The following is a 57,460-nucleotide window of genomic DNA, read 5'->3' as shown; positions in this document are numbered from 1 at the left end:
ACTTGGCATCAGCGGGTGTTGGTAAATTGGTTGTGGTCGATGACGATGAAGTTGATAGCAGTAACCTACAGCGTCAGATCATTTATCGTGAACAAGACCTCCAAGTTGCGAAAACAAAAGCGACTGTAAAGCAACTTACTGACCTTAATTCTATGGTTCAAATTCGTGCCCTCAATAAGCGATTAGACAAAGCAAAACTGCAGCTTGAGGTGATGCTAGCGGATGTGGTGCTCGACTGCACCGATAACATGCCAACGCGCCAGCTAATTAACCAAGCTTGTTTCGAGCAAAATACGCCGCTCATCTCAGCGGCGGCAATTGGTTGGCAAGGGCAATTCGCTGTCTTTGATTACCAAACACCAAGTGAACAAGAAGCGCAGAGTAAAGCCTGTTACCGCTGTTTGTATCCGTTTGACGAATTACCGCAAACGCAAAAGTGCAGTGAGAGCGGTGTCGTCGGTCCGGTGGTGGGCACACTTGGCAACTACCAAGCGATAGCGGCAATTCAAAAACTGGCGACGGGAAAGTTTCATGTTGAGACTGCCAAGTTGCACCTATTTGATGGATTGAAACTGCAATGGCAAACCATGGCGATAAGCAAAGACAAACAGTGCCAAGTGTGTGCTCAGGTTTAGCTTACGAGTAATGGGCAGAATTGAGAGAGTTGGAAGCAATGACGTTATCAGAACAACAAACAACACAAATGACCGCTGCTGACTTAGATGTGATCACTATTGTCATCAATGACCAGTCACATCAAGTCGCCAGTAAGTCGAATCTACAGCAAATCATTAGTCAATTTGCGCTGCCTGAAATGGGCTGTGTTTTTGCAATTAATAACAATGTTGTGCCGCGCAGTGAGTGGGCTAGCACAGTTCTTTCACAGGGAGATAGCATCTCTTTGTTTCAAGCGATCGCAGGGGGTTAAAGTCGATGCTTAAAATTGGTGATAAACAATTCGAATCAAGGCTGTTCACGGGAACAGGGAAGTTTGCCAACAGCCGATTAATGGCAGAAGCGATTCAAGTGTCGGGATCTCAACTTGCAACCATGGCGTTGAAGCGTGTGGATGTGAACGACCAACAAGACGATATTTTGCTGCCGTTAGTACAAGCGGGTGTGAACTTATTGCCGAACACCTCGGGTGCAAAGAATGCTAAAGATGCTGTGTTTGCCGCACAACTGGCGCGAGAAGCGTTGGGTACTAACTGGTTAAAACTGGAAATTCATCCCGACCCGAAGTACTTGATGCCAGATCCAATTGAGACACTTGCAGCCGCTGAGCAACTGGTTCGTGAAGGCTTCATTGTGCTTCCTTATTGTCATGCTGACCCGGTTCTGTGTAAACGATTGGAAGAAGTAGGCTGTGCTGCTGTCATGCCATTAGGTGCGCCGATCGGTTCTAACAAAGGGATAGTTTCTCACGATTTCCTAGAGATCATTATCGACCAAGCTAATGTTCCAGTGGTTGTCGATGCGGGTATTGGTGCTCCTTCACATGCCGCGCGTGCGATGGAAATGGGCGCGGATGCCGTGCTCGTCAATACTGCGATTGCAGCTTCGAGCGATCCCGTTGCGATGGCGAAGGCATTTAAGTTGGCGGTAGAGTCGGGGCGTATGGCTTATGAAGCCGGACTTGCTGGTAAGGTTTCTCATGCGGTTGCGTCGAGTCCACTGACGTCATTCCTAGATGAGCTTTAGTCCTAGATTGGTTTAGCTAATAAGCGAGGAAAACATGAGCTTCGTTGAACAATTTAAGCAGCTTAATTGGGATGACATCTCGATGTCGATCTACGCGAAAACGGCACAAGATGTCGAGCGAGCATTGAATAAACCCAAGCGTGATTTGGAAGACTTTAAAGCGCTAATTTCACCTGCGGCTGAAGCATACTTGGAACAAATGGCGCAGTTGTCATACTCGGCAACTCGCAAACGTTTTGGCAATACCATGTCGCTTTATATTCCATTGTACCTTTCTAACTTGTGCGCCAATGCTTGTACTTATTGTGGCTTCTCGATGGAGAACAGAATTAAGCGTCGTACCTTGAATAGGGATGAAGTGGTTGCAGAAGTTGAAGCAATCAAACGCATGAAGTTCGATAGCGTATTGCTGGTGACTGGCGAACACGAGACCAAAGTGGGCATGAAATACTTTCGCGAAATGGTGCCGATGATTAAGCAACGCTTTAACTATTTAGCGATGGAAGTACAGCCGCTAGATCAAGACGAATACGCTGAGCTCAAGACATTGGGTTTGGATGCGGTTATGGTCTATCAAGAAACGTATCATCCTTTGACTTATGCAGAGCACCATTTGCGTGGCAATAAGATGGATTTCGGACACCGATTGGATACACCCGATCGTCTTGCAAAAGCGGGCATTGATAAGATCGGTATTGGCGCTTTGATAGGATTGGAAGAGTGGCGTACCGACTGCTTTTATGTGGCAGCACACTTGGACTATCTTGAACGTACGTATTGGCAGACTCGTTATTCGATTTCTTTCCCGCGTTTACGTCCTTGTGAGGGAGCCAGTTCTTTAAACGGAAAGCAACCCAAATCGGTAATGACGGATAAGCAGCTTGTTCAGTTGATTTGCGCTTATCGTTTGTTGAATCCAGAGGTGGAGTTGTCATTATCGACTCGTGAGTCACCGAAGTTCAGAGACAATGTATTACCGTTAGGTATCACCAGTATGTCTGCTGCATCGAAAACTCAGCCGGGCGGTTATGCGATGGATGATGTTGAACTCGAGCAGTTTGAGATCAGTGATGAGCGAAGTGCTGGTTCTGTGGAAGATATGATTCGAGCCAAAGGCTTTGACCCGGTATGGAGAGATTGGCACTCAGCATATTCTGGTTAAGTAACAAATAATGCCACTGGTAATCGGCATGTTTCACGTGAAACATAGGCAAAGAAAAGAGGGTTGATGAAAAACATCAACCCTCTACTTTTTCTAGCTCCTAGCTCCTAGCTCCTAGCTCCTAGCTCCTAGCTGTGTGCTACAGGTAGCGTTGCTTGACGAAGCCATTCTTTCACATCACCTTCAACAAGTGGGCTGATCTCATCCCATACTTTCTGATGGTAATCATTCAGCCAAGCAAGTTCTGGACGAGTTAGCATATCAACGTTGATGTTGCGCTTGTCGATTGGGCAGCGTGTTAGCGACTCAAATGACAGAACAGGGAAGTCACCGTTAGTTGGTGTTTCAACAACAAGCTCTAGGTTTTCAATACGGATACCAAACGCATCTGCACGGTAGTAACCTGGCTCGTTGGACAGCACCATACCTTCTGTTAAAGGTACGTCGATTTGTTTCTTCGAAATGCTCGCCGGACCTTCATGAACACTTAAGAAGTGACCAACGCCGTGACCAGTACCGTGATCGTAATCGTAGCCTTCCGCCCACAGGTGCTGACGAGCTAGCGTATCGATTTGGTAACCACGTGTGCCTTTCGGGAAACGTGCACGAGCAACACCGATGTGACCTTTTAGTGCAAGAGTGAATTGTTTAATCATCTCTGGTGAAGGCTGACCGATCGCAATAGTACGCGTGATGTCTGTCGTGCCATCTAGGTACTGACCGCCTGAATCCACTAGGTAAAGTGTGTTCAGCTCTAGCTTGCCAGGTTCAGGTTGGTTCTCGTGGTTGTAGTGACACATCGCTGCATTGCCACCTGCTGCCGAAATAGTATCGAAGCTAAGATCCATAAGTGTTGGGTCTTCGCTACGGAACGCTTCCAGTTTGTCTGCCAGCGTCGCTTCATCATGCAGGTTACCCGCAACGACTTCTGCATCTAACCAAGATAGGAACTTACTCATCGCCACGCCATCACGGATATGACACGCTTTCATGCCTGCGATTTCAACCGCGTTCTTCGCCGCTTTTGGCATTAGGCATGGATCTGCTTTACTCACCACAGATGCGCCAGCATTTTGTAGAACCAACTTAAACCATGCGTTACTTGTCGCAGGGTCAACCAGTACACTCTTGCCAGTTAAATTTTCTAGTCGTGCTTGTAATGCTTCTGGGTGATGAACTGTTACGCCAGAACCAACGTGAGCGTCAAACTCAGCAGGTAGGCGAGTTGGATCTAGGAAGTATTCCACGCTTGAATCTGAGTGCAGAATCGCGTGAGAAAGCAGAACTGGTAGACGTGATACATCAAGACCACGAACGTTGAGCAGCCAGCAGATAGAATCAAGTGCTGTGATCACTGCGCTGTCTGCGCCGGCTTTTTTCACTAGCTCTGCGATTTCTTGGCGTTTGCTTTCACTTGATTGACCTGCAGCCTCCGTTTGCATTAGGAAAACATCAGAAACGATAGGTGCTGGGCGGTCGTGCCAAAGCTCATCAATTGGATTGCTGTTGAGAATCTTAAGTTCAAGTGCGCCAGCAAGTTTTGCTTGTGCCATGTCTAGCCAAGCAGAGTTGTGCATGCGAGGGTCGATTGCTACAGACGCACCATTCGCAAGATGATCTTTAATCCAATCCAGCGTAGGCTCTTCAATCAGATGGCGGTATTCGAATAGATCAGCAGGAACCTGCTTCGTCACCTGTACCGTGTAGCGCCCATCAACAAAGATAGCGGCTTTGTCTTTGGTGATCACCGCAGCACCAGCAGAACCGGTAAAACCAGTTAGCCAATGAAGGCGTTCGTTATGCGCAGGTACATATTCACCCAAATATTCGTCTTCATGAGGGACAAGCAGGGCATCGATATTATGCTGTGCAAGCCATTGGCGAATATCTAACAATCGTTGTTCTGTTACGGTTGGCATCTGTTCATCCTTCAATGTTATCAAGTGTCCGTTCATTTGGTGGACAATGGCAATAAGCTACTCTTTTTGTTTTGTGGCTGCAAACGATCTCACGTAGGTTTGATTTTATGATTGATGTAATCGTGAATGATCTGGCGAATCCAAACCAGAGCTGGGTCATTTTCACGTTCTTGATGCCAAAATAGGGTGTAGGCCATTGGTGGAAACTCTAGTGGCAATGGCAATACTGCCAGATTGAGCTGTTTCGATGTGAGGTTAACGAAATGGCTTGGGGCTGTAAAAATAAAATCGGTGTAGGAGCACAAACTCGCAGCGCTGTTAAAGTCAGGAACCGTAATTGCGATATCACGTTCTTTGCCAATATCAGCGAGGCGATAATCCAATAGCCAACGGTCATTTCCATCGCAACGCACCTGAACATGCCTTTGCTCAAGGTATTTATCTAGGTCCCATGGTTCAGAAAGTGCAGGGTGGTCTTTGCGTAGTAAACACATCTGAGTGTCACGGTAGATTTCCTGCTCACAGACATTATTTGGTGGCAACATGGTTAGTTTGGCGTCATTGATATCGATATCCTTCCCGGTAATACCAAAATCAATTTCACCACGTTGAATCTGCTTAAATGTTTGATCAGACCAAGCGTGAGTACTGATGGTGACACCAGGTGCTTGTTTAAATACCTCAGGTAAAAAATACGGCAAGATCAAAGGGTAAACACTTTCAACCGCTGCTATTTGAAATCGATAGTCGCTCGTTGCTGGTGAAAACTGTTCAGGGTGCGTTAATAGTTCTAGCTGCTTTATTAGTGCATCAAGTTTGGGTTTAAGAAACAAAGCTTTTGGCGTCGGCGTAATGCCATGAGCGTTGCGAATAAAAAGAGGGTCATCAAACTGAATACGAAGCTTTGAGAGTGCTTTACTGACTGCTGATTGGCTTAAGCATAGTTTCGATGCTGTTTTCGTAACACTTTTCTCTTCAATAAGCACCTTAAGGCAGACCATTAGGTTCAAATCCATTCTTGCTAGCTTTTCTATGCTCATACGAATTTCCAAAATCGAATATCAAAAATGACTATACGTCATTAGTAATTTTATAAATATCCTGCAAGGTTTAGATGTGATGACTATGAAGACGACTTACCACGGTCATTAAAGGTGAAGGTGGTAATTATTGAACCAACACATTGACTAGATTAAAAGGACTTAATGTGAGAGACAATATTGAAGTTGTGAAAGATGCAATTGAGTTAGTTAAACCATCAATAGATAGGCTTTTTCGAAGAACATTTCAACCTCAGTTGCATATTGTGGTAATGGATCCAAGAGTCAAGCCTTGGGAGGCTGATTTTGAAGATGCAATACTGTATCAGGAGTCTATAGGTACTCCTTCTGAATGGAAGGCGCCTTTTGACCAATTTGCGCGAAAGAAGGCCAAATTAGCTTGGCGTAATTCGGTATCTGATATCTCTTTTCAGCAAATGCATCCGTCGGCGTTAGATGACAGTGATATGTTGTTTTATGGCTCGTTTGTACATGGGAATACTGTTGTCGCGGCAAGTGGTGTTGAACCATGGTACGACATGCTGGTCAGTGGTTGGGTTGCTCTTGCATTTGAGCAGCTATGTATCAATGACTATCAACGATTAAAATCTCAATCACCTCTGCAAGATCTAAGAAAGCCGTAAAGCGGCCTCACGGCAGTTAAGAATAAATACATAGTCGCAGTAGATTTCACTATTTGAGGAACAGCAATGGAAAACTTTGATTTCTATAACCCAACACGGATTATATTTGGAGAGGGTCGATTAGACGAACTCAATACGTTAGTACCGCAAGATGCAAAGGTAATGATCACCTATGGTGGTCAAAGTGCCGTTAAATTTGGAACCATCGACAAAGTAAAAGCGGCCCTTGGAAAAAGAAGCATCATTGAGTTTGGTGGTATCGGTGCAAATCCGGCGTATGAAACGCTAGAGCAGGGAGTGCAACTCGCTAAGCAAGAAAGTGTGGACTTTTTACTCGCTGTTGGCGGCGGCTCTGTTATGGACGGAACCAAGTTTATTGCGCTGGCTATGAACCATGAAGGCGATGACTATCAAGCGTTGTTGTTTAACGGGTTTACACCCGCTCCGGTCAAGCAAGCGACTAAGGTTGGCTGTGTCGTTACACTACCCGCGACAGGTTCAGAGGCTAATCCTGCTGGGGTTATAACCTACCAAGCGCAGAAATATGTCTTTATGTCACCACTGGTTTTTCCGGAATTTTCCTTTTTGGATCCCACATTGACGTTGACGCTAAGTACACAACAAGTGGCTGATGGTGTTGCTGATGCTTTCGTTCACGTGATAGAGCAATACCTGACGTATCCATGCGGTGCTGCCGTTCAGGACAGAATGGCGGAAGGATTACTACTCAACTTGATTGATATTGGTGCCATCACTGTCCACGATAACGCAAACATCGAAGCAAGAAAGAATTTCGTTTGGGCCGCAACCAATGCACTAAATGGTCTAATCGGTGTTGGTGTGCCTCAAGACTGGTCGACACATATGATTGGCCATGAATTGACATGTTTACATGGCATCGCGCATGGTAGGACTTTGGCGATAGTACTTCCTCACTTACTTCGAGTGAGAAAGGAACACAAGCGTGAGAAACTCATTCAATATGCGGAACGCGTCTGGGGCTTATATGAAGGAAGCGGAGATGCGCGCATTGACTTGGCGATAGATAAGACCGAGGACTTTTTCAATTCGCTAGGGATACAAACTCAATTGTCTCATTACGACATTGATGCGAGTGTTATTGAAAAAGTCACCTCAAACCTTGAGAAAATCGGTGCGACACAACTGTCTGAAACTGGAACCTTAACGTTGGAAGACGTTAAAAAAATCTTAACCTCAGCACTCTAGCGTGATCGGCAATTAAGTTCTTTGCTATTTAAACCTTCAAACTATTCAAGAAGGTTTAAATAGCCCTCTATCCAAACCTACATTTATCATTTCTTAATTTGGAATATCATGAAATGAAATGATGTCATTAGGTATCATCCAACACTGACGTTAAGATAGCGGCAAGTTATGTAATTCGGTGTTGTTATGGAAGTTAAGTCTACCACTTCAGTCAGTTTTTTCTCTTTTTCTCTTATTACGATGTTGGTGTTATTCAGCCCGCTGGCGATCGATATTTATTTGCCTGCACTACCGCTGATCTCGGGAGAGTTTCACGTGGAACATGCACTTGCTCAGGACACCATCACATGGTTTTTATTTGCAATGGGTATCGGTCAGTTGTTTGCTGGTCCCCTTGCAGATAAATACGGACGTCGAACTGTTGCATTGACAGGTATTGGTATCTACGGTTTGAGTGCTTTATTGGCGTGGAGTGCTCAAAACATTGAGTGGATGTTAATGGCTCGCTTGCTACAAGGCTTAGGTGCATGCGCAACATCTGTAGCGGCCTTTGCAACAGTTCGCGATATTTACGGACCAGAAAAAAGCGGCAAAATGATCAGCTACCTAAATGGTGCCATTTGTTTTATTCCTGCGCTGGCTCCGATTTTAGGTAGTTGGTTAACTCAGCAATTTGGCTGGCGATCGAATTTCAGCTTTATGGCTGGGTTTGCCATTCTTGTTGGTACGTTGATGCTGATAGGGTTTAAAGATACCAATCCTGAAAAAGCAAAAACACCCGTATTTAAACTTGAGCGCTACCTTGATGTTCTGAAAACACCAACGTTTATCTTTCATGCCACGCTTTGTATGTTAGGCATGGCAGTTATATTGGCGTACGTTACGTCTGCCCCCGTTGTACTAATGGAAAATCTAGGCTTAACGATGAACCAATTTACGTTTTGGTTTGGTATTAATGCTGCGATAAATATTGTGGCATGCATGAGTGCACCAAAATTCATGGATCGCTTTGGTACTCATTTAACGTTGCGTGTTGGGCTTTGCATGTTGCTAATGGCGGGGACAACTATGCTCTCACTGGCACAGGTTCAAGCGGCTTGGGCGTTTATGGCACCGATCTTTATTTCTTCAATTGGTTTTGCTTGGATAATGGGAGCGGCAGCAGGGAAAGCATTAGCACCATTTGGTGACAAAGCAGGGACTGCAGCAGCTTTGTTGGGATTATTTCAAATGAGTGGTGCAGGCCTTGTTGTGGGGACAATGCAACGTTTTGGCCTTGAGCCTCAACTTATGATCTCATTACAGATGTTTATGGTTGCTCCCGGCTTGATAATTCTTGCCACAAAGGCAGGGCGAGCGTGGCATGAAGTGAAGATGTCTTACTGATTACGGTGTTTGCCAAATAGTAAAATCGGTGTATATTTGAGCCTTCTAAATGACTTCGTGGTGGAACAAAAAACAACAATGTCGATGACAACTTACGAAATGGCTCGCGTGTTGGAGCAACTTGAAGACTCTCCGGAAAAAATTATGTTCGGTAAGTTGCTTAACGAGCTAGGTAACCAAAGTGGTGAACGTATTCGTAGTGCAGCAAAACAGGTTCCGCTACCCATGTTGAGAGACATCGTTTATCAATTTCAGCAGGTCATTGAAGCACGTAAAGATGAACAAGTAGAAATCTTGGCAAAAGAGATTGCTGATCAGGGTATTTCAGTTGATGACTTGAAAGCTTACCTGCAATCACGTTAAGCGAAGATCCAAGAATTAAAAAACTCACCTTAAGGTGAGTTTTTTTATGGGTTCACATTGCGATTAATTGGGTTTTGTAAAGAGATCAACGTTTCGGTTGATTGCACTTCATCAATCGCCTGTAACTTATCGATCAATACGTACTGAAGCTCTTCTATCGACTTGCACATGAGTTTTACAAAAATATTGTAAGCGCCAGTAGTGTAGTAAGCTTCAACCACCTCTTCTAAGGCATTCAGCTTCTCAAGTGCTGAATGATAGTCACGTGCTGCATTCAAATTGATACCAATAAAGCAGCAAACGTCATACCCCAGTTTTTTTGTATCGACGATCACTTCAGTTCCTTGAATGATGTCGGCAGCTTTCATCTTTTCAATCCGAACGTGAATAGTCGCTGGGCTAACATCAAACATTTTCGCCATTTCCGCATAGGGTGTACGGGCATCTTCCATCAGCGTTTTTAGGATAGCACGGTCTAAATCGTCTAATTTTGCGCTGGTCGCTTGCATAAAATAATCACCCTAAGTGTGTAATGTTGGCGGACAAAGTATAATAAATCAGCACTAATGATAATATAAACGGATATATCACTTGAACCCGAGAGTTGTTTTGAAGCGTATTATTCTTTCTTTGCTTAGCTTGATATGGAGTTGCATCGCCTTTGCGCAAGATGACGATGTTCTTGTGGTTCACTCCTATCATCAAGGCTTTTATTGGACAGATTCGTTTCAAGCAGGCCTTGATTCGGTTCTTAGCAAAGAACAGGTTTCAACTCGGGTATTCTACCTCGATACTAAACGACTACAAACTGAGGAGTATTTTGATGATCTCTATCAGTTGTTTTATACCAAACTGCGTTCAGAAAAATTTAAAGCCATTGTCGTGAGTGACAACAATGCATTGGCATTGATGAAACGCTTAGCTCCCCAGTTAGGTGATATCCCGGTATTATTTGGTGGGATTAACAACTACAGTCCCGTTTTGCATCAAGGGCTTAATGCAACCGGTGTGATTGAAGATACCGATATACTCAGTACGCTCTCGTTAATCCAACGGGTACAGCCGCAACTCAAACGATTATGGATTGTTAGTGATTATTCCAAAACCGGAGAGGCCGTGCGTGAGCACGTGAGCCGTTTTATTAAACTCAATCCAAGTTATCGTAAACTGATTCACTTCTTAACCCCCAATAACCCCGAAGAACTTATAGCAAAGGTTTCAAGCATGGATAAGAACCAAGCTGTGCTTTACTGGGTCTATTTTCGTGACGATCAAGGTTCGTTAGTGTCTGATGATGACTGGCAAGCCATCAATCAGCAGTCTAAAGCCCCGATTTATTTAGTACATGACATCGGTATGGGAGCTGGTGCCGTTGGGGGCATGATGCAAAGTGGCCTTATGCAAGGGCAACAAGTGGCAAATAAGTTGATGGGCGTATTGGATCATCCTGAACAACCGATGCCGAAAGTGGAAGTGGGGATCCCTGAAATCAAATTTGACTATGCGGCAGTGCGTAAATGGAATTTAGGCATTGAAGGCGAAGCGGTGTCCAGTTTCCTGAACAAGCCATCGTCTTTTACTGCGAAATATCAGCAAGAATTACGAGTGGCTGGGGCGCTTGTATTACTAATGCTGATTGTCATCATGGCTTTGGTGTACTACCTGAGTCGCCTCAAGAAAAGTGAGTTAGTAGCTAAGCAGAGCCAGTTATTGCTTGAGATGGTGTTTGATCAAAGCTATCACTTTATCGGAATTTTGGATGCCCACGGTCGGGTGATTTCGAGTAACAGCAAACTACAGTGGTTGTTCTATCATCAAGATTTTCGACAAGATAAACCCATTTGGCAGCATCGCCACTGGGAAGAGAATGCGGCACAGGCCGTACAGCGTTTCTTTGATTCGCCTGAATGTACGCAAACGACGCAATTTGAGGCGGAGATCTGGCACGCTGATGAAGGGGCGATGGTACTGGAAGTCACACTTAAACTTTTGCCAGAGCTTGCCGACAATCAAGCGCAGTACCTATTTGAAGCCCGTGATATCACCAGCCGAAAAGTCACGGAAGAGAAGTTGTATCAACGTGAGGCGAACTTAAGCCATTACTATGATAAGCAACCAGTAATGATGGTGACGCTAGATGGACAAAACCGGATCCAGCAGGTGAACCATTTTGCTGAACAACTGCTTGGCTATGTTCCCAGTGACATTCTAGGGCACAAGTTAAATGAATTTTATGCCCATCAAGACACCTTATTACCTAGGCAGGTATTGCTACAGCCAAAGCAGGCACTGAAAGGGGTATGGCGTCGTGAAACTGAATATCAACATGCCAATGGGGAGACGTTATGGATACGGGAAAATATCCGACCGCTTGCCGAAACCGGCCATTTATTGATAGTTGGTGAAGACATCACTGAAATGAAGTTGCTTGCTCAGCAGCTTACTTATCAAGCAGGCCATGACTTATTGACGGATACTTATAACCGCAACTATTTCGAGATCGAGCTACATAAGGCACTGAAAGAGGTGGAAGGTTATACCCGTACACATGCCATGTTATTTCTCGATCTTGACCAACTGAAAGTCCTTAATGATACCGCAGGCCATGAAGCGGGAGATACCGCCATCCAATTTTGTGCCAGCATGCTGGAAGATGTATTGCCGTACAATGCGATATTGGCGCGCATGGGCGGTGATGAGTTTGCCATTTTATTGAGAGACTGCACCGAACGGGATGCAAAGGAAGTGGCGCGTATGATTATTACCACGCTGAGCGAACAGCCTTTTGTATGGGATGAAATCCGCCTCAACCTAACGTGTTCTATCGGTATTCGTTTGATTGACCATACTGCAATTTCACCCCAGATGGTGCATGCGCAAGCAGATACCGCCTGTCATGCAGCGAAGGAAGAAGGGCGCAACCGTTTTAATCTCTATTGCCAAGATGACGAAGACTTACGTCAGCGTCAGCTAGAGATGGAAAGTGTCAACTTAGTACACCACGCCTTGGCAAACGATCGCTTGGAGCTATTTGCTCAGCGCATCATCAACCTCAACCAAGATCGCTCTAAAAATCATTTTGAAATTTTGGTCAGGCTTAAAAAAGCCGATGGTGAATACATTTCTCCAGCGATCTTTATGCCAGCTTCTGAGCGCTACAACATTGCTCACCTTATCGATACACAAGTCGTGACTAAGACGTTGCAGTGGCTTGAATCCCACCCTCAGGCAGTTGAACAACTTGAAATGTGCTCAATTAACCTTTCAGGGCACTCAATGGGTAATCAGGAGTTTATTGCGTTTCTGCTAGAGACTCTCGATAGTAGTTCGGTACCGTGCCACAAGATTTGCCTAGAAATCACCGAGACAGCTGCGATGAGCAACATCAAGCAAGCCATCACACTGTTTAGCCAATTAAAAGCACTTGGGTGTGTGATCGCGTTGGATGATTTTGGCTCAGGCTTGTCGTCATTTGGTTACCTGAAACAACTTCCCGTGGATATCGTGAAAATCGATGGTTTGTTTGTGCGTGATATGGACGTGAACGAAATGGACCGTGTGATGGTGAGATCAATCAATGATTTGGCCAAACAGCTTGGCAAAAAAACGGTGGCGGAATTTGTCGAAAACACCAAAATCATTGATTTGCTACTTGAGCTTGGTGTGGATTATGCGCAGGGGTATATCATAGGTAAACCAAAGCCGTTGGGTGATCTGGTGCGAAACCTACATGAAGAGCAGAAGGTTTAGTCACAATCGGTAAATTCCGTTACACTCCTCGGCAGTCATCGTCCTGCATTTCTGGAGCTTTTTGTGCAGCTACAATTGATTTGTGAAGATCCACAACAGCAAACGCATCTGGATGCGTTATCTCAGCGTTGGAACCTAACCCACGATAGCAACAGCGTTTTTGCTTTGGTATTGACCACAGAGCGCCTTGAGCTGCGTAAACTTGATGAACCCAAGCTGGGGGCGATTTATGTCGATCTGGCTGGTGGTGCGGTTGCGCATCGACGTAAGTTTGGTGGGGGTAAGGGCCAAGCCATTGCTAAGGCGGCAGGAATGAATAAAGGCGCCACGCCAACCATCCTAGATGGTACCGCGGGGCTCGGTCGTGATGCTTTTGTATTGGCGTCTTTAGGCTGTAAGGTACAAATGGTTGAACGTCATCCCGTGGTCGCTGCGTTATTGGACGATGGTTTAACCCGAGCCAAGCAAGACAGTGAGATTGGTCAATGGGTTTCTGAACGCATGAGTTTGCTGCATGCTTCCAGTCATGATGCTCTGCACACCTTGGTTTCTGATCCTAACTTTATAAAGCCTGATGTGGTCTACCTTGATCCGATGTATCCGCATCCGGAAAACAAGAAAAAATCGGCGCTGGTCAAAAAAGAGATGCGTGTCTTTCAATCGTTAGTCGGTGCAGACACCGATGCGGATGCGCTGTTAGAACCCGCCTTAGCCCTTGCTGTTAAAAGGGTGGTGGTAAAAAGACCTGATTATGCTGACTGGCTCGCGCAACAAAAGCCCACCATGGCGATTGAAACGAAAAAGAACCGCTTTGATGTTTACGTCAATGCGGGCATGACATCGTGATCACAAAATTACATTCCTCCTAATTCTTGTCTGCTGACTTGAGCAGGCAAGAATTGTCATCGAATTCATTAACTTCAAATTGTTAGTGGTTTCGATTACCGAGCACTGACCGATATCAATGAGCTTTACCCAAAATTAGCGCTTGCTTATCTAGAATGATGAAGGTATATCTTACTAATAATTATTCGTATTCTTAGCTATTGGAGTGGTTGCATGGCGAGACGTTTGTGTAAGTTAGATCGGCGTGATATTGCAGCAAGCTTAGGTGACATCTACAGTCTAGTGACAGAGCCTAAATACCTGTGCCGCTCTTGTGCACGTTCTTCTGCTGATAAAGAGGCATTGTGTAAGCCAGCTGCGATCCCACCCAAAGAATGCCAAGCCAAGCCATTGGAAGAGCAACAATCATGTGGCTTACTCGCTGAAGCGCTGAGTAATACTACCCAAGTGATTGAGCCGTTGTCTGACAAAGCGGCAAAGAAAGCGTTTAAACAAGCGAAAAAACGGGCAAAGCAGCAGAATAAATATCACAAGAAACTGGAAAAGGTGTTGAAGAAGCAGCAAAAGTTGCTGAAAAAACATCAGAAGCTCGAAATGCAGTTTGGCAAGGTAAATGCCGAGTTGAGTCAGTATGATGAAGCCGCTGGAGCCAGTCAAAACCATATGCACTAAGATGAAAAAGCCCGCGGTGATGCGGGCTTTTTCATTCGTGAATTTAGCGGCTCTGCGCGTATTGTTGTTCAACCTTACGTTTCACCCAGGTTTCATTAATCCATAATGAAACCATGATAATGGTACCGCCAATCACCAAGCGGGTAAGGTCGACATCGCGATTCCAGATCAGGATGTTGACGATAAGCCCTGCAGGCACCAATGCGTTATTCATGACAGCAAGTGCACCTGCATTCACCAAGGTCGCCCCTTTGTTCCAAGCAAAATAACCCACACCAGAAGCAATGAAACCAAGGTAGATTAAAATCCACCATTGAGTTGAAGTTGTGGGTAGCTTCTCCATGTTCCCCATTAAAGCGAAAGCGACGGTCGCCACACACAATGCACCAAGGTAAAAGTAACCAAAAACCGTGTGTTGAGGCAGTTCAAGTTGCTCTTTTTCCATGATGTACTTGTAACCGACCTGACCGATAGCAAAGCATAAGTTTGCCCCTTGAACCACAAAGAAACCGAGGACAAAGTTTTCGTTAATTTGCGCAAACTTAATGAACCAAGCCCCTAAAACTGCGATGGCGGCAGTGAGGAGGTACCAGAGTGAAAAACGACCTTTCAATAAATCATAAATCAAAGTGACGTAAATAGGAGTAAACACGGTAAACAGCAAGACTTCGGGTACCGATAGCAATAAGAAAGACTGGTAGTAGAAGCAGTACATGAGCCCGAGTTGAAATCCACCGACCAACATCAGTTTGCCGATCAGCGCTTTGCGGATACCACGGAATTTTAAGAAAGGGAGGAACAATATGCTGGCGAGCGCCACACGCATAAATACCGAAAACCAAGAATCGACCTGACCAGCAAGGTAAACGCCGATCAGGCTAAATGAGAAAGCCCAAAGTAGGGTGACTGCAGATAGATAGCCCATAACTAATAGTCATTATCAATAAGAGACCTGCAGTCTAACGGCTTTTGTTCTTTTCGTCAGTCTTTGAGTGGTACAACCAACAAATCGACTGGAGAGCAATTGATCAATTGACGTGTGGACGAGAGTAACTTACTCCAGAAGTCTTGATGGTGGCCACAAACAACCAAATCAATATTGAATTCTTGGATGCTATCGCACAGCTCGTTGCCCAAATCGCCAGCACCAACCAAGGTATGTTTGATCGGGTAATTGGCGTGGTCTGCAAAGTTTTGCAATTGTTTTTGCGAGGCTTCAATAGCTTGATGTTGTGTCTCGGCCAAGTTGATATCAATCAACCCCGTATAGAGCTCTGCGTAGTTCACATCGATATGAATGAAGGAAACATCAGCGCTCACTGCTTTCGCCAACGTTACGGCTTTGTCGACGAGGTATTTACTGTCTTCAGAGAGGTCTACCGCGACCAAAATATGTTGATAACTCATTGTGCTATCTCCGTTTAACTTGCTTAGTTAAAGATTAGCACCAGCCTGAACAATTTTTTGTCGCAGCGATCTCATATCCACATTCAGAGCGCAAAGTGTTATGGTTGTCTTCGTGATATATTGAAAACAAATACATGGACTTATCAGGAGTGGTACATGCTGTCTCAAGCTATGGTTGAACAATTGAATGAGCAAATTAATCTCGAATTTTTCTCATCCAATCTATACTTACAAATGAGTGCTTGGTGTGAAGACAAAGGCTTTGAAGGAGCCGCACAGTTTTTACGTGCTCATGCAGTGGAAGAAATGGAACACATGCAGCGACTATTCACTTATGTCAGTGAAACCGGTGCAATGCCAATTCTGGGTGCAATTGATGCGCCGAAGCATGAATTCGAAAGTCTGGGCGAAGTTTTCAGAGAGACGTATGAACATGAGCAGATGATCACGGACAAGATCAACAAACTTGCTCACGTTGCATTCACATCTCAAGACTACTCAACGTTCAACTTCTTGCAGTGGTACGTTGCTGAGCAGCACGAAGAAGAGAAGTTGTTTAAAGGGATTTTAGACAAGCTAGACTTGGTTGGTGAAGATGGCAAAGCGCTATTCTTTATTGATAAAGACCTAGCTGCACTGGCAAAAGAAGGTTCATCTTCTATCATGGATGCCCCCGCTGAATAATCCATTCAGCGAAAGACATCTCTTATAGATCGTCTTTTTCTCTGGGCATTTGAGAAGATGTAGGGAGGAAAAGATGATCAATGCAGACATCATTCTATTTGCGCTAATGTTTGTGACGGCCGTTAACATGGCAAGGTATCTCACAGCACTTCGTTCTCTTATCTATATAATGCGTGAAGCACATCCTTTGCTTTATCAGCAAGTGGATGGACGCGGTTTCTTCACCACGCATGGTAACGTCACCAAACAAGTTCGGCTTTACCACTACCTAAAAAGCAAAGAATACCATCATCACCATGATCCGGTGTTTACTGGGAAGTGCGATAGGGTCCGTGAACTCTTTATTCTGAGTACGGCGTTGATTGCTGTCACGCTGTTTGCCGCCATTCTTCTCTAGCTGGTGAATTGGCAAGCAATAAAAAGATCGTTAAAATAGCGCCTCGTTTTGCAAGGATGTGCCATCGCACATCCTTTTTTATTGCCAGAGTAAAAAGTGAAAATCATGAGTGAGAAGTTTGATGTCATCATTATCGGTGCAGGTGCAGCAGGATTGATGTGTGCCGCTGAAGCTGGTAAGCGTGGTCGCCGTGTATTGGTGCTGGATCATGCCAAAAAGCCGGGGCGCAAAATTCTTATCTCAGGTGGCGGGCGATGTAACTTCACCAATTACGATGTCTCGGCCAACAATTATTTATGCCGTAACCCTCACTTTGTGAAATCCGCTTTGTCTCAGTACACCAACTGGGATTTTATCTCGATGGTAAGTAAGCACGGAATCGAGTTTGAAGAGCGCGATCATGGTCAGCTCTTTTGTGTCGCGGACCACACGGCGAAAGACATCGTTAAAATGCTACTGGCAGAGTGCGCGATGCCAAATGTGGCGCTGCGTTATCAGCAAGATGTAGAACAAATCAGCCAAACAGAAACCGGTTTTGTACTGCAGGTTAACGCGAAACAGATCTCTTGTGATGCTTTGGTTGTGGCGACGGGCGGTTTATCGATGCCTAAGCTAGGCGCTACACCATTTGGCTATAAAGTCGCTGAGCAGTTTGGTATTCCTGTGGTGCCAACGACGGCTGGATTGGTGCCTTTTACGCTGCATAAAGAAGATAAAGAAGCCTTTTCCGAGCTTTCTGGTATCGCGATTCCAGCCGAAATTACCGCGCAAGATGGCACGTTATTCAAAGAAGCGTTGCTGTTTACTCACCGAGGTTTATCCGGTCCTTCTGTTTTACAAATTTCTTCGTTCTGGAAAGCGGGTCAGAAGGTGACGATTAACTTGGTACCGAATGATGATATTGCCGAGCTATTAGAGCGTAACCGCGAAAAACATCCTAATCAGTCACTTAAAAACACCTTAGCTAAGGTGCTACCAAAGCGTTTGGTTGAAGTGCTGATTGAGCGTAAAGAGCTCGTCGATAAGCCATTAAAACAGTTCAATGCCAAAGAATTAGCCGCAATTGTTGAGCGACTAGAGCAGTGGGCCATTGCCCCAAATGGTACAGAAGGCTATCGCACCGCAGAAGTAACACTTGGTGGTGTGGATACCGATCACTTATCGTCCAAAACCATGGAATGCAAAAACATCAAAGGCTTGTACTTTATTGGTGAGGTGATGGATGTCACTGGCTGGCTTGGAGGATATAATTTCCAGTGGTGCTGGAGTTCGGGCTTTGTTGCCGGCCAGTGGGTTTAGGCAGTAAAAAGTCGCATCCCCTTAAGAAGGGAGAACAAGAGGATGCGAAACATCATTACAGTTTATCGGCTGCAACCGTCTTGATTTGTGGCCAATTACCGTCAGCATCTTGAATAAAGCCGTTGGTGTTTTCTAACCAGCGCTGCTGCACCGATTTATCCAAATTCAGATAGAGTTTACCGTCTTCAACCTTCCATGCTTCTGGATCGGTTGCAAACTTCTTACCCATGGCAACACCGAATGCACAGTAACCCCCGTATTGAGGCGCAAATGCTTCAGGATTAGCACGAAAATCATCACGGTTTTTGCTGCTGGTGAAGTGGTAGATGGCATTCTTATAGGTGGCCGAAAACTCAGGATTACCTTTGACGGCACCTTGCTCAGTGAAGTACGCCACTGGATCATAGCCTTTAATCGCTAAGTCATTTTGGTCAACACTCATATCAATATCGGCGGCCATTGCCGAAAACGAGGCACCCAATACAGCTGCCATCAGAGTGAGTTTTTTTGTTGTCGATTTTACGCTTGTCATGGGAACTCCTTGTTGGTGTTTATCGCGTTGTGTGAAGTACTTTAGGCCGTTGCTCCGGTCTGTAGAGAGACAAAAAAACACAAAACTGTGCTAATAGTACGAGGATCAAACATGGACTTGCTGTCACAACTGATTGAGCACTTCTCAATCCGGGCTGGTGTGTTTTACTCCGGTCACCTTTGTGGGGTGTCATCGATAAAGGAAGATAAGGCAACCAAAGGGCACCTTCATATTCTTAAGTCTGGCCAACTAACTTTGCGCGATGCTCACTCCAAACAGCTGACCATTGATCAGCCATGTGTGATCTACTTACCCAAAGCGAATCCACATGTGATTGAAGGGCTAGGTAAAGGAGCTGAGCTGGTGTGTGCTACGGTCGAATATCGTACCGGGCAAGTGAATCCATTGTTGTCAGCGTTGCCTTCTGTCATTGTGATCCCGTTAAGCGCCGCACCAAGCTTTTTGCCTGTGATAGATGTGCTGTTTTATGAGTCAGGTGAACAGGCGGCAGGAAGCCAATTTTTGATGGATAAGTTAAGTGATGCCATGATGGCGTTGATCTTCCGCCACCTGATCGAACAACAACAAATTTCAAATGGATTGTTTGCTGGGCTTGCGCATCCAAGGCTCGCGAACGTGATGGCCGCTATCCATCAGTTGCCTCCGCAAGCACATACGATTGAGGAGCTAGCCGAGATAGCATTGATGTCTCGTACCCATTTCATTGACAGCTTTAAACAGACGGTTGGAGAAACTCCCGGTGACTATAGCCAGAAATGGCGTATCACTGTTGCCCAATCTATGTTGATGCAGAAAAAACCATTAAATTGGGTTGCAGATGAAGTGGGATACGACAGCTATTCGGGTTTTTCTCGGGCATTTCGCAAGGTTACGGGGATCGCTCCGCGAAAATGGTTAAAGCAAAAGCGTCTCTCTTAGGGATAAAAATGGCGTCAGTTCAGTCGCTCTCTTAATGAATTTCTGTCCTATATTAAAGATGGACGGATTGAGTTTTAGGAGTGCTGTATGAGCTACGAAGTGCTGATTTCACGGATTAATGAGTTGCCAAGAATAGAAAGCGTATTACAAGAGCTGTTAGAAATGGTGAACCGAGAAACCATTGATTTCGGTGAGTTAGCACGCAAAATGTCGATGGATCAAGTGTTGTCAGCACGGGTGTTAAGGATGGCAAATTCCGCGCAATTCGGCGGGGTAAAAGGCGTATCCAACATCAATGATGCGATTGTTCGAGTGGGTGCGGGGGCGATCCGTACCTTGGTTTCCTCATCCATTTTAGCCACCACTTTTCCTAAGCTGGAAACCTTAAATGTAAAAGATTACTGGGCCAATACTTTCGAAATTGCCACCATTGCCAGTGTGATTGCCAAACACGTAAAACTTGATCCGAATGAAACCTTTACCACAGGGGTGCTGCACAACATTGGTGAGTTGATGATCCATTCTTTAGTGCCTGATAAAGCGCAGGAAATGACCGATCGGATTGAGGCAGGAGAAGATCCAACGAAAGTGCAGCGCGAATTACTGGCTACCGATGCGCAGCAACTCGGGGCGGTATTGGCTGAAACTTGGAAATTTCCGGCTGAAATGGTGGATGCGATTGCCAATATCAATCATCCGGGAAAGGCCGTGGACTCAAAACGGTTAGCTTGTGTGCTGTATTTAGCGCGAGATATCCATCGGCGCTGGGACTATATGTTAAGCAGTGAAGAAAAGCAGCGTTACCTCAAAGAACAGCCAGCAGCCAAAGCACTGCAACTCGCCCCTGAACTGGACAGCATCATTGATGAAGTTCGGGGACAAGGCAGTGAGCTGGCTTATCAATTGTTCTGAATATGTTAAACGCTTTGTTTGTTAAGATCTTTTTTGCCAAATTTGATCTGCTGGATCACAAGGCCTGCAATGATTAAAACTAGGCCAACTAAAGTTGTAGGGTGGATTTTCTCACCAATAATGGTGGCCAGCAAGATGAGTGAAATAAATGGCGAGGCGAAGATTAAGTTACTGATACGTGCCGTATTTTGAGTCGCTTTGAGTGCCGATAGCCACAATACAAAGGTTACGCCCATCTCAAATAAGCCAACATAAGTAACGGCTAGCCAGCCTTTGTTGGTGATCTGTTGCCAAGGCGCTCCCTCATACAGTGCGAGGCCAAATGCAAAAGGCAGCGCAACCAGAAAACCTAATAACACACCGACAATGGGATCGGCTTGGTTTTTGGTGTTAAGAATCCAATAGCCAGCCCAAAGCAGGGTAGACAAGAGAGCAAGAGCGACACCGGTTGGGCTATCAAATTGCAGGCCAAGAATGTCGCCTTTGGTCGCGATCACCACCACGCCAAAATAACTTAATGAGCAAGCCACCCAATCTTGTTTACGGATCTTTTGACCAAGAAATACAGCAGCCATCAGCGTCAGGGTAATTGCCCAACTGTAGTTAATCGCTTGTGCTTGGGAAGCTGGCAAGAGATCGTAGGCCTTAAACAAAATAAGGTAGTAAGCGAGCGGGTTGATTAAACCAAGTAATAGGTAATACCAAGGATTGGAAAGAAATGTGCTAGCAAGCTGCGACAGCTTACCTTGTACGCCACATATCAGGCTCAAAACCAGTGCAGAAACCAAACTGGCGACAGTGAGCATTTGAATTGGCGTGAATTCTGCCAATGTGAGTTTAAAAGCGGTCGCGACGGTTGACCAAAGCAGGACTGCGGCTAGGCCGAATCCTAAAGCACGGCGCTCATTCATGATATTTCCTTGTGACAGCACTGAGTTGCGCAGAATGGCTAAAGTGGCTGTATGTAATAACAAATAGGTGTGCAGCGCTTAGTCTATCTGTTGATCAAATGTGCGACAAACTGGACATTTATCCAGTATCGAAATACCATTAAATGTAAGTCTTAAAAACAGGTTAAACCGTTATCATGCAATGGATTATCGAGCATCAGGGCATCATTTTTTCTGCGTTAAGTGGGGCAATTGTGAGTGCCATCGGTGCAAGCTGGTGGATGAAGCAAAAAATGTTGCTACAAAGTCAGTTACTTGAGCAGCAAATACACGCTGAACAACAACTGCATCAAACACAGACCGATCAACTGCAACGTGAACTCAATGATGCGCAGCAGGAACTGGATGAGCTCGATAGCGAACGTGATAAAGCCGCCTATGAGCTTAAACAGTCGCACGGTAAGTTAATGGCTGTTATGGAAAAACTGCGTTATTTCGAAGCAGTGAAACAGGAGCGACAACAATACGCTCAAGACTTAGAGCGGGTGCGTGAGCAGAAATCTCAGTTAGAAGCACAGCTGCGCGAACAAGAAGCACGTCATGAGCAGCAGCTTCAATCGAGTGAAGAAAAGCTGCAATTGTTGGAACATGCAGAGGTGCGGCTCAAACAGCAATTTGAACATCTTGCTAACCAGTTATTTGAAACCAAAACCGCCAAAGTGGATCAACAAAACCGCCAAAGTTTAGAGGGGTTACTTGGGCCGCTAAAAATGCAGTTGGAAGGGTTTAAAAAACAAGTAAACGACAGCTTCAGTCAGGAAGCCAAAGAGCGCCACACCTTAGTTCATGAGCTGAAAAACCTGCAACGGCTGAATGAGCAGATGACACAAGAAGCGGTAAATCTGACTCTGGCGCTCAAAGGGGATAACAAACAGCAAGGCAACTGGGGCGAAGTGGTTCTGGCCCGTGTGCTTGCGGAATCAGGGTTGCGTGAAGGGCATGAATATCAAACCCAAGTGAGTTTGCAAAATGAAGCCGGTAAACGATATCAGCCAGATGTGATCGTACATCTACCGCAAAACAAACAGGTGGTGGTGGACTCAAAAATGGCGCTCGTTGCTTATGAGCGCTACTTTAATGCTGAAAATGACAGAGAACGAGAACAAGCATTAAGTGAGCACTTACTTGCGTTAAGGGCACATATTAAAGGATTAAGTCAAAAAGATTACCACCAACTTAAAGGCATTCAGAGTCTCGATTATGTCTTGATGTTTATTCCGGTAGAGCCTGCATTTCAAGTGGCGATTCAAGCAGATCCAAGCCTAGTGAAAGAGGCAATGGAGCAAAACATCATTTTAGTCAGCCCGACGACGTTACTGGTGGCGCTGCGTACCATCGACAATTTATGGCGCAATGAGCGACAAAACCAGAATGCGCAGATCATCGCTGAGCGTGCAAGTAAGCTGTATGACAAGTTACGTTTGTTTGTGGATGATATGGAAAGCTTGGGTGGAGCACTTGATCGTGCCAATCAAAACTATCAGGGTGCGATGAATAAACTGGCAACAGGCCGAGGCAATGTTATCCGCCAAGCGGAAAGTTTTAAGCAGCTTGGTGTAGAAGTGAAGCGCCCAATCTCGACCAATTTGGCTGAATTGGCGCAAAGTGGTGACGCTGAAGCAACGCAGACAATGTTAGAGTCAGACGTATAACATCGTTCTTTAATTGATGAATAAAAACGTTATCCAACTGTGTTTGGGTAACGTTTTTTTATCTGCACCATTTGGTTGCACAATCGTAACGAAGTTTGATGGATAATTAAGAGCTTGAGAAAGACATCGCTCTGCGGATAAAGTAAACTAATCGCCCGCAGTATCTGGGTCGTATCATTGTATATCGAATTTGGTGACCATACTGCTCGAAGAGGAATCAACATGACGGAAACAAGCGTGCAATCAATCAACGCAGCAGAGCATAACGAAACCACACATTTTGGTTTTACAACCGTAGCGAAAGACGAAAAAGTCGCAAAAGTTGCTGAGGTATTTCACTCAGTCGCTGCGAAATACGACATTATGAATGACCTAATGTCTGGCGGTATTCATCGACTTTGGAAGCGTTTTACCATTGATTGCAGTGGTGCACGTCCGGGACAGCGCATTTTAGACTTGGGTGGCGGTACTGGTGATTTGACAGCGAAGTTCTCTCGTATCGTCGGTGATAAAGGCCATGTCATTTTGGCTGACATCAATAACTCGATGCTAAACGTTGGTCGAGATAAGCTGCGTGATACGGGGATTGTCGGTAACGTCCATTATGTGCAGGCGAACGCTGAAGAGCTGCCTTTTCCAGATGATTACTTTGATGCGATTACCATCAGTTTTTGTCTTCGTAACGTGACCGACAAAGACAAAGCGCTGCGTTCGATGTATCGCGTACTCAAACCAGGCGGTCGCCTGTTGGTGCTTGAGTTCTCCAAGCCGATGCTAGAGCCATTGTCCAAAGTGTATGACGCGTACTCATTCCATCTACTGCCAAAAATGGGTGAGCTGGTGGCAAATGATGCGGAAAGTTACCGTTACCTTGCTGAGTCTATCCGTATGCACCCAGATCAAGAAACCTTAAAAGGGATGATGGATGAAGCCGGTTTTGAACAGACCAGCTACTACAATCTAACAGGTGGCATTGTTGCATTGCACCGTGGTTACAAATTCTAAGGAAACGTCATGCCTTTTGAACCTCTTGTCACCGCGGTTATTGAAACAACACTGAATACCTTGATCAAAGACGACCCTGAATTGGGTCGTCGTTTGTCTCGTCTAAAAGGTCAGGTGATCCAGATCCATCTCAAAGAAGTGGATAAAACTCTGACCTTTATCTTCAGTCAGCAAATTGATGTGTTGGCGAATTATGAAGGTGAGCCTGACTGCTATTTGTCACTGAACCTGTCTGTGTTGCCAGAGCTACGTGATCAATCCAACATCACCAAACTGATCAAACAAGACAAAGTGGTGCTGGAAGGCGATATTCAACTGGCGCAAAAATTCTCGCAACTCATGACCGATTGCAAGCCCGATATTGAAGAGTGGCTATCGCGTCTAACGGGTGATGTTGTCGCGCATACCTTGGTCCAAGGTGTTAACAATGTGGGGCAGTTCGCTAAATCACGTTTTACCAAACACCAGAACCACTTAGCACAAGTGATCACTGAAGAGTGGAAACTGGTACCAGCGCCACTTGAAGTCGCGTACTTCTGTGATCAAGTGGATGAAGTGAAAAGTCAGGCGGCACGCATTGAAGCGCAGTTGCAGCGCCTGCTGGAGAAAGCATGACCCCAACAGAGTTAAAGCGTCTCTATCACATTATCAAAGTTCAGCTTGAATATGGGCTGGATGAGTTGTTGCCGAGTGAGCATCAATTGACTAAAGCGCCATTGCTGGCTCGTAAGTCACTATTCTGGATTAAGAATAAGCATCCAGAGAAACCACTGGGTGAGCGTCTACGTCTGGCTTTACAAGAGTTAGGCCCGGTGTGGATTAAGTTTGGCCAGATGATGTCGACGCGCCGTGATTTATTTCCACCGCATATCGCTGACCCATTGGCAATGCTGCAAGATCAAGTCTCTTCTTTTGACGGTGAACTGGCTCGCGAGCAAATAGAAATCGCATTAGGTGGTAATTTAGGCCAATGGTTTGTGGATTTCGACAGTGTGCCACTCGCCTCGGCTTCCATTGCCCAGGTGCATACGGCAAGGCTGAAAGAGACTAACCAAGAAGTGGTATTAAAGGTCATTCGGCCAGATATTCGCCCGGTCATTGATGCAGATCTAAAACTGATGTATCGCATGGCGCGTATAGTCGCCAAAGCGTTGCCTGAAGCACGTCGTTTAAAACCTGTTGAAGTGGTGCGTGAATACGAAAAAACACTGCTAGATGAACTGGATTTACGTCGTGAGGCTGCCAATGCAATTCAGCTGCGCCGCAACTTTGAAGGCAGTGAAGAGCTGTATGTGCCAGAAGTCTATCCGGACTACAGTAATGAAACTGTCATGGTTTCTGAGCGAATATACGGTATTCAGGTCTCAGACATCGAAGGGCTGAAAGCCAACGGCACCAACATGAAGCTATTGGCTGAACGCGGTGTGAGTGTGTTCTTTACTCAGGTATTCCGTGACAGTTTTTTCCATGCGGACATGCATCCGGGGAATGTGTTTGTAAAGCCTGAGCATCCAGAGAACCCTCAGTGGATTGGTCTCGATTGTGGCATTGTTGGTACGTTGAACAACGAAGACAAGCGTTATTTAGCGGAAAACTTTCTTGCTTTTTTCAATCGTGATTATCGTCGTGTGGCAGAATTGCATGTTGAATCTGGTTGGGTTCCACGTGAAACCAATATTGATGAATTTGAATTCGCCATTCGCATTGTGTGTGAGCCAATATTCGCCAAACCACTGTGTGAAATTTCGTTTGGTCATGTATTGCTGAACTTGTTCAACACTGCAAGACGTTTCCATATGGAAGTGCAGCCTCAGCTGGTCTTGTTGCAAAAAACCTTGTTGTACGTGGAAGGTTTAGGGCGTCAGCTTTATCCACAATTGGATTTGTGGGCAACGGCGAAACCATTCCTAGAAACGTGGATGATGAATCAGGTCGGGCCGCAGGCGGTGATTAATGCGGTGAAAGACCGTGCGCCATTCTGGGCTGAAAAACTGCCAGAACTACCAGAGCTGCTTTATGACAGCTTAAGGCAGGGTAAAGCGATGAATCAACGTATTGATCAGCTTTATCATGGTTACCGTGCTAGCAAGCGTCAGCAGGCGACCGGAAGATTTTTATTTGGCGTTGGCGCCACATTGGTCGTATGCTCGGCCATACTGGTGAATAACGCTTATGAGCAGCTGTCATTGTTGAGTGCCGCAGGTGGTGTCACATTTTGGCTGTTTAGTTGGCGAGCTTATCGTCGTTAGACGTTAAACTCTTTAGATAATTTGTTTAATAAGACCCGAGGTAAAAAGAATGGGTGGTATTAGTATTTGGCAACTTTTGATTATTGCTGTCATTGTCGTTCTGCTGTTTGGTACAAAGAAACTTCGCAACATTGGTGGCGATCTAGGTAGTGCAGTCAAAGGCTTCAAGAAAGCGATGAACGATGAAGATGCGTCAAAGAAAGATGAAAAAGACGCAGATTTCGAACCAAAAAATCTAGAGCAGCAGAAAACAGAAGCGACTGCTGAAACTAAGAAAGACAAAGAGCAGGCGTAACACGTGTTTGATATCGGTTTTTGGGAACTGGTATTAATATCTGTCGTTGGGCTGGTGGTTCTTGGGCCGGAGCGTTTGCCACATGCAATTCGCAGCGTGTCTCGATTTGTCAGTGCAGCTAAAAGCATGGCAAATAATGTGAAAGATGAAATTTCACATGAGCTTAAGGTTCAGGAACTACAGGAAAATCTGCGCAAGGCGGAAAAAATGGGGATGGAAGATCTGTCTCCAGAGTTGAAGTCTTCCGTTGAACAGCTTAAGCAGGCAGCTCAGGATGTACAGCGTCCTTACGAAAGTAAGCCTGAAGAGACGCCTAAACCGGTTGAGCCAAAGCAAGATAACGTTGAGTCTATCTCGACAGCGCAACCTTCTGAGTCTGTGGCAGATAAGAAAGCCGAATAGTCTCTCCCTGTATAGGAGCTGCATTAACATGCGGCTCCTGTTGATCTATGCATTACGAGGTTTGATATGTCTTCTGTAGAGCAGACACAACCTTTAATCAGTCATTTATTAGAATTACGTAATCGACTGTTAAAAGCGCTACTAGCGGTGCTTGTGGTGTTTGTTGGTTTGATTTATTTCTCCAGCGACATCTATGAGTTTATCTCGAAGCCATTAGTAGAAAGGTTGCCAGAAGGGGCAACCATGATCGCGACGGATGTCGCATCGCCTTTCTTCACCCCGTTAAAATTGACTCTGATCGCGTCGGTGTTTGTCGCCGTTCCGATGATCCTATATCAGGTGTGGGCATTTGTGGCTCCGGGGCTGTATAAGCACGAGCGCAAGCTGATCATGCCATTGATGTTTTCCAGCTCGTTGCTGTTTTACTGTGGTGTCGCCTTTGCTTATTTCGTGGTGTTTCCGTTAGTGTTTGGCTTCTTTACCGCGATTTCACTAGGTGGTGTGGAATTCGCAACGGACATTTCGAGTTATCTCGATTTTGTGTTGGCTCTATTCCTTGCATTTGGTATCGCATTTGAAGTGCCGGTAGCGATCATTCTGTTGTGTTGGACTGGTGCAACAGATCCGCAAAGTCTGCGAGAAAAGCGCCCTTACATTGTGGTGATTGCGTTTATCGTCGGTATGTTACTCACGCCTCCGGATATGATTTCCCAAACCTTACTCGCCATACCAATGTGTTTGCTGTTTGAGGTTGGTTTGTTCTTTGCGCGTTTCTATGTTCGCAAAGAGGATGAAGAAACCGAAGCGGAAGAGTAATAAAAAATGGATTAAAAAAGGTTGGCCTGAGCCAACCTTTTTTGTGTCTGTTAGTTAGAGCTGGAATAAGCGTTTCGCGTTATTGGTCGTGAGGTTATCCACTTCTGACGTTGTGAGCTCACGCAATTCAGCAACGCGCTGTGCCACTAATTGGGTGTAAGCTGGCTCGTTGCGTTTGCCTCGATGGGGCACTGGCGCAAGATAAGGGCAATCCGTTTCTAAGATGACATAGTCCATATCCAGATGTGGGATCACTTTGTCCATACCGCCATTTTTAAAAGTGGATACTCCGCCAAGCCCTAAGTGAAAACCTAAGTCATTAATTGCTTTTGCTTCTTCAACGCTGCCGCCAAAGCAGTGAAAGACCCCAGCGAGTGAACCGTCCTGCTCTTGCTTGAGTAAAGCTAGGGTTTCTTCAATTGAATCCCGTGTGTGGATCACCACAGGGAGCTTCATTTCTTTTGCCCAATTGAGCTGAGTGACAAACGCCATCTCCTGTTCAGCGCGAAATGTCTTGTCCCAATACAAATCAATGCCAATTTCTCCGACTGCGATGAAATTGTGTTTCTCAAACCAGCTATGAATAGTCGCTAAGGTTTGTTTTACGTTGGCATCGACGTAGCAAGGGTGCAAGCCCATCATAGAGCGGCATATTGTTGGATAACGCGCCTCAGTTGCGAGCATAGGTTCAATGGAGTCCAGATCAATGTTTGGTAACAGAATGGTATCCACACCTTGTTCTAGCGCACGTTGCACGACGTCGTCGCGATCGTTATCAAACTCTGTGGCGTATATATGGGCGTGGGTATCGATCATGGTGGTTCCTTGCTAACGTGTGTTGGAACATGAGTATACGGCAGTGTGAGCATGAGGTCATTTTTTGGATTTTGTTCGATTGCCGCTAGCGTCTCGAAACGAGAGTGATATGATTTCGCCAGCACTTTCACCAGATGAAGGAGAATAGAGTGTCAGTTTCCATTCAAGGCCAATTCCCAGGTCGCCGTATGCGTCGTCTGCGCAAACATGATTTTAGTCGCCGTCTGATGGCAGAAAACCAGCTTTCAGTGAATGACTTGATTTACCCGATGTTTATTTTAATGGGTAAGGACCGTCGTGAGCAGGTGGAGTCAATGCCGGGTATTGAACGTCTGTCTATTGATCTGATGTTGGAAGAAGCGCAGTACCTAGCCAACTTAGGTGTGCCTGCGATTGCTCTGTTCCCTGTGGTGAACCAAGACGCAAAAAGCCTTTGCGCTGCAGAAGCGTATAACCCAGAAGGTTTGGTGCAACGTGCGGTTCGAGCATTGAAAGAGCATGTGCCACAAATGGGTGTGATCACCGATGTTGCCCTTGACCCGTTTACCACACATGGCCAAGACGGCATCATCGATGACGAAGGTTACGTATTGAATGATGAAACCACCGCAGTGTTGATCAAACAGGCGCTTTCTCATGCTGAAGCGGGCGCAGATGTGGTAGCACCATCCGACATGATGGATGGCCGAATTGGTGCCATTCGCCAAGCATTGGAAGAAGCAGGGCACATCAATACACAAATCATGGCGTATTCAGCCAAGTATGCTTCATGCTACTACGGCCCATTCCGTGATGCTGTCGGATCTGCTTCAAACCTAAAAGGCGGCAACAAAAAGAACTATCAGATGGATCCGGCCAATAGTGATGAAGCCATACATGAAGTGGCAATGGACGTGAATGAAGGTGCGGATATGGTGATGGTCAAGCCGGGCATGCCATACCTTGACGTCGTTCGCCGTGTAAAATCTGAACTTCAAGTACCAACTTTTGCTTATCAGGTGTCAGGTGAATATGCGATGCATAAGGCTGCCTTTGCGAATGGCTGGTTACAAGAGCGTGCAACGGTGTTGGAGTCCTTACTGTGTTTCAAACGCGCAGGGGCAGATGGCATTCTGACCTACTTTGCTAAAGATGTGGCTGAGTGGTTAGCAGAAGAAAATGCGCAAGCAGCTCAATTCTTAAATGATGATGCTTAAAGTGTAAAGACTACGTATAAAGGCTAGCATCGCGCTGGCCTTTTTTATTTGAGGTAGAGAGTGATGAGTATTACCTGTCGTATCGGTACGCTGGAAGAGTGTGTTGCTGTAGTTGAACAAGTGGATGAGTTTGTAAGGAAAGAAACCGTAGCAAGCTTGCAAGCGCGTCTTGATGGCAAGACACACCTTGTTTTGGTAGCAGAAGAGCAGGGGCAGCTACTGGGTTTTAAGATCGGCTACCAATTGGATGAAGAGACGTTCTACAGCTGGTTTGGTGGCGTTGCTCCGGCTGCAAGAAATAAAGGCATTGCGCAGTTGCTGCTGGATGAACAAGAAAGTAGCTTGCGTAAGCAAGGCTATCAAGCCGTAAAAGTGAAATCGCGCAATCAATTTCCAGCAATGCTTAGATTATTGTTGAGAAACTCTTATCTGATTGAAAAATTTGAAGAAAAGGAACCATTGCTAGAATCTCGCATTCATTTTGTGAAGCAACTTTAAGCTGATGAAAAAAATAAATGAGATTTTTTCTCATTTAGGTGTTGACGAGCTAAATGAGAATGATTACTATTAATCTCGTCTTAGGGAATGAGTAAAGTTCACAGGGACGTTGATTAACCGCTTAACTTCAGTGTTGAAAGGTCATGAAACATTACTCGAAGAACTTGCACGAATTCTTTTTGACACGACATTGCTCACATTGCTTCCAGTGTAATTTATAGCTTTATGGCAAAGCAGAATATTCACCAGAATTAGCTTTGACCCCTTTTTGCTAGGCGACATCATTCGATGTCGCTTTTTTTATGCCTGATCGTTTGCGCAAACACCCGGTTGCACAAAAGGACACCAATAGTCTTTTCCACAATAGAAGATCGTTAAAAGATCTCGCCATCAATGATCGATCTTTGTTTATCCTCTTTTTAATCAAGTGCTTATGTTCAATATTTAATGGTTTTCTACCTTTTGTATAACCAGTGGATAAAAACTATAAACAGAGTTATCCACAGACGACTAGGCGGCTGTGGAAGGCATATGAATCAGGAGGAATGAGTCAAAACTTAAATAGTATAGACACGATATCGCAACTGTGTGGGTGTATTCACGCATTAACATGGCATCACTTTGCTAGACGTGGCATGCTAAGCACCTATTTTTGCATTTGCTTTGGACAATGAAAGACTATGGCTCGCATTCCAGATAATCCTCTGATCCTGATTGATGGATCGTCTTACCTTTATCGTGCATTCCACGCTTACCCAGGCACCATGAGTAACGGCGACATTCCGACCAACGCTGTCTATGGTGTGGTAAACATGCTGCGTAGCATGATGCGTCAGTTTTCCTCTGACCGTATTGCTGTCGTGTTTGATGCCAAAGGAAAGACGTTCCGTGATGATATGTATCCGGAATACAAAGCCAATCGTCCACCGATGCCAGATGATCTGCGTTGCCAGATTGAACCACTACACAACGTTATCCGTGCAATGGGGCTACCTTTGATTTCCATTGCAGGCGTTGAAGCCGATGATGTGATCGGGACACTTGCACATCAAGCGTCACAAGCAGGCATACCTGTTCTTATCAGTACGGGTGATAAAGATATGGCTCAGCTGGTGGACGAAAATGTCACACTGATCAACACCATGACCAATGTGGTGTTGGATCGTGAAGGGGTGATTGAAAAGTTTGGTATCCCACCAGAACTGATCATCGATTACTTGGCGCTGATGGGCGATAAAGTGGATAACATCCCTGGTGTCCCTGGCGTTGGTGACAAGACCGCAACCGCTTTATTACAAGGGATTGGTGGTCTGGATAAGTTGTATGACAACCTTGATGATATTGCACCGCTTGGTTTCCGTGGTTCGAAAACCATGGCGAAGAAGCTGATCGAACATAAAGAAAATGCAGAGCTGTCCTATGAACTGGCGACCATTAAGCTTGATGTTGAACTCGAAGAAACACCAGAATCCCTTCTAAAAGCAGAACCAAACAAAGACGAACTGATTAAACTTTACGGTCAGTTAGTGTTCAAGTCATGGCTCAATGAGCTATTAGATGGCGGTAACGGCGTAGTAGAGGCGGATGAAAAATCGGGCGCTGCAACGGGTGCTGCGAAAGCATCAAGTGGCGCAGATATGGACATTTCAGCAGTGACTATCGATCGCAGTAAGTATGAAACTATTCTGGATGAAGCGAGCTTTACCGCGTGGCTAGAGAAGCTAAAAACCGCAGAAGTCTTCGCCTTTGATACAGAAACTGACAGCCTCGATTACATGGTTGCCAACTTAGTGGGCTTGTCATTTGCAACAGAAGAAGGCGTTGCAGCTTATGTACCAGTGGCGCACGACTACTTAGATGCTCCAGAACAACTTGACCGTGACTGGGTGCTTGAGCAACTCAAGCCGATTCTTGAAGATGATACTCAGGCGAAAGTCGGTCAAAACCTCAAATACGATGCCAGTGTGTTAGCTCGCTATGGGATCGATATGAAAGGCATTCAGCATGACACCATGTTGGCTTCTTACGTCTATAACAGCGTTGGTGGCAAGCACGATATGGATAGCTTGGCGCTGCGTTTCTTGCAACACAGCTGCATCTCTTTTGAGCAGATCGCCGGTAAGGGTAAGAACCAACTGACCTTTAACCAAATTGAGCTGGATGAAGCATCGCCATATGCGGCGGAAGATGCCGATGTGACATTGCGCCTGCATCACCGTTTATTTGCTAACTTAGAACAAGATGGAAAGCTTAAGGCGATTTACCAAGATATCGAAGTTCCATTAGTGCCAGTACTGTCGCGCATTGAGCGTACTGGGGTGTTGATTGATGACATGAAGCTGGCGGCGCAGTCGCAAGAGATCGCCCAACGACTCGATGAGCTCGAGAAAGAAGCGTTTGAGATCGCTGAGCAAGAGTTCAATATGAATTCACCAAAGCAGCTGCAAGCGATCCTATTTGAAAAAATGGGACTGCCAGTGATCAAGAAAACCCCTTCGGGTACCCCTTCGACCAATGAAGAAGTGCTGCAAGAGCTGGCGTTGGATTACCCGCTACCGAAACGCATTCTGGAATACCGTGGCTTGGCAAAGCTGAAATCAACCTATACCGATAAGCTGCCTAAAATGATCAACCCAGAAACGGGTCGAGTGCATACCTCTTACCACCAAGCGGTCACTGCAACAGGTCGTTTGTCTTCTACTGATCCAAACTTACAAAATATTCCAATTCGTAATGAAGAAGGCCGCCGTATTCGTCAGGCATTTATTGCTCCGCATGGCTATAAAATTATGGCTGTCGATTACTCTCAGATTGAACTGCGTATTATGGCGCACTTGTCTGGGGATAAAGCGCTATTAGAAGCTTTCCAACAAGGTAAAGATATCCATGCTGCAACAGCGGCTGAAATCATGGGTGTTAGCATCGAACAGGTGAGTGCTGAGCAGCGACGTCGTGCGAAAGCGGTGAACTTTGGTCTGATTTACGGCATGAGTGCGTTTGGCTTAGCCAAACAATTGGGCATTCCACGTGGTGAAGCACAAGACTACATGAACAAGTACTTTGAACGTTATCCTGGTGTCATGCAGTACATGGAAGACACCCGCAGTGCGGCAGCTGAGCAAGGGTACGTTGAAACGATTTTTGGTCGTCGTTTACACCTTCCTGAAATCAAATCACGTAATGGCATGCGTCGTAAAGCGGCAGAGCGTGCGGCTATCAACGCACCCATGCAGGGAACGGCGGCCGACATTATTAAGAAAGCGATGTTGCTTGTTGATGAATGGATTCAAAAAGAAGGCGACGGCCGCGTTAAATTACTGATGCAAGTACACGATGAACTGGTATTTGAAGTTCAAGAGTCAGCTTTAGCCGAAATTGAAACAAAAGTACAAGAATTGATGGAGTCTGCAGCGCAGTTAGATGTGCCTTTGATCGCTGAAGCAGGGCATGGAGAAAACTGGGATCAGGCTCATTAGACACTTTTTACTCAATAATGACTGATTTTCATGAGCCAGCGCACAAACGCTGGCTTTTTTTTGTTCTTAAAAAAGATAGCGAAAACAAATATTTTATGTAGCTTAATGAAACATACCTGAAAAAAAATTACAAAAATAGTTTCCATTTCTGACCAATTGTTGTACATTAATCGACGTAGGGTACAGAGGTAAGATGTTCTATCTTTCAGACCTTTTGTTTCACGTTATTGGATTAGGCTGATTCAGCCGCCCCAGTCAGTATTTGACTGGGGCGTTTTTTATTGGGCGAAAGAAAAGTTTAACTTTATGTATTGCCTAACTTTTTCACCGCTTCTTTTGTCTATCTGTTTTCACTATTTCTTCACGCTTATTCCATCACGGTGACCGCTTTTAGCTAGTGATATCTAATTGTAAGCAAAACCAATTTTGTAATTCTCTATCGTTCACACTTTTGTTATTTCAAGAAGTGAAGTAACGACGAATTTATCCATTGATGTAATTTAAGTTATTGAAGTAAAAGGTTATCTATGTCTGTTTGATAGGTTGTATTGTCGTGTGGCTCTGGTTGCAAACAAAAGCGCATTGGTGAATGCTTATCGACATAATAATAATTACCTCCTATTTCTCTCCCGTTTCCCCGCCTAGAAATTTTATATGTGAGAGACAAAAAAGCCCTGCACTGGGCAGGGCTGATGATTTATTACAGGATATTTACTCTTGTTCGTCGTCAGCTTGTTGCTCTTCAACGATTTCTTCCGTAAGCGTCATCGCAAGTGCTGGAGCGAACCATTCGTCGAGCTTATTGCGCAGTACATCAACACCAAGCCCTTTCAAAGACGAGAAAGCAGCAACATTAACATCGCCACCAAAAGCGAGTGCTGATTCACGAATTTTTAACACTTGAGCTTTGCGAGCGCCACTTTTTAGCTTATCCGCTTTGGTGAGCAAGACTTGAACGGGAATACCACTATCGACGGCCCAGTAAATCAGCTGCTGGTCGAGATCCTTCATTGGATGGCGAATATCCATTAGGACCACCAACCCCTTTAGGCATTGGCGCTTTTGCAGGTATTCACCGAGAGATTTTTGCCATTTTTTCTTCATTTCTAGTGGCACTTGTGCGAAGCCATATCCAGGAAGATCGACGATATGGCAGCCTTCTGTCACTTTAAACAGGTTAATAAGCTGAGTTCGGCCGGGTGTCTTGGATGTCTTTGCTAAGCTCTTTTGGTTCGTCAGTCGGTTAAGAGAGCTAGACTTACCCGCATTGGAGCGTCCCGCGAACGCAACTTCGATACCTTCATCCTCTGGCAAGTGACGAATATCAGGTGCACTAGTGATGAAATGAGTGTTTTGATAATGAATTTTTACGCTCACTGTTAACTCCATCTCGACTTTGTGTAGTCGATTGATTACTTTTTTGTGAAATTGTGTAAAATAACCGTGCTCGGCATAAGGTCGCCTATTGTACCATGAGTGGCAACGCAGAGTGGTACCGGAAGCTTGATAATTATAATGGAATGTCATGAAGAAATTAGCGCTAATCTTTACACTATTAGCCAGCTGCTCTGTATGGGCCCAAGGCAGTATTGAAGCTGGTAAAGCAAAATCCCAAACGTGTGTTGCCTGCCATGGTGCTGACGGCAACAGTCAACTCGCTATGTATCCTAGTTTAGCTGGTCAGCATGCTAAATATATTGAGAAGCAGCTGAAAGATCTGAAATTAGGGATGACCAGTGGCGGTAAACAAGGTCGTTATGATCCTGTGATGAGTGGTATGGCTATGCCACTGTCAGAAGAGGACATGGCGGATCTGGCAGCGTATTACGCATCTTTGCCTCTTGCGCATAACACCACACCTGAAAATGTGGTTGAACGAGGTAAAGTGCTGTACAGCGCTGGTGATATGGAACGTGGTCTGACAGCATGTATCGCGTGTCATGGCCCACGTGGTGATGGTACTGAGCTCTCAGGTTTCCCGAAAATTTCTGGTCAGCATGCTGACTACATCAAAGCTCAGCTACTCAAATTCCGTGATGGTTCTCGTAACAATGATATGAATGCAATGATGCGTGATATCGCGAAGAAACTGACCGACGACGATATTGAAACACTGTCGAAATACGTTGGTGGCCTGCACTAAGTTTTCTTATTCGTTCGAGCAATGTTGTATTGAAAAAGCCTCGGTATTTCACCGAGGCTTTTTCTTTTTAAGCAAAACCTAATGGTACTTTGCGGTCAAAGTCACACTTAAAAATTCATTGAATGGGTCTAACTGTCTATTCACTTTGTAAGAGATCGCCCATTCGTTCGCAATAAACTTTCCGTACAGAAAGAAGTAACTATTTGAAATGAATGGAAATGCGTTTGCTGTTGATAAAATAAACACAAATTATTTGCTCGATAGGTTGTTTGTCAGTGCTGAAGCGGTAAAGTGAACACATCGGCAAGGAGCTGAACAAGGAATAGCAGGCCAAGGTGGCTTCCAAGGATGCAAGCAAAGGATGCTTGAATGTGGAACGCATGGAGGTTTGGTTAGCAGGATGCGAACCCGATACGGATGGTCACATTGTCTGATGGTTTAGACAGCGTAATGGAGCAGGCTAAGGATTAGCCCAGTAAACAGGACGTCATTAGGAAAGCCAAAATTCATCAGGACGATGGAAAACGACACCTTTTTGGCAGGGAAAGCTTGAAAAACAAAAGGATTATTGGGGTACACATGTGTGTACAACACAGTTTCGCCTGATAAAGGCATTTAGAAAGCGATGGGGATTTCCCATCGCTTTTTTTATTGGTTCATCCCTCTAGAACCAGTGCTCTGCTGCCATCAATTACTGTCTCCTTGCTATCTTCTCCACGAAATTCCTTCCGGTTTACGAATTTTTTCATGAATCGATGATTAATTGCACAATAGTGCTCCACTCTAAGGTCAGTTTCTGGTATGTTTCGCATCCCTGTTTGAGGATGTCTGTATGCATACATGCCCTTTATGTCGAGCGCAGGAGTCGCAGTTCTATTTTGAAGATAAACATCGTGAGTATCTTCAGTGTCAGTGTTGTGAACTGGTGTTCGTCAATCCAAGTCAACGGTTAGATGCAAAGGCGGAAAAAGCGCACTATGATCTGCATGAAAATGATCCCAGTGACCTAGGCTATCGCCGTTTTCTGTCCCGGATTGCTGATCCGCTGATTCAGCGCATTGCAGCCAACTCTCATGGGTTAGATTTTGGTTGTGGTCCTGGGCCAACACTCTCTTTGATGTTGCAAGAGCAGGGACACAACGTCGCGTTGTACGATATTTACTACCACCCTGATACCAGTGTGTTAGAAACAACGTATGACTTTATGACTGCTACCGAGGTGATAGAACATCTCTATCAACCTGATATCGTGTGGCAGCAATGGTTAAATTTAGTTAAGCCAGGTGGCTGGATTGGTCTGATGACCAAAATGGTCATAGATGTAGAGGCATTTGCTCGTTGGCATTACAAAAATGACTTAACTCACGTGGTCTTTTTTAGCCGCGCTACATTTGAATATCTGGCAGAGCGGGATCAGCTCGAGCTTGAATTTATTGGTAAAGATGTAATTTTACTGAGGAAGGCCCAGTAATGAGTCGTTCAAAGAAAAACCGATCAGGTGGCAATGGTGACCTGATTGTTGTACGTAACCGCACCCAATCTGATGTGGAAGGTCGTTTACGGAAGAAAGATAAAAAGCGCAAAGGTTTGAAAACGGGTACCCGTAACTCGGAAGCTAAAGCGCAAAAAGAATTGCAAGCCAAGCAAAAGCGCGATCCGCGCTTGGGCAGCAAAAAGAAAATTCCACTGATCGTTGAGACAGTGAAAAAACCAAGCAAAGCTGAGCGCCGTGTATCGGCTGAGAAAGAGCTGGAAATGCTGGAAAATGACGCTCAGTTGAACGTGTTGCTTGATCGCTTAGATAACGGTGAAAGCTTAGGTTCTGGCTTACAAAAATACGTTGATGAGAAACTCAATCGCATTGAAGTGTTGATGAAACAGCTGGGTATCTATGAAGAGCCAGAAGAAGAGCTGGAAGAGGGTGACGTGGTTGAGGCGCCAAAAGCTAAGGCCAAAAAAATAGCCTCTGATGATGATCTTCTTTCCCAGTTTGAAGATCTCGATCTGAACGATTTTAAAGGGTAACGAGCCGCCATGAATGTAACCTTATTAGCCATTGCTGGTGGAGCCATCATTATTGGCTTGGCATCGTATGCAGGTTACCTTCTGCTCCAGCTTAAGAAGCAAAAGGAATTGCAGTTGCAGCACCAAAAGCTGGCAATCGACAAGCGCAATGCCAACATTTTTGAGAATGTTCAAGTGTTGTGTCTGGCCGGTATTCAAGGGCAATGTGACTTATCAGAAATCAGCATTCGTGTTTACTGCATCATGGATTATGTTCAAGGTGAAGAGCGCGTTGATTTTGATAAGCAATATCCGGCTATTTCTGAGCTGTACCATATCGTAAAAGATATGGAGCGAGGCGATGAGCGCCAAGCATTAGCCAAGAAAGAGCGCATGCAACAAAACTTAACTCGTCATAAAGCAGAGTCTCGTCTGCAAGAGGCCATCATTGAAGAACTTCAGCAATTAAAGCAGCAAGTTCAGCCTCTGAACAATCAGATCAACATCCAAATGCTTTAATTCAGCTTGATCACTGGTATTTGATGCCAGTGATCGAGTTATCAGTTCTGAACATTTATACTTAAAAAGCTTTTTCCATGCCGACGTGTACAGACACGGTGTGGCAAAATAGCCGTTCATAATTAGTATTGAACTTAATCAGTCGTAAACGGAAAAGTACCATGTCGCAGCAAGTCGTCGCTAGTCAGCAAATCGTATGGGATCAAGCCATGCTTGATAAGTACAACTACTCTGGTCCTCGCTACACCTCATACCCGACAGCGGTGGAGTTCCATGAAGCGTTCACGGTTGCCGATTACGATATGGCTTGCACGTCATATCCAGAGCGCCCACTGTCTCTTTATATTCATATCCCGTTCTGTCATAAGCTTTGTTACTACTGTGGTTGTAATAAAGTCATTACCCGTCATGCACATAAAGCAGACGAGTACCTTGATGTTTTAGAACAAGAAATCCGCACACGAGCCGCTTTGCTGCAAGGGCGTCGTGTGACCCAACTGCATTTTGGTGGTGGCACGCCTACCTTCTTATCTGAAGAGCAGATCAGCCGCATTATGGCGATACTGCGTGGCGAATTCTTTTTTGAAGAGACCGCTGAGATCAGCATTGAAGTGGACCCACGTGAAATCGAACTGGACATGCTGGATCACCTGCGTGGTGAGGGCTTTAACCGTCTGAGTATTGGTGTTCAGGACTTTAATAAAGAAGTGCAGCAGTTGGTTAACCGTGAGCAAGATGAAGATTTCATTATTGCGATGGTGGCTCGCGCTAAAGAGCTGGGGTTCCGCTCGACTAACCTTGATTTGATTTACGGCTTGCCAAAACAGACCAAAGCTTCATTTGCTGAAACCTTAGATCAGGTTTTGAAGATGCAACCGGGTCGCTTATCTGTCTTTAACTACGCGCATATGCCTCAGCTTTTTGCAGCGCAGCGTAAGATTAAAGACGAAGATTTGCCTATCGCTGAAGAGAAAATGGCGATCCTACAATACACCATTGCGACATTGACGGATGCGGGCTACCAGTTCATCGGTATGGACCATTTTGCTCAGCCAGATGATGAGCTTGCCATTGCTCAGCGCAGTGGCATTTTGCACCGAAATTTCCAAGGTTATACGACGCAAGGTGAATGTGACTTGGTTGGATTCGGTGTGTCGGCGATTTCGATGATTGGTGATGCTTATGCACAAAACCAAAAAGAGTTGAAAAAGTACTATGCTCAGGTGAATGAGCAACGTCACGCTTTATGGAAAGGGGTATCACTCGATAGTGATGACTTACTTCGACGTGAAGTGATCAAGCAGTTGATTTGTAATTTTAAACTGGATAAAACTCAGATTGAACGCGAATTTAAGGTCGAGTTTAACCACTACTTCAAGCAAGACTTGGAATTACTGCAAACTTTTATCAATGACCAACTGGTTGAAGTGGATGAGAGTGAAATTCGTGTCACTCTGCGCGGGCGCTTGCTGATCCGCAATATCTGTATGTGCTTTGATAAGTACCTGCGAGACAAAGCACGCCAGCAACAATTTTCTCGAGTGATTTAAGCCCAATTTTCCAACTTAAAAAAGCCACGCATCGCATGGCTTTTTTTATATTTTGGGTCACTTATGGCGCGATAAACTTACTTTGGGCAACTTGCCATAGCGCTCGAATGAGTGGGTTATCCAGTTGTGAGCGTTTGCAGCATACCCCCAGCTTAAATGGTTCAATGGAGGCAACTTTGAGTCGTTCAATTTTATCTCTGACTGGACTGTTATTGATCACCACATCTGGCGCAATACCGACTCCGCAGCCAAGAGCTACCATACTGACGATCGCCTCATGACCAGAGACTTGTGCGTATATATTGGGTTTGATTTTCATGGTTTTAAACCAGGTATTGGCGCGTTCTCTTGCCGTACCCGCTTCAGGGACGATAAAAGGAATGGTACTCCAGTTAGGTTGTTCTGCATGCAGTTGTTCGGCAAAGTTGCTGATACCACTGGGGGCGATGACCGAAAGTGGGATTTCACTGATGGTTTCAAATTCAATTCGAGCGGGCAGCTGATCGGGCAAGGCTGAGATAGCGATGTCTGCTTGGTCGGACAGCACTTTTTCTATGGCTTGTGCGGGGTCTCCCGTTGACAGCTTAAACTCAATATAAGGATGTTGAAGTCGAAATTCAGAGAGCAGCTCAGGCAGGTGGCTATAACTGGCCGTGACAGAGCAAAACAATCGGATCTCACCTTTTAATTCCTGCTCATGACCTTGAAGTAGCGCATTGTAGTTTTGCCATTCGCCAAGGATTTTCATCGCCACTGGCAGCAGTTTTTTGGCTGCAGGGGTTAGCTCTACGCTGCGGTTATCACGTAAAAACAAAACCTGATGGGTTTCAGCCTCCAGTTTTTGGATTTGACGGCTTAGCGCAGAAGGGCTGATGTGCATGGTTGATGCGGTGCGGGCAAAGCTTTTACTTTCACACAAATGAATGAATAACTGCAGGCTCTTAATGTTCATCAATAGGTCATATCCGTGTTGCAAAAATTGCAATAAGTAATTGTGAATATATCACTTTAAGCAACCGAATGTCTGTTTTAGTATCAAGTCATTCGATAGTGACATATCGACCTAACGGAAAAATTCTTAAAGGAGCGCCCCACAATGGCTAACTATTTCAATACATTAAACCTTCGTCAGCAACTAGACCAACTGGGTCGTTGTCGTTTTATGGACCGCAGTGAATTCGCAACAGAAGCGGATTACCTGAAAGGTAAGAAAGTGGTTATCGTGGGTTGTGGTGCTCAGGGCCTTAACCAAGGTCTGAACATGCGTGATTCAGGTTTGGATGTTGCGTATGCACTTCGTCAAGCAGCGATCGACGAGCAGCGTCAATCTTACAAAAACGCAAAAGAGAACGGTTTTGAAGTTGGCAGCTATGAAACGCTAATTCCTCAAGCTGACCTAGTTGTAAACCTTACGCCAGACAAACAACACACTAACGTGGTTGAAACCGTAATGCCGCTAATGAAAGAAGGTGCAGCACTGGGTTACTCGCACGGTTTTAACGTGGTTGAAGAAGGCATGCAAATCCGCAAAGACCTAACGGTTGTGATGGTTGCACCTAAGTGTCCGGGTACAGAAGTTCGTGAAGAATACAAACGTGGCTTTGGTGTTCCGACTCTGATTGCTGTTCACCCAGAAAACGATCCAAAAGGTGAAGGTTGGGATATCGCTAAAGCATGGGCGGCAGGTACAGGTGGTCACCGTGCTGGCTGTCTAGAGTCTTCTTTTGTTGCTGAGGTTAAGTCTGACCTTATGGGTGAGCAAACTATCCTTTGTGGCATGCTGCAAGCGGGTTCTATCGTATGTTACGAGAAGATGGTTGCAGACGGTATTGACCCAGGCTACGCAGGTAAACTGTTGCAATACGGTTGGGAAACCATCACTGAAGCACTGAAGTTTGGTGGCATCACTCATATGATGGATCGCCTATCTAACCCAGCAAAAATTAAAGCGTTTGAGCTTTCTGAAGAGCTAAAAGAGCTGATGCGTCCGCTTTACAACAAGCACATGGATGACATCATCACTGGCCACTTCTCTAGCACTATGATGGCTGACTGGGCGAACGATGACGCAAACCTACTTGGCTGGCGTGCAGAAACGGGTGAGACGGCATTTGAAAACTACCCAGAAACGAATGCAGAGATCACTGAGCAAGAGTACTTTGATAACGGTATCCTAATGGTTGCGATGGTTCGTGCTGGTGTTGAATTGGCATTTGAAGCGATGACAGCATCGGGCATCATTGATGAGTCGGCTTACTACGAGTCTCTACACGAGCTACCATTGATTGCAAACACCATTGCACGTAAGCGTCTATACGAGATGAACGTGGTGATCTCTGACACGGCCGAATACGGTAACTACCTATTTGCGAACGTTGCAACACCGCTACTGCGTGAGAAGTTCATGCCATCTGTTGCAACAGATGTGATTGGTAAAGGCTTAGGTGAGTCTTCTAACCAAGTGGACAACGCAACACTGATTGCTGTGAACGATACAATTCGTAACCACCCAGTTGAGTACATCGGCGAAGAGCTACGCTCATACATGAGCGACATGAAAAGAATTGCCGTTGGCGGTTAATTAAAGAACCTCAGACAGACTGGGGTCAATAAATACAAAAGAAAACACAACATCTAAATAAAAGGCTTACTCCAATGGGGTAAGCCTTTTTCTTTGGTATTAATTAAAGTCTCTGTTATTTGTCAGCCAGCTTGGTTTCCAGATCTGCCAGTTTAGCTTCCATTTCATTCAGCTTTTGGCGAGTGCGCAACAGGACTTGTGTTTGCACATCAAACTCTTCGCGGCTAACAACGTCTAATTTGTTTAATTGACCTTGAATTACCTGACGAACTTTTTGGTCTACATCAGCGCCAAGCTCTTTAACAGGGGCTGGCATTGAGTCATGAATTTGTTTAGCGATTTGCTCTAGTTTCTTTGGGTCAAACATGATGACTAAAACTCCTTTCGATTTGTCTACATTCTATGTAATTGATACGGGAAAGTCGCTACTTGAAGAGCAAAAAAGAGACGCATTGCCATCTTAACGGTATTAAAAAAGGCCACCGAAGTGGCCTTTTGTTCTATGGCTGTCCTAACGCATTATTGCTGTTCGGCAATTTGGCGCTGTGCCGCTTTTGCTTCATCAACACGTGCTAGCTTTTCCAGATCTTTGTCTTCAACAAAAACAGGTAGTGGCTTGTGTTTCTCAGCAAGGTAGCTGTAGATCACTGGCAGTACGAACAGAGTGAATAGGGTACCAATCGCTAGACCTGCCACGATAACAATACCGATACTAAAGCGCTGAGCAGCACCTGCACCAGTTGCGTACATCAGTGGGATCAGACCAGCAATCATCGCCGCTGTCGTCATTAGGATTGGACGTAGACGAACTTTAGCAGCTTCCATTACCGCATCAATCCGCGATAGTTTGTTGTGGAGCTGCTCTTCTTTAGCAACTTCACAGATCAAGATACCGTGCTTGGTGATAAGGCCCACAAGGGTGATCAAACCTACTTGCGAGTAGATGTTCATCGTTGCCATACCCCAAGCCAATGCAATCAAGGCACCACATACTGCAAGTGGTACTGAAACCATGATAACAATTGGATCGCGGATGGATTCAAACTGAATAGCCAATACCAAGAAGATGATGGCAAGTGCAAGGCCGAATGTGGCGTATAGCGCACTACCTTCAGTCACAAACTGACGAGCCTCACCCATGTAGTCATGGTTGTAACCCGTAGGCAGTTTGGTTTCCGCAATGTTCTCAAACCAGTTAATCGCATCACCCATCGCTGTGCCCGGTGCAGGAACGGCACCGACAGTCGCAGAGTTGAGCTGGTTGAAGTGAGGCAGTGAGCGAGGCTCAGCCACAACATCAATGGTGATCAAGCTGCCCAGAGGAACGGCTTTACCATCAGCTGCGCGAACATAGTAGTTCTTCATCGACTCAGGGTTTAGACGCCACTTACGTTCAACTTGTGGGATCACTTCGTATGAACGGCCGTTAAGGTCGATACGGTTAACGTAGCCATCAGCCATCATGGTACCCAATGTCACACCGATGTCTTGCATGGTGACGCCATAAGCACCCGCTTTGTCTTTATCGATCTTGATTTTCATCGTCGCAGAGTCGTATTTCAAATCGAGATCCGAGTAGACGAACATCGGGCTGGATGTCACTTCGGTCAAGATATCGCTTGCGATGGTGTACAAGCTTTCAAAGCTGTTTGGTGTGGTAACAACGAACTGGATCGGTAGACCAGAACCCGCGCCTGGTAATTCTGGCATCTGGAATGCCGTTACCGCCATGCCTGGTACATCAGAAACTAAGCCACCGACACGTTTAGTGACGTCAGCTTGGCTTGCTTCACGTTGACTCCACGGCTTGAGGGTTGCTAGACCAAACGCTTGGTTTGAATTAGGCACACCAGTAAACACCTGCGCAAACTCAACTTCTGGCTGATCAGACAGAATCTTGTTCACATCATTCATGGTGTTTTGTAGGTAATCAAGGTTCGCATTTGAAGGGCCTGTACCCATCAAGACCACCACGCCTTTATCTTCTGAAGGTGCCAGTTCACTTGGGATGAACTTAAACAGTACAGGTAGAGAGGCGAATACGATCAGTGCAAAAGCGATGACAACAGGGCGATGAGCCATGACAGCTCGTAGCATACCTTCGTAGCGGTTGGTCATGCCTTCAAGTACATGATGCACTTTTTGCTCGAATTTGCTTGGCTTTTCATTCGCCTTCAACATTTTCGAACACATCATTGGTGAAAGCGTCAATGCCACGATACCAGAGACGAATACCGCACCGGCAAGGGTTAGGGCAAACTCTTTGAACAGTGAGCCTGTGATACCACCCATCAATGCGATTGGCGCATATACCGCACCCAGCGTTAATGTCATTGCGATAACAGGAACGGCAATTTCACGTGTACCAATGATCGCAGCGCGGAATGGTGATTCGCCTTCTTTCAAATGACGGTCCACGTTTTCCAATACCACGATGGCATCATCCACTACCAAGCCGATAGCCAGAACCATTGCAAGGAGTGTCATCAGGTTCCAAGAGAATCCCATCCCTTGCATCACCATCGCCACACCAATCAGTGAGAGTGGAATGGTAACAATTGGGATCACGACTGCTCGGAATGAACCAAGGAATAGCGTGATCACCACCAATACGATCACTGCCGCTTCAATGATGGTTTTGATAACTTCGTGAATCGACTCGTTGATTGCAATGGTTGAGTCGTACATCACGTTCATCTTGATGTTGCTTGGAAGGTTTCGCTCTAATTGAGGGAGCAGATCCAGCACATCCGCAGCGATGTTAATTGGGTTGGCACTTGGTGCCGCGTTAATGGCAGCAACAACTGCTTCTTGTCCATTCGCACTGGCACGGTAAACATCGTGGCTCTTCTCTAGCGTCACTTTGGCGATATCACCCAAGCGGATCACTTCGCCTTCACCTGATTTTACAACCAGATTTTTCAGCTCATCCACGTTGGATACTTGAGTATCTGCGCTGCCGTTGTAGAGCACGAACTCACCAGTAACCTGACCTGTTGCTGACTGGTAGTTGTTGGCATTCAACACACCCATGACATCTGTTGCCGTCAGTTTGAGTGCTCCCATTTTCGCAGGGTCTAGCCAAACGCGAAGTGCGTATTTCATACCACCGTATAAGTCCACTTTAGAAACACCATTGATGGTGAATAGCTGTGGGTTAATTACACGTTCAAGGTAATCGGTGATCTGACTTGAAGATAACTCATCGCTGGTAAAACCAATGTACAGTACCGCGGTGGTTGCACCGGTCGACATGGTTACGGTTGGGTCCTCTGCTTCTTTAGGAAGTTGAGAGCGTACCGAGTTGGTTTTTGCCAGAATGTCAGACAGTGCCGCATTCGGATCGGTATTGAGCTTCATGTTCACCGTGATGGTGGATTTACCCAACACCGACTGGGAAGTCATGTAGTCAATATTGTCTGCCTGCGCAACGGCCTGCTCCAATGGCTGAGTAATAAAGCCTTGGATAAGGTCGGCACTGGCACCGTAGTAACTGGTTGTCACCGTCACGACGGTATTTGTCATTTCAGGGTATTCACGAACCTGCATTTTGAACACCGCTTGTAAACCAAGCAAAGCGATCAAAAAGCTGATCGATACCGCTAAAACTGGACGTTTTATAAAAACATCAGTAAAGCGCATGATGCCTCCAATTACAGCATTGGTGTTTCAGCTGGTGGGGTAGTCGCATCACTTTCGACAATGCGAACCTTAGCGTGGTTACTCAAGCGAACCTGACCAGTGGTGACCACTTGATCGCCGACTTTCACACCATCAAGGATGTGTGCAATGTCTTTGGCACGCTCGCCAACTTTCACCACTTGCTGCTTAACGCGCTGCACGCCATCTTCTTCAGAGATGATGTATACATTGTCGCCGTATAGCGTAAAGGTGATTGCCGTTTGTGGCAGAGTGACCTGATTTTCCAGCTTAGGCAGAATGATGTTTGCACGCGCGAACATACCACTGCGCAGCTTGCCGTCACTATTTGGAATGTCTGCTTGAACTTGAATCAAACCACTTTGTACGTTAACCGCAGGTTCAATCGCGGCAATTGAGCCTTTAAATGGGCTTTGTGGGTAGGCATCAACAAAGATATCAACGGACTGGCCAAGGCTAATGCGTGAGATGTCGTTTTGAGGCACGGTGAAGCGTAGGCGCATAACACTGGTGTCTTCTAGGCGAACGATATCGCTACCTGCTTGTAGGTACTGACCTAGGTAAACATTACGAATACCAATGACACCAGAGAAAGGTGCTTTAATTTCACGGCGGTCAATAGATGCGTTCAAACTTTCAATGTCGGCTTTGAGGGAGAAGTAGTTCGCTTCTGCTTCATCATACGCTTCTTTTGAAATAGAGCCTTTTTTGAACAGGCCTTTGTAGCGTTTGTATTTGGCTTCGGCTGCCGGCAACTTCGCTTTTGCACTCTTTAGGTTTGCTTTCTCTACTTGAGAGTCGAGCATCACTAGAGGTTGGCCTTCTTTCACTTGTGTACCTGACTCAAAAGCAATCTCGTCAATGACACCACTGGTTTCATTGGCAATTGTGACGCCTTGGTTAGGTTCGATAAAACCGATCGCTTCGATAACAGGCACCCAGTCTACGGGCTTAACTTCTGTGACCGTAACAGGGAACTCTGGCTCTGGACGATTAGCCATATACTCAGCAATTTTTTGCTGTTTGAAGAGATTGAAACCTATCACACTGCCAAACAGCAGCACGGCGATAAGTAACATAAAGAAAGTCCACTTTTTCATTCTGATCAGAACTCCAAGTATTAATGTTGAATAATTGCATCCCAACTGGCTTCAATTGCAGCGTCCAGCGCAGCAGCATCCAGCTGATAAAATCCCAATGCATGTTTACGTGCTAAAGCGACACTTGCTTCAAAACTCAATCCAGATAGGACCTCATTCGCAAGTGGTTTGAACAAGCCTTGCTCTTTGCCTTGGTTAAAGAGCAGATCTACTTGGGCAAACATATCGCGTTCAAGTTCCTTTGCTTTACAACAGTCGGTATAAGGCAAAGACTCATATTGAACACGATTGCTGATGGTTGCGAGATTTGAGCTAGCGAGATTCCAAATATTAAGCCACATCGTGCGATAACGCTCTTTGAGGGGCATATCTTCGGTCACACCGCTTTGCACTGCTGTCGCAACACGACGTGCAACATGCAGACGTACTTCATCAAGGAGATGCTCTTTATCGGAAAAATAGCGATAGATAGTGCCGGCAGCGACCCCCGCTTCAGCGGCTAACTTTTGCATAGAAAGGCCTTGAAAGCCTTGTTCTGCAATCAGTTTTTCCGCTGCTGAGAGGATTTGCTCGTGCTTATCCATCTGGCTGTTATTGGACATAATCGCGCCACCAATGAATGAACGTTCATTCATTATAGCTCAAACTCTACCCATATATGCAACTGTCTTATACGCAAATTTGTGTAAATTCTTGTCAATGTGAACGTAGCATTCAGGCTGTTGCAGGATTATGATAGGCGCCATCTTATTTTCCAGTTCCGAGAGCGCAATGAAGCTGAACCCAAGACAAGATGATGCGGTGAAATATGTATCTGGTCCATGCCTAGTATTGGCTGGGGCCGGATCAGGTAAAACCCGTGTCATTACCAACAAAATCGCTTATCTGGTTCAGCAGTGTAATTACAAGGCACGTAACATCGCGGCGGTGACCTTTACCAATAAAGCAGCTCGTGAAATGAAAGAGCGTGTTGGTCAGACTTTAGGTAAGAATGAATCCAAGGGCTTGATGGTTTCTACCTTTCATACCTTGGGCCTCAACATGATTAAGCGTGAGTATAAAGCGCTGGGTTTAAAGGCGGGTTTTTCGCTGTTTGACGATCAAGATCAGTTAGCGTTACTGAAAGAGCTGACTGAAAAACAGCTTGATGGTGACAAAGATTTATTGCGCCAGTTACTGAGTACCATTTCAAACTGGAAAAATGACATGTTGACGCCAGAGCAGGCAAAAGCCCACGCTCAAGGGGAACAGCAACAGCTGTTTGCTTTCTGTTTTGAGATGTATCAAAAGCAGATGAAAGCATATAACGCGCTCGATTTTGATGATTTGATCGCATTACCTGTATCGCTATTGCGCAGCAATGAAGAGGTGCGTCAACGTTGGCAAAACCGCATCCGCTATTTATTAGTCGATGAATACCAAGACACCAACACCAGCCAGTATGAACTGGTGAAATTAATTGTGGGTGAGCGTGGTCGCCTGACGGTGGTTGGGGATGATGATCAGTCTATTTATTCATGGCGCGGGGCAAAACCACAAAACTTGGTGCTGTTGGGGGAAGACTACCCAAACCTGCGTCTGATTAAGCTGGAGCAAAACTACCGTTCGACGAGTCGAATTCTGCGTGCTGCTAATATCTTGATCGCCAATAACCCGCACGTGTATGAGAAATCCCTGTTCTCTGAGATCCCAGATGGTGAAAAACTCAAGGTCTTAATGGCGAAGAATGAAGATCATGAAGCTGAACGTGTTACTGGTGAATTGATCGCGCATAAATTCCTTAACCGTACTGACTACAAAGACTATGCGATTTTGTATCGTGGTAACCATCAATCGCGCTTGATTGAAAAGTCACTGATGCAAAACCGGGTGCCGTATAAATTATCGGGGGGCACTTCATTCTTCGCACGTGCAGAAATTAAAGACATCATGGCGTACCTGCGCGTTTTAGTGAACCCAGATGATGACAATGCATTTTTGCGAATCGTGAACACGCCACGTCGTGAAATTGGTCCCGTGACATTAGAAAAGCTGGGCAGCTATGCCAATATGCGTGGTAAAAGCCTGTTTGAAGCCAGTTTTGAAATGGGTTTAGAGCAGCATCTTACCGGACGCGGCTTGGAAACCTTGCGTCGCTTTACGGCTTGGCTAGTTAAGATTGCGGATCAAGCTGAACGAGGAGATACAGTCGAAGCCGTGCGTTCATTGGTTCGTGATATCCATTATGAAGATTGGCTCTATGAGACCTCTGCCAGTCCGAAAGCGGCTGAGATGCGAATGAAAAACGTATCGGATCTCTATTCTTGGATCGTGTCGGATTTAGAAGGCGACAATTACGATCAGGAAGAAAAAACGCTGAAGGAAGTGGTTCAACGGTTAACCTTACGTGACATGATGGAACGTGGTGAAGAAGATGACGATAGCGATGCGGTGCAGCTAATGACGTTACACGCATCAAAAGGTCTCGAATTTCCTTACGTTTATCTGATTGGCACTGAAGAGGGGATTTTACCGCATCAAACCAGCATTGATGAAGATAACGTTGAGGAAGAGCGCCGCTTAATGTACGTGGGGATCACCCGAGCACAGCGTGAGCTGACCTTTGTGATGTGTAAAGAGCGCCGTCAATTTGGTGAATTGATTAAGCCCACCCAAAGCCGTTTCCTCGATGAGCTACCTTACGATGATGTGGAGTGGGAGCAGGTGAAAAAGCCTGTGACTCAAGAAGAGCGCATGGCAAAAGGGCAGGCACACATTGCCAACTTACGATCGATGTTTAAGAAGTAAAAAGAAACCGGCGTTAGCCGGTTTTTTATTGGCTGATGGTTATGTAAATGAGGTGATTGCCTTAGTGAAAGAGGGCCGTCAACGCGATCATTTAGTGGCTGTCGTTCCATAAATATCTGTAACAAAAAGCGCTGGTTAGTATTGATTTTATAAATAATATTAATAATAATTCTCATTACTATATGGTTATGAGTATTTATTAATGGTTGTCATCGCATGAATGACGCAGTTTGGGTCATCATCGCCGCAAAATATCCGGAGCAGAGCTCATGTTGACTGGATGGTTACTGTTGGCATTGCAACTGATGACAATGGCTGTTTTGGCCGCTATTGCACTAAGCGATCTTCGTCACCGCCACGTTTCCCATCGGCTGCTGTTTGCTCTGTTGATCCCAATCGTTATGACCACCCCATTTAATGTCGTCGGCGCACTCATTAGTGCTGTGATACTTGGTTTTGGTGTGGTGGCATTGCATTACCGGTGGTTAGGCGCAGCAGACAGCAAACTATTAGCGCTTTGTGCTTATGGTGCTGCGGAGCAATGGGGCGAACTATTGCTCCAAACCGCATTATTCGGCGGTGTGCTGAGCGTGCTGTGCTTAGTGCACAACCACTTTGCTCACCGAGGCTGGATCGCACAGAAATCGGTTAAGACGGTGCCTTATGCGATTGCGATTTCCGGGGCGTCATTAACAACTCTTCACTATTTATAGTACTGACTCACTTAAAACATCCACCTCAAGAACTCACTCATGTGAGCGGGCTTTGTGTACCTGCTATGTTCAGGACTGATGGTGAGTCGCAATCGTATGCGTCGGTGCAAGACGCACTCAATAGAGGATTCTCGCTGTATTGTGCCTAAGAGAGCAGTACAGCGCTTCAATGGTCTCACGACAAGTTATCACCAACTCATAAAAGGTTGGTGGAATATCACCATACAAGGAAATGGTTATGCCTTATCGCAAAGAGCAGCTAGAGCGTTTACCTGCTCGTATTCAGGCGTTCGTTACTCAATTTTCTACCGCTCAACTAGGAACGGTCGATGCATCTGGAACCCCCCTCGCTAGCTATGGCCCATTTATTCGACACGGAAATGACTTTGTAATGCTACTGAGTACGGTCTCAAAGCATGCACGTAACCTTCAGCAAATACCCAAGGCTTCATTGATGTTGGTTGAACCAGAAGAACAAGCCCGTCATCTGTTTGCGCGAGAACGCCTGATCATCGATTGCGATGTCATTGTGGTTGATAAACACTCTCAAAGTGCCATGCCGTTGAAGCAGGAAATGCGTGACACCTTCGGTGAAATTGTGGATCAGCTGTGTGGTATGAAAGATTTTACTTTTTATCGTTTTGTGCCGAAATCAGGCAATTACGTTAAAGGCTTTGGCCAAGCCTTCCAGCTTGATGAACAGTTACAGCATGCAGTTCATCAAACTGAAGGCCATACCGAAGAAGAACAGGCCGAACCTGCTTAACCGATAGGTGTGAAGGAAACTTCACACCTTTTTTATAACAATAGCGCTAAGTGATCACCACTAAGGCGCAGTCTGAGCCAGCCTTCATGACGATACATAATGAACAGAATGAATTGGAACATGATTAAAAGATATGCCTTTTTAACTATCGGAGTCAGCGCGACCGGATTAGGTATGATCGGAGTATTCGTCCCGTTACTACCGACCGTCCCTTTTGCATTGCTGGCCCTGTATTGCTTTAGTGTCAGTTCACCACGTTTTCAGGCGTGGTTACTGAGGAGTCGCTTATTGGGGCCAACATTGCAGAATATTAAAGACAACCGTGGCCTGACTATTTCAGAAAAAATCCGAGTGCTCTTGATTGTGTGGGGCTCGATATTGGCGACGGTGATCTGGTTATTGGATGAACGCCCTTCCGCCCAAGTGACCTTGATTGTCATTGCGGTGATAGAAACGTATGTGATATGGCGTTACAAAACGCGCTCTGCCCAGAGTGAGGGCGCATCATGATTGGGCCAATTCCCCAAACCGCCAAGCGCTGGTTATTGGGTACGGTTGCCAGTGGTATCTTGGTTATTTTGGGTCTAGTGGGTCAATACTGGTTGGTGAGCCGTGTATTTGCTGATGACTTTCAAAGCATGGCGGGGTGGGTGATTCTGGCGGCAGTTGTGTTACTGGCAGGCCGTTTTTTGATCATCATTGGCCATCGCTATCTCGGTTCGCATACGGCATCTGAAGTGAAACGAAGCCTCCGAGCCGAGCTTTTGGATAAATTGGCTCAGCTTAAACCGAACCAAATGACCCCAGAGCTGCGAGGCAAACTCAGCTATCTGTTGGGTGAAGGTGTCGAAGTACTCGATTTATATTGGGGTTTGTTTGTACCACAGTTTTTTATCGGCCTACTTGGGCCGTTACTGGTGTGTGTGTTTATTGCATTTATCGACCCATTTTCTGGGTTAGTGTTATTGCTGATGATCCCACTTATTCCGGCGATATTGATGCTGGTGTTTAAGCGCTTCGCTGCTGTTAGCGCCACCTATAAGCACAACTTGGCTTTATTGACGGAACTCTTTACTCAAAGCTTGCATGGCTTACCTGTGCTCAAGCTATATCAATATTCTAAACGTTGGGGCAGGGAAATTGAGTCACATGGAGAGCAATTACGCCGTTCGACCATGTCGCTTCTCAAAACCAACCAACTGGTGATTTTACTGGTGGATTTGTTGTTCTCGCTGGGCACAATCATTGCCGCTTCCTTGTTGGCGATCAGCCGGTATCAATCGGGTGTCATTGACGCTCCTTCTGCTGCATTTATCATTTTAGCCAGTGTTGAATTGATTCGTCCGCTGTCCTTAATGGGGGCATTTTTCTTTGCCGGCGCGCTAGGTCGAGAAGTTCAGACTGATGTTCAAGCAGTACTCTCTATGGCAAATAATGAAGATTGCCGTTTGTTGCCTCATAGTCCTAATGTTGTGTTGGACATTCATGGGCTCAGCTTTGGCTACTCCAAGCAACCCAAATTATTTCATAAGCTTGAATTGACCGTTTATCAGGGTGAGCTGGTGGTATTAAGGGGGCCAAGTGGGTGCGGCAAGTCGACACTGTTCAAGTTGATCCGCGGCCAACTGCAACCAGACAGTGGCATCATTACCCATCAATCTATGGGCTACCTGCAACAAATGCCGTACGTCTTTAATGGTAGCTTGGCGGATAACTGTCAGTTAGCGGCGCCTGATGCTTCGCAGCAAGATATCCAAACCGCATTGAGGAAATGTGGATTGGAGGACTGGTTATCGCAACCGAATGCATTGCAAAGTCAGCCGGGCGAAGGTGGGCAACATATTTCGGGTGGGCAAGCTGCGCGGCTGGGGCTATGTCGTGCTTGGCTATCAGGGCATGCGCTGATGTTACTCGATGAGCCAACCCGCCAATTGGATGAACACACCGAGCAGCAAGTCTTGGATACATTACACCAACTTAAGCAAACTACTGGCTTGCTGGTGATCAGTCATTCGCCTGCGGTGATCGAGCGTGCCGATCGCGTTATTGATGTACGCGACTGGCAAAGTCAAACAAAACTAACGGAGGTCCGAGTATGATGATCCGCACGCTACTCAACCTTGCTCGGCCACACCTCTGGCCATTGATGATCTCATTACTATGCCGCGTCATGAATCAGCTTGGGACTATCGCTATTCTCGTGGTGGCAGGCCACTATGCTCAGGCGTTGTTTACAGGGGAGGCGAGCGCTATATGGGAACAGCTGCTTTGGCCACTTTTATGGATTGGTATTGGCAAAGCATTTTGCCGCTACGCAGAACAGTTGTCTGGACATAATGCGGCATTTCGAATTCAGGAGGATTTGCGTAACCGTATTTACTGGCAACTTGAGCAGCAAGCTCCAGACAACATTCATGCGTTGTCGACAGGAGAGCTCACTGCGCGCGTGGTGTCAGATATAGAGCGAATCGAAGTATTTTATGCGCACACCATCGTGCCTGTTTTGTCTGCCGTGTTGGTGTCATTGATGGTCACACTCTATGGTTATCAGCTTGGGGGCACGATGGCTGCTGTTAGCCTATTGAGTCTGCTTGCTTTAGTTGGAGCGGCGATCCCGACATACCATCTGCTCCGCTATGGAGAACTGGGGCAAAATATCCGTCAGCAATTCGGTCAGTTAAATGTCACGTTAACGGATGTCGTGACTGGCATTAATGAAATACAGAACTGGCAAGCAATGCCATTCTTTAAACAGCAGGTTGCTAAACAAGGTGCTGCGTTACAACAGTCGCACAGTGCGCTAGCACGTCGCAATGGCATCAAAGATGCGATGACGGACGGTGTTATCGGTTTAGGTTTCGTTGGTTTATTGGTGGTTGCTTGGTGGCAAGAAGGTTCAACAACGCTCACGGCTCTACCGGTTCTCTGTTTGTATGCCGGGGCGTTTGGCCCTGTATTGGCATTGACCCGTACCTTTGAAGACTTACCACAAACCTTTCCGGCGTGCCGTCGTGTGTTAGCGATGCTGCAACCAATGGTGAGTGATGATGTAAATCCGATAAAAAGTGATTTTATACCAGCTGATGACAGCCCATTAATTGCAGTGTCATCTCTTTCTCATCGCTACCCGAATAGCAGCCATTGGTTATTTAAGGATCTGTCACTGACGCTATCATCATCCCGCCATATGGTGATCCAGGGAGAAAGTGGCAGTGGAAAAACCTCATTGCTGCGTTATTTAGCAGGGGTATACGTCTGCCAAGACTCACCGGTAACGCTAAAAGGTCACCCTATGACAGAACTAAGCCGAGTAGAGCTTTGGCAGCAAATCAGTTATGTCCCTCAACAGACGATCATTTTCCCAGCTAGCCTGCGACATAACTTGTCATTGGGGCAACGCTACAGCGATGCTATGTTGTTGGAAGTGTTACAGCTTGTCTGCCTTGAGCCGATGTTTCATTTACTGGCAAACGGATTAGATACCGAACTAGGGCTCAATGGAGCAAGAGTAAGTGGTGGAGAAGCACAGCGAATTGCCTTGGCAAGAGCGATCTTGCGTGATACCCCCATTTATCTGTTGGATGAAGCATTCAGTGCACTAGATAAAACGACAGAGGCTACCATTCGTCAGCGGTTGACTCATCGTTGGAAAGATAAGTTGGTGGTTGAAGTGGCACATCAGCCGAAAGGGCTGAGTGCGTCTTGTGAGCTTTGGAAGATGCAAGATGGGCGTTTAATGATATAACTAAAGAGGGCTTGGTGTTGACCAAGCCCTCTTTATATAAGCAGAGATAATTACAGATCTTTAATCATGTGCTCGATAGCGGCGATGATTTCATCGTCTGAACAATCCATACATGAGCCTTTGGCTGGCATGGCATTGAAACCATTGATCGCGTGATCGGCGAGTACATCTTTACCTTTTGCGATACGTGGTGCCCAATCTGTTGCATCACCCGTTTTCGGTGCGCCACTGACGCCAGAAGCATGACAAGCGACACAGAAAGTGCCATAAACTGATGCACCATCACGAGGACCAGTAGGCTCAGCGACAACAGGCTCTGAACCGGCTAGGTAAACATCACCGACAGGCTTTATGCGTTCAGCAATAGCATCATATTCTTCTTGGCTCACACTCGCTGCAAAAGAGGCGCTAGAAAAGGTTAGTGCAGCGACAAAAGCGGTTACGATTTTTCGAGACATATCCATTAAACTCACTTTACATTCCTGACGGTAAGTCGATGCTTACCTAATTATTAGAGGTGTTAAATCGATTTATAGCGCAAAAAGCTGTTAAATCAATGTAAATATTGGGTGATTATATCCTGATAACTTGTTGCAATAAACAACAAGTTAAGACCATCAAGGGGGTTATCACTCATGAAATAGGTCTTTGTCACACTTTAATTGCCCAAAAAGGCGTCAAACGATAAAAAAAGTTGAAAAAGTACTAGACGCCATAGTGTGATATACGTATTATTCCACTCCGCCGATAGGGCATGCGCCCGTAGCTCAGCTGGATAGAGCGTTGGCCTCCGGAGCCAAAGGTCGAAGGTTCGAATCCTTTCGGGCGCGCCATTTTCGCCTCGGAGGATAATATCGGTAAAACTACAGTGGTGGCTATAGCTCAGTTGGTAGAGCCCCGGATTGTGATTCCGGTTGTCGCGAGTTCAAGTCTCGTTAGCCACCCCATTTATTCAGGTAGCTTTGCTCCCTTTCTTGATGAAAGTCGAGATAAAACATAAGTCGGTGAATAGCGCAGCTTGGTAGCGCATCTGGTTTGGGACCAGAGGGTCGGGGGTTCGAATCCCTCTTCACCGACCACTTTTTATTTGTTCTGGCGATTAGCGAGAGCAAAACGGCAACAGCCGGTTGATACAAAATTTGATGGTGGCTATAGCTCAGTTGGTAGAGCCCCGGATTGTGATTCCGGTTGTCGCGAGTTCAAGTCTCGTTAGCCACCCCATTATTTCTCTTTAATAAAGAGTGGTAGCTTTACTTGCTTCCTTTCTTGGTGAAAATCGAGATAAAACACAAGTCGGTGAATAGCGCAGCTTGGTAGCGCATCTGGTTTGGGACCAGAGGGTCGGGGGTTCGAATCCCTCTTCACCGACCACTATTGAAGCCCTAGTCGAAAGACTAGGGCTTTTTTGCTTTCTTGCGTTTGATTTTTGATTCGAACCAAGATGGGGTTCGCCTGATGTTCAGAATATGGCTCTTCACCGACAACTACTGAGGCTTTAGTCGAAAGACTAGGGCTTTTTTACTTTCTAGCGTTTGAGCTTTGATTCGAACCCAAGGTGGGGTTCGCCTGATGTTCAGAACATGGCTCTTCACCGACAACTACTGAGGCTTTAGTCGAAAGACTAGGGCTTTTTTACTTTCTAGCGTTTGAGCTTTGA

General features: G+C 45.7%; 53 protein-coding genes and 5 tRNA genes (1 of these 58 cut by a window edge). 43 read left to right on the top strand and 15 right to left on the bottom strand.

Annotated features, from left to right (window positions below):
- The 4 genes in view from ACQEXU_RS19180 to thiH are tightly spaced (at most 38 nt apart) and all read left to right on the top strand, a layout consistent with a single transcriptional unit that may run on beyond the window.
- A protein-coding gene (locus ACQEXU_RS19180) for a HesA/MoeB/ThiF family protein (protein WP_427011944.1) crosses the window boundary here: on the top strand, positions 1 to 635 show its 3' portion. The gene continues 139 nt to the left of window position 1, outside the view; only the last 635 of its 774 coding nucleotides appear in the window; the start codon falls outside the window, past its left edge; the stop codon is at positions 633 to 635.
- A 38-nt stretch (positions 636 to 673) separates the two neighbouring features.
- The gene (gene thiS, locus ACQEXU_RS19175) at positions 674 to 928 is read left to right on the top strand and encodes a sulfur carrier protein ThiS (RefSeq protein ID WP_104411082.1); all 255 of its coding nucleotides are present in this window, start codon (positions 674 to 676) and stop codon (positions 926 to 928) included.
- Between the two features lie 5 nt (positions 929 to 933).
- Positions 934 to 1,701: a thiazole synthase gene (locus ACQEXU_RS19170; protein ID WP_005397059.1), complete on the top strand. Its 768-nt coding sequence runs from the start codon at positions 934 to 936 to the stop codon at positions 1,699 to 1,701.
- A gap of 34 nt (positions 1,702 to 1,735) precedes the next feature.
- A complete protein-coding gene (gene thiH, locus ACQEXU_RS19165; protein ID WP_427011943.1) occupies positions 1,736 to 2,863 on the top strand; it encodes a 2-iminoacetate synthase ThiH in 1,128 nt (375 codons plus the stop codon).
- Positions 2,864 to 2,991: 128 nt separating this feature from the next.
- Here thiH and ACQEXU_RS19160 read toward each other — a convergent pair whose 3' ends face one another.
- Positions 2,992 to 4,782 (bottom strand): aminopeptidase P family protein, encoded by a 1,791-nt coding sequence (locus tag ACQEXU_RS19160; protein ID WP_427011942.1) that lies wholly within the window; start codon positions 4,780 to 4,782, stop codon positions 2,992 to 2,994.
- An 89-nt stretch (positions 4,783 to 4,871) separates the two neighbouring features.
- Positions 4,872 to 5,822, bottom strand: a complete 951-nt coding sequence (locus tag ACQEXU_RS19155; RefSeq protein ID WP_427011941.1) for a LysR family transcriptional regulator — start codon at positions 5,820 to 5,822, stop codon at positions 4,872 to 4,874.
- Positions 5,823 to 5,989: 167 nt separating this feature from the next.
- Here ACQEXU_RS19155 and ACQEXU_RS19150 point away from each other — a divergent pair, with 167 nt between their 5' ends.
- The 4 genes from ACQEXU_RS19150 (at position 5,990) to ACQEXU_RS19135 (ending at position 9,442) form a co-directional block, all read left to right on the top strand.
- Complete coding sequence (locus ACQEXU_RS19150) at positions 5,990 to 6,466, top strand: hypothetical protein (RefSeq protein WP_427011940.1); 477 nt, start codon at positions 5,990 to 5,992, stop codon at positions 6,464 to 6,466.
- A 66-nt stretch (positions 6,467 to 6,532) separates the two neighbouring features.
- Positions 6,533 to 7,693 (top strand): iron-containing alcohol dehydrogenase, encoded by a 1,161-nt coding sequence (locus ACQEXU_RS19145; RefSeq protein WP_427011939.1) that lies wholly within the window; start codon positions 6,533 to 6,535, stop codon positions 7,691 to 7,693.
- 186 nt (positions 7,694 to 7,879) lie between these two features.
- Positions 7,880 to 9,079 (top strand): multidrug effflux MFS transporter, encoded by a 1,200-nt coding sequence (locus ACQEXU_RS19140; RefSeq protein WP_427011938.1) that lies wholly within the window; start codon positions 7,880 to 7,882, stop codon positions 9,077 to 9,079.
- A 78-nt stretch (positions 9,080 to 9,157) separates the two neighbouring features.
- Positions 9,158 to 9,442: a hypothetical protein gene (locus ACQEXU_RS19135; protein WP_367989225.1), complete on the top strand. Its 285-nt coding sequence runs from the start codon at positions 9,158 to 9,160 to the stop codon at positions 9,440 to 9,442.
- A gap of 44 nt (positions 9,443 to 9,486) precedes the next feature.
- On the opposite strand, the gene asnC is transcribed toward ACQEXU_RS19135, so the two are convergent.
- A complete protein-coding gene (asnC, locus tag ACQEXU_RS19130; protein WP_367987660.1) occupies positions 9,487 to 9,951 on the bottom strand; it encodes a transcriptional regulator AsnC in 465 nt (154 codons plus the stop codon).
- 100 nt (positions 9,952 to 10,051) lie between these two features.
- Between asnC and ACQEXU_RS19125 the strand changes: the two genes are divergently transcribed.
- From ACQEXU_RS19125 to ACQEXU_RS19115, 3 genes are all read left to right on the top strand, one after another.
- Complete coding sequence (locus ACQEXU_RS19125; protein ID WP_427011937.1) at positions 10,052 to 13,192, top strand: EAL domain-containing protein; 3,141 nt, start codon at positions 10,052 to 10,054, stop codon at positions 13,190 to 13,192.
- Between the two features lie 63 nt (positions 13,193 to 13,255).
- Entirely contained in the window at positions 13,256 to 14,038 is a 783-nt protein-coding gene (locus ACQEXU_RS19120; protein WP_427011936.1) for a class I SAM-dependent methyltransferase, read from the top strand.
- 213 nt (positions 14,039 to 14,251) lie between these two features.
- Complete coding sequence (locus ACQEXU_RS19115) at positions 14,252 to 14,710, top strand: hypothetical protein (RefSeq protein WP_427011935.1); 459 nt, start codon at positions 14,252 to 14,254, stop codon at positions 14,708 to 14,710.
- Between the two features lie 43 nt (positions 14,711 to 14,753).
- Here ACQEXU_RS19115 and ACQEXU_RS19110 read toward each other — a convergent pair whose 3' ends face one another.
- Both ACQEXU_RS19110 and ACQEXU_RS19105 read right to left on the bottom strand, forming a co-directional pair.
- Complete coding sequence (locus ACQEXU_RS19110) at positions 14,754 to 15,635, bottom strand: carboxylate/amino acid/amine transporter (protein ID WP_427011934.1); 882 nt, start codon at positions 15,633 to 15,635, stop codon at positions 14,754 to 14,756.
- 56 nt (positions 15,636 to 15,691) lie between these two features.
- The gene (locus tag ACQEXU_RS19105) at positions 15,692 to 16,117 is read right to left on the bottom strand and encodes a universal stress protein (protein WP_367987655.1); all 426 of its coding nucleotides are present in this window, start codon (positions 16,115 to 16,117) and stop codon (positions 15,692 to 15,694) included.
- 156 nt (positions 16,118 to 16,273) lie between these two features.
- Here ACQEXU_RS19105 and ftnA point away from each other — a divergent pair, with 156 nt between their 5' ends.
- The 3 genes from ftnA to ACQEXU_RS19090 all read left to right on the top strand — a co-directional run bounded on the left by ftnA (position 16,274) and on the right by ACQEXU_RS19090 (position 18,497).
- On the top strand, positions 16,274 to 16,801 hold the full coding sequence (ftnA, locus tag ACQEXU_RS19100; protein WP_367987654.1) for a non-heme ferritin: 528 nt from the start codon (positions 16,274 to 16,276) through the stop codon (positions 16,799 to 16,801).
- A gap of 73 nt (positions 16,802 to 16,874) precedes the next feature.
- A complete protein-coding gene (gene uspB / locus ACQEXU_RS19095; protein ID WP_367987653.1) occupies positions 16,875 to 17,198 on the top strand; it encodes a universal stress protein UspB in 324 nt (107 codons plus the stop codon).
- Positions 17,199 to 17,303: 105 nt separating this feature from the next.
- Positions 17,304 to 18,497 (top strand): NAD(P)/FAD-dependent oxidoreductase, encoded by a 1,194-nt coding sequence (locus tag ACQEXU_RS19090; RefSeq protein WP_427011933.1) that lies wholly within the window; start codon positions 17,304 to 17,306, stop codon positions 18,495 to 18,497.
- 55 nt (positions 18,498 to 18,552) lie between these two features.
- On the opposite strand, the gene ACQEXU_RS19085 is transcribed toward ACQEXU_RS19090, so the two are convergent.
- Positions 18,553 to 19,029, bottom strand: a complete 477-nt coding sequence (locus tag ACQEXU_RS19085; protein WP_427011932.1) for a YHS domain-containing (seleno)protein — start codon at positions 19,027 to 19,029, stop codon at positions 18,553 to 18,555.
- 111 nt (positions 19,030 to 19,140) lie between these two features.
- Here ACQEXU_RS19085 and ACQEXU_RS19080 point away from each other — a divergent pair, with 111 nt between their 5' ends.
- Positions 19,141 to 19,968, top strand: a complete 828-nt coding sequence (locus tag ACQEXU_RS19080; protein WP_427011931.1) for a cupin domain-containing protein — start codon at positions 19,141 to 19,143, stop codon at positions 19,966 to 19,968.
- An 87-nt stretch (positions 19,969 to 20,055) separates the two neighbouring features.
- Positions 20,056 to 20,880: an HDOD domain-containing protein gene (locus ACQEXU_RS19075; RefSeq protein WP_367987649.1), complete on the top strand. Its 825-nt coding sequence runs from the start codon at positions 20,056 to 20,058 to the stop codon at positions 20,878 to 20,880.
- A 5-nt stretch (positions 20,881 to 20,885) separates the two neighbouring features.
- Here ACQEXU_RS19075 and ACQEXU_RS19070 read toward each other — a convergent pair whose 3' ends face one another.
- Positions 20,886 to 21,791 (bottom strand): DMT family transporter, encoded by a 906-nt coding sequence (locus tag ACQEXU_RS19070; protein ID WP_427011930.1) that lies wholly within the window; start codon positions 21,789 to 21,791, stop codon positions 20,886 to 20,888.
- Positions 21,792 to 21,967: 176 nt separating this feature from the next.
- Here ACQEXU_RS19070 and rmuC point away from each other — a divergent pair, with 176 nt between their 5' ends.
- From rmuC to tatC, 7 genes are all read left to right on the top strand, one after another.
- Positions 21,968 to 23,482 (top strand): DNA recombination protein RmuC, encoded by a 1,515-nt coding sequence (rmuC, locus tag ACQEXU_RS19065; protein WP_427011929.1) that lies wholly within the window; start codon positions 21,968 to 21,970, stop codon positions 23,480 to 23,482.
- 222 nt (positions 23,483 to 23,704) lie between these two features.
- Positions 23,705 to 24,487 carry a bifunctional demethylmenaquinone methyltransferase/2-methoxy-6-polyprenyl-1,4-benzoquinol methylase UbiE gene (gene ubiE, locus ACQEXU_RS19060; protein WP_427011928.1) on the top strand — a complete coding sequence of 261 codons (783 nt, stop codon included), beginning with the start codon at positions 23,705 to 23,707 and terminating at the stop codon, positions 24,485 to 24,487.
- A gap of 9 nt (positions 24,488 to 24,496) precedes the next feature.
- On the top strand, positions 24,497 to 25,102 hold the full coding sequence (locus ACQEXU_RS19055) for a ubiquinone biosynthesis accessory factor UbiJ (RefSeq protein WP_427011927.1): 606 nt from the start codon (positions 24,497 to 24,499) through the stop codon (positions 25,100 to 25,102).
- Complete coding sequence (ubiB, locus tag ACQEXU_RS19050) at positions 25,099 to 26,736, top strand: ubiquinone biosynthesis regulatory protein kinase UbiB (protein WP_427011926.1); 1,638 nt, start codon at positions 25,099 to 25,101, stop codon at positions 26,734 to 26,736. The genes ACQEXU_RS19055 and ubiB overlap by 4 nt, the downstream gene beginning before the upstream one ends.
- Before the next feature lie 49 nt (positions 26,737 to 26,785).
- Positions 26,786 to 27,031: a Sec-independent protein translocase subunit TatA gene (gene tatA, locus ACQEXU_RS19045; RefSeq protein ID WP_367987643.1), complete on the top strand. Its 246-nt coding sequence runs from the start codon at positions 26,786 to 26,788 to the stop codon at positions 27,029 to 27,031.
- A gap of 3 nt (positions 27,032 to 27,034) precedes the next feature.
- Entirely contained in the window at positions 27,035 to 27,433 is a 399-nt protein-coding gene (tatB, locus tag ACQEXU_RS19040) for a Sec-independent protein translocase protein TatB (protein ID WP_367987642.1), read from the top strand.
- Between the two features lie 66 nt (positions 27,434 to 27,499).
- On the top strand, positions 27,500 to 28,249 hold the full coding sequence (gene tatC, locus ACQEXU_RS19035) for a twin-arginine translocase subunit TatC (RefSeq protein ID WP_427011925.1): 750 nt from the start codon (positions 27,500 to 27,502) through the stop codon (positions 28,247 to 28,249).
- Positions 28,250 to 28,303: 54 nt separating this feature from the next.
- Here the strand turns inward: tatC and ACQEXU_RS19030 are convergent, their stop codons facing one another.
- Positions 28,304 to 29,065, bottom strand: coding sequence for a TatD family hydrolase (locus ACQEXU_RS19030; RefSeq protein ID WP_427011924.1), 762 nt, complete (start codon positions 29,063 to 29,065; stop codon positions 28,304 to 28,306).
- 149 nt (positions 29,066 to 29,214) lie between these two features.
- Here ACQEXU_RS19030 and hemB point away from each other — a divergent pair, with 149 nt between their 5' ends.
- From hemB to polA, 3 genes are all read left to right on the top strand, one after another.
- On the top strand, positions 29,215 to 30,261 hold the full coding sequence (gene hemB / locus ACQEXU_RS19025; RefSeq protein WP_427011923.1) for a porphobilinogen synthase: 1,047 nt from the start codon (positions 29,215 to 29,217) through the stop codon (positions 30,259 to 30,261).
- A gap of 63 nt (positions 30,262 to 30,324) precedes the next feature.
- On the top strand, positions 30,325 to 30,759 hold the full coding sequence (locus ACQEXU_RS19020; protein WP_367987638.1) for a GNAT family N-acetyltransferase: 435 nt from the start codon (positions 30,325 to 30,327) through the stop codon (positions 30,757 to 30,759).
- Positions 30,760 to 31,439: 680 nt separating this feature from the next.
- Positions 31,440 to 34,235 carry a DNA polymerase I gene (gene polA / locus ACQEXU_RS19015; protein ID WP_427011922.1) on the top strand — a complete coding sequence of 932 codons (2,796 nt, stop codon included), beginning with the start codon at positions 31,440 to 31,442 and terminating at the stop codon, positions 34,233 to 34,235.
- 711 nt (positions 34,236 to 34,946) lie between these two features.
- On the opposite strand, the gene yihA is transcribed toward polA, so the two are convergent.
- On the bottom strand, positions 34,947 to 35,612 hold the full coding sequence (gene yihA, locus ACQEXU_RS19010) for a ribosome biogenesis GTP-binding protein YihA/YsxC (RefSeq protein ID WP_367987635.1): 666 nt from the start codon (positions 35,610 to 35,612) through the stop codon (positions 34,947 to 34,949).
- A 148-nt stretch (positions 35,613 to 35,760) separates the two neighbouring features.
- On the opposite strand from yihA, the gene ACQEXU_RS19005 reads away from it, so the two are divergent.
- The 5 genes from ACQEXU_RS19005 to hemN all read left to right on the top strand — a co-directional run bounded on the left by ACQEXU_RS19005 (position 35,761) and on the right by hemN (position 40,451).
- Entirely contained in the window at positions 35,761 to 36,378 is a 618-nt protein-coding gene (locus tag ACQEXU_RS19005; protein WP_367987634.1) for a c-type cytochrome, read from the top strand.
- 832 nt (positions 36,379 to 37,210) lie between these two features.
- A complete protein-coding gene (locus ACQEXU_RS19000; RefSeq protein WP_427011921.1) occupies positions 37,211 to 37,849 on the top strand; it encodes a class I SAM-dependent methyltransferase in 639 nt (212 codons plus the stop codon).
- The gene (gene yihI, locus ACQEXU_RS18995; RefSeq protein ID WP_427011920.1) at positions 37,849 to 38,403 is read left to right on the top strand and encodes a Der GTPase-activating protein YihI; all 555 of its coding nucleotides are present in this window, start codon (positions 37,849 to 37,851) and stop codon (positions 38,401 to 38,403) included. Before ACQEXU_RS19000 ends, yihI begins: the two co-directional genes overlap by 1 nt.
- Before the next feature lie 9 nt (positions 38,404 to 38,412).
- Positions 38,413 to 38,901: a DUF2489 domain-containing protein gene (locus ACQEXU_RS18990; RefSeq protein WP_367987631.1), complete on the top strand. Its 489-nt coding sequence runs from the start codon at positions 38,413 to 38,415 to the stop codon at positions 38,899 to 38,901.
- Positions 38,902 to 39,062: 161 nt separating this feature from the next.
- Positions 39,063 to 40,451, top strand: coding sequence for an oxygen-independent coproporphyrinogen III oxidase (gene hemN / locus ACQEXU_RS18985; RefSeq protein ID WP_367987630.1), 1,389 nt, complete (start codon positions 39,063 to 39,065; stop codon positions 40,449 to 40,451).
- Between the two features lie 61 nt (positions 40,452 to 40,512).
- Here hemN and ilvY read toward each other — a convergent pair whose 3' ends face one another.
- A complete protein-coding gene (gene ilvY, locus ACQEXU_RS18980) occupies positions 40,513 to 41,403 on the bottom strand; it encodes an HTH-type transcriptional activator IlvY (RefSeq protein WP_367987629.1) in 891 nt (296 codons plus the stop codon).
- A gap of 144 nt (positions 41,404 to 41,547) precedes the next feature.
- Between ilvY and ilvC the strand changes: the two genes are divergently transcribed.
- Entirely contained in the window at positions 41,548 to 43,032 is a 1,485-nt protein-coding gene (gene ilvC / locus ACQEXU_RS18975; protein WP_427011919.1) for a ketol-acid reductoisomerase, read from the top strand.
- 115 nt (positions 43,033 to 43,147) lie between these two features.
- On the opposite strand, the gene ubiK is transcribed toward ilvC, so the two are convergent.
- From ubiK to ACQEXU_RS18955, 4 genes are all read right to left on the bottom strand, one after another.
- Positions 43,148 to 43,399: a ubiquinone biosynthesis accessory factor UbiK gene (gene ubiK / locus ACQEXU_RS18970; RefSeq protein ID WP_427011918.1), complete on the bottom strand. Its 252-nt coding sequence runs from the start codon at positions 43,397 to 43,399 to the stop codon at positions 43,148 to 43,150.
- Positions 43,400 to 43,551: 152 nt separating this feature from the next.
- On the bottom strand, positions 43,552 to 46,674 hold the full coding sequence (gene vmeD / locus ACQEXU_RS18965; RefSeq protein ID WP_427011917.1) for a multidrug efflux RND transporter permease subunit VmeD: 3,123 nt from the start codon (positions 46,672 to 46,674) through the stop codon (positions 43,552 to 43,554).
- Positions 46,675 to 46,685: 11 nt separating this feature from the next.
- Entirely contained in the window at positions 46,686 to 47,792 is a 1,107-nt protein-coding gene (locus tag ACQEXU_RS18960) for an efflux RND transporter periplasmic adaptor subunit (protein WP_427011916.1), read from the bottom strand.
- 20 nt (positions 47,793 to 47,812) lie between these two features.
- On the bottom strand, positions 47,813 to 48,394 hold the full coding sequence (locus tag ACQEXU_RS18955) for a TetR/AcrR family transcriptional regulator (RefSeq protein WP_427011949.1): 582 nt from the start codon (positions 48,392 to 48,394) through the stop codon (positions 47,813 to 47,815).
- 169 nt (positions 48,395 to 48,563) lie between these two features.
- Here ACQEXU_RS18955 and rep point away from each other — a divergent pair, with 169 nt between their 5' ends.
- The 6 genes from rep (at position 48,564) to ACQEXU_RS18925 (ending at position 55,803) form a co-directional block, all read left to right on the top strand.
- Positions 48,564 to 50,579 (top strand): DNA helicase Rep, encoded by a 2,016-nt coding sequence (gene rep, locus ACQEXU_RS18950; RefSeq protein WP_427011915.1) that lies wholly within the window; start codon positions 48,564 to 48,566, stop codon positions 50,577 to 50,579.
- Positions 50,580 to 50,848: 269 nt separating this feature from the next.
- On the top strand, positions 50,849 to 51,292 hold the full coding sequence (locus ACQEXU_RS18945) for a prepilin peptidase (RefSeq protein WP_427011914.1): 444 nt from the start codon (positions 50,849 to 50,851) through the stop codon (positions 51,290 to 51,292).
- 238 nt (positions 51,293 to 51,530) lie between these two features.
- On the top strand, positions 51,531 to 52,058 hold the full coding sequence (locus ACQEXU_RS18940) for a HugZ family protein (protein ID WP_367987622.1): 528 nt from the start codon (positions 51,531 to 51,533) through the stop codon (positions 52,056 to 52,058).
- Positions 52,059 to 52,178: 120 nt separating this feature from the next.
- On the top strand, positions 52,179 to 52,568 hold the full coding sequence (locus tag ACQEXU_RS18935) for a YbaN family protein (protein WP_367987621.1): 390 nt from the start codon (positions 52,179 to 52,181) through the stop codon (positions 52,566 to 52,568).
- Positions 52,565 to 54,157, top strand: a complete 1,593-nt coding sequence (locus ACQEXU_RS18930) for an ABC transporter ATP-binding protein/permease (protein ID WP_427011913.1) — start codon at positions 52,565 to 52,567, stop codon at positions 54,155 to 54,157. The genes ACQEXU_RS18935 and ACQEXU_RS18930 overlap by 4 nt, the downstream gene beginning before the upstream one ends.
- A complete protein-coding gene (locus ACQEXU_RS18925; RefSeq protein WP_427011912.1) occupies positions 54,154 to 55,803 on the top strand; it encodes an amino acid ABC transporter ATP-binding/permease protein in 1,650 nt (549 codons plus the stop codon). The genes ACQEXU_RS18930 and ACQEXU_RS18925 overlap by 4 nt, the downstream gene beginning before the upstream one ends.
- 50 nt (positions 55,804 to 55,853) lie before the next feature.
- On the opposite strand, the gene ACQEXU_RS18920 is transcribed toward ACQEXU_RS18925, so the two are convergent.
- Positions 55,854 to 56,267: a c-type cytochrome gene (locus tag ACQEXU_RS18920; RefSeq protein ID WP_427011948.1), complete on the bottom strand. Its 414-nt coding sequence runs from the start codon at positions 56,265 to 56,267 to the stop codon at positions 55,854 to 55,856.
- Positions 56,268 to 56,559: 292 nt separating this feature from the next.
- Here ACQEXU_RS18920 and ACQEXU_RS18915 point away from each other — a divergent pair.
- The 5 genes from ACQEXU_RS18915 (at position 56,560) to ACQEXU_RS18895 (ending at position 57,174) form a co-directional block, all read left to right on the top strand.
- A tRNA-Arg gene (locus ACQEXU_RS18915) sits at positions 56,560 to 56,636 on the top strand.
- Between the two features lie 38 nt (positions 56,637 to 56,674).
- A tRNA-His gene (locus ACQEXU_RS18910) sits at positions 56,675 to 56,750 on the top strand.
- 55 nt (positions 56,751 to 56,805) lie between these two features.
- A tRNA-Pro gene (locus ACQEXU_RS18905) sits at positions 56,806 to 56,882 on the top strand.
- Between the two features lie 66 nt (positions 56,883 to 56,948).
- Positions 56,949 to 57,024 (top strand) — tRNA-His (locus ACQEXU_RS18900).
- Positions 57,025 to 57,097: 73 nt separating this feature from the next.
- A tRNA-Pro gene (locus ACQEXU_RS18895) sits at positions 57,098 to 57,174 on the top strand.
- The last annotated feature ends 286 nt before the right edge of the window (positions 57,175 to 57,460 follow it).

It is taken from the genome of Vibrio sp. TRT 21S02, assembly GCF_050113675.1.
GTDB lineage: Bacteria > Pseudomonadota > Gammaproteobacteria > Enterobacterales > Vibrionaceae > Vibrio.
This window is presented reverse-complemented; position numbering and strand designations above follow the sequence as displayed.

Bases quoted from the DNA above. Each gene is read 5' to 3' on its own strand.
- thiS (WP_104411082.1), top strand. From the start codon at position 674: ATGACGTTATCAGAACAACAAACAACACAAATGACCGCTGCTGACTTA.
- ACQEXU_RS19170 (WP_005397059.1), top strand. From the start codon at position 934: ATGCTTAAAATTGGTGATAAACAATTCGAATCAAGGCTGTTCACGGGA.
- thiH (WP_427011943.1), top strand. From the start codon at position 1,736: ATGAGCTTCGTTGAACAATTTAAGCAGCTTAATTGGGATGACATCTCG.
- ACQEXU_RS19160 (WP_427011942.1), bottom strand. From the start codon at position 4,782: ATGCCAACCGTAACAGAACAACGATTGTTAGATATTCGCCAATGGCTT.
- ACQEXU_RS19155 (WP_427011941.1), bottom strand. From the start codon at position 5,822: ATGAGCATAGAAAAGCTAGCAAGAATGGATTTGAACCTAATGGTCTGC.
- ACQEXU_RS19145 (WP_427011939.1), top strand. From the start codon at position 6,533: ATGGAAAACTTTGATTTCTATAACCCAACACGGATTATATTTGGAGAG.
- ACQEXU_RS19140 (WP_427011938.1), top strand. From the start codon at position 7,880: ATGGAAGTTAAGTCTACCACTTCAGTCAGTTTTTTCTCTTTTTCTCTT.
- ACQEXU_RS19135 (WP_367989225.1), top strand. From the start codon at position 9,158: ATGTCGATGACAACTTACGAAATGGCTCGCGTGTTGGAGCAACTTGAA.
- asnC (WP_367987660.1), bottom strand. From the start codon at position 9,951: ATGCAAGCGACCAGCGCAAAATTAGACGATTTAGACCGTGCTATCCTA.
- ACQEXU_RS19115 (WP_427011935.1), top strand. From the start codon at position 14,252: ATGGCGAGACGTTTGTGTAAGTTAGATCGGCGTGATATTGCAGCAAGC.
- ACQEXU_RS19110 (WP_427011934.1), bottom strand. From the start codon at position 15,635: ATGGGCTATCTATCTGCAGTCACCCTACTTTGGGCTTTCTCATTTAGC.
- ACQEXU_RS19105 (WP_367987655.1), bottom strand. From the start codon at position 16,117: ATGAGTTATCAACATATTTTGGTCGCGGTAGACCTCTCTGAAGACAGT.
- ftnA (WP_367987654.1), top strand. From the start codon at position 16,274: ATGCTGTCTCAAGCTATGGTTGAACAATTGAATGAGCAAATTAATCTC.
- uspB (WP_367987653.1), top strand. From the start codon at position 16,875: ATGATCAATGCAGACATCATTCTATTTGCGCTAATGTTTGTGACGGCC.
- ACQEXU_RS19090 (WP_427011933.1), top strand. From the start codon at position 17,304: ATGAGTGAGAAGTTTGATGTCATCATTATCGGTGCAGGTGCAGCAGGA.
- ACQEXU_RS19085 (WP_427011932.1), bottom strand. From the start codon at position 19,029: ATGACAAGCGTAAAATCGACAACAAAAAAACTCACTCTGATGGCAGCT.
- ACQEXU_RS19080 (WP_427011931.1), top strand. From the start codon at position 19,141: ATGGACTTGCTGTCACAACTGATTGAGCACTTCTCAATCCGGGCTGGT.
- ACQEXU_RS19075 (WP_367987649.1), top strand. From the start codon at position 20,056: ATGAGCTACGAAGTGCTGATTTCACGGATTAATGAGTTGCCAAGAATA.
- ACQEXU_RS19070 (WP_427011930.1), bottom strand. From the start codon at position 21,791: ATGAATGAGCGCCGTGCTTTAGGATTCGGCCTAGCCGCAGTCCTGCTT.
- rmuC (WP_427011929.1), top strand. From the start codon at position 21,968: ATGCAATGGATTATCGAGCATCAGGGCATCATTTTTTCTGCGTTAAGT.
- ubiE (WP_427011928.1), top strand. From the start codon at position 23,705: ATGACGGAAACAAGCGTGCAATCAATCAACGCAGCAGAGCATAACGAA.
- ACQEXU_RS19055 (WP_427011927.1), top strand. From the start codon at position 24,497: ATGCCTTTTGAACCTCTTGTCACCGCGGTTATTGAAACAACACTGAAT.
- ubiB (WP_427011926.1), top strand. From the start codon at position 25,099: ATGACCCCAACAGAGTTAAAGCGTCTCTATCACATTATCAAAGTTCAG.
- tatA (WP_367987643.1), top strand. From the start codon at position 26,786: ATGGGTGGTATTAGTATTTGGCAACTTTTGATTATTGCTGTCATTGTC.
- tatC (WP_427011925.1), top strand. From the start codon at position 27,500: ATGTCTTCTGTAGAGCAGACACAACCTTTAATCAGTCATTTATTAGAA.
- ACQEXU_RS19030 (WP_427011924.1), bottom strand. From the start codon at position 29,065: ATGATCGATACCCACGCCCATATATACGCCACAGAGTTTGATAACGAT.
- ACQEXU_RS19020 (WP_367987638.1), top strand. From the start codon at position 30,325: ATGAGTATTACCTGTCGTATCGGTACGCTGGAAGAGTGTGTTGCTGTA.
- polA (WP_427011922.1), top strand. From the start codon at position 31,440: ATGGCTCGCATTCCAGATAATCCTCTGATCCTGATTGATGGATCGTCT.
- ACQEXU_RS19005 (WP_367987634.1), top strand. From the start codon at position 35,761: ATGAAGAAATTAGCGCTAATCTTTACACTATTAGCCAGCTGCTCTGTA.
- ACQEXU_RS19000 (WP_427011921.1), top strand. From the start codon at position 37,211: ATGCATACATGCCCTTTATGTCGAGCGCAGGAGTCGCAGTTCTATTTT.
- yihI (WP_427011920.1), top strand. From the start codon at position 37,849: ATGAGTCGTTCAAAGAAAAACCGATCAGGTGGCAATGGTGACCTGATT.
- ACQEXU_RS18990 (WP_367987631.1), top strand. From the start codon at position 38,413: ATGAATGTAACCTTATTAGCCATTGCTGGTGGAGCCATCATTATTGGC.
- hemN (WP_367987630.1), top strand. From the start codon at position 39,063: ATGTCGCAGCAAGTCGTCGCTAGTCAGCAAATCGTATGGGATCAAGCC.
- ilvY (WP_367987629.1), bottom strand. From the start codon at position 41,403: ATGAACATTAAGAGCCTGCAGTTATTCATTCATTTGTGTGAAAGTAAA.
- ilvC (WP_427011919.1), top strand. From the start codon at position 41,548: ATGGCTAACTATTTCAATACATTAAACCTTCGTCAGCAACTAGACCAA.
- ubiK (WP_427011918.1), bottom strand. From the start codon at position 43,399: ATGTTTGACCCAAAGAAACTAGAGCAAATCGCTAAACAAATTCATGAC.
- vmeD (WP_427011917.1), bottom strand. From the start codon at position 46,674: ATGCGCTTTACTGATGTTTTTATAAAACGTCCAGTTTTAGCGGTATCG.
- ACQEXU_RS18960 (WP_427011916.1), bottom strand. From the start codon at position 47,792: ATGAAAAAGTGGACTTTCTTTATGTTACTTATCGCCGTGCTGCTGTTT.
- ACQEXU_RS18955 (WP_427011949.1), bottom strand. From the start codon at position 48,394: ATGTCCAATAACAGCCAGATGGATAAGCACGAGCAAATCCTCTCAGCA.
- rep (WP_427011915.1), top strand. From the start codon at position 48,564: ATGAAGCTGAACCCAAGACAAGATGATGCGGTGAAATATGTATCTGGT.
- ACQEXU_RS18945 (WP_427011914.1), top strand. From the start codon at position 50,849: ATGTTGACTGGATGGTTACTGTTGGCATTGCAACTGATGACAATGGCT.
- ACQEXU_RS18940 (WP_367987622.1), top strand. From the start codon at position 51,531: ATGCCTTATCGCAAAGAGCAGCTAGAGCGTTTACCTGCTCGTATTCAG.
- ACQEXU_RS18935 (WP_367987621.1), top strand. From the start codon at position 52,179: ATGATTAAAAGATATGCCTTTTTAACTATCGGAGTCAGCGCGACCGGA.
- ACQEXU_RS18930 (WP_427011913.1), top strand. From the start codon at position 52,565: ATGATTGGGCCAATTCCCCAAACCGCCAAGCGCTGGTTATTGGGTACG.
- ACQEXU_RS18925 (WP_427011912.1), top strand. From the start codon at position 54,154: ATGATGATCCGCACGCTACTCAACCTTGCTCGGCCACACCTCTGGCCA.
- ACQEXU_RS18920 (WP_427011948.1), bottom strand. From the start codon at position 56,267: ATGGATATGTCTCGAAAAATCGTAACCGCTTTTGTCGCTGCACTAACC.